The sequence below is a fragment of the Streptomyces mesophilus genome (assembly GCF_040300965.1).
Taxonomy (GTDB): Bacteria; Actinomycetota; Actinomycetes; order Streptomycetales; family Streptomycetaceae; genus Streptomyces; species Streptomyces mesophilus_A.
Map to the genome: position 1 here is coordinate 54,588 of NZ_JBEPEW010000009.1, position 55,278 is coordinate 109,865.

At 69.5% G+C, this 55,278-nt stretch carries 57 protein-coding genes (1 of these 57 cut by a window edge); 38 read left to right on the top strand and 19 right to left on the bottom strand.

The genetic code is table 11. The features are described 5' to 3' along the window. The 3 genes in view from ABT367_RS05675 to ABT367_RS05685 are tightly spaced (at most 34 nt apart) and all read left to right on the top strand, a layout consistent with a single transcriptional unit that may run on beyond the window. Positions 1-1,479: the 3' portion of an RNA degradosome polyphosphate kinase gene (locus ABT367_RS05675; RefSeq protein ID WP_352249921.1), read on the top strand. It extends 747 nt beyond the left edge of the window; 1,479 of the gene's 2,226 nt are visible here — the last part of the coding sequence; its start codon lies beyond the left edge, outside the window; the stop codon is at positions 1,477-1,479. A 34-nt stretch (positions 1,480-1,513) separates the two neighbouring features. Further along, positions 1,514-2,593, top strand: a complete 1,080-nt coding sequence (locus tag ABT367_RS05680; protein ID WP_434975407.1) for a CHAD domain-containing protein — start codon at positions 1,514-1,516, stop codon at positions 2,591-2,593. 17 nt (positions 2,594-2,610) lie between these two features. Continuing rightward, positions 2,611-3,060, top strand: a complete 450-nt coding sequence (locus tag ABT367_RS05685) for an NUDIX hydrolase (protein WP_352249923.1) — start codon at positions 2,611-2,613, stop codon at positions 3,058-3,060. A 27-nt stretch (positions 3,061-3,087) separates the two neighbouring features. On the opposite strand, the gene ABT367_RS05690 is transcribed toward ABT367_RS05685, so the two are convergent. Beyond that, positions 3,088-4,746: a recombinase family protein gene (locus tag ABT367_RS05690; protein WP_352249925.1), complete on the bottom strand. Its 1,659-nt coding sequence runs from the start codon at positions 4,744-4,746 to the stop codon at positions 3,088-3,090. Positions 4,747-5,151: 405 nt separating this feature from the next. Between ABT367_RS05690 and pstS the strand changes: the two genes are divergently transcribed. The 4 genes from pstS (at position 5,152) to pstB (ending at position 9,468) form a co-directional block, all read left to right on the top strand. Next, positions 5,152-6,279, top strand: a complete 1,128-nt coding sequence (gene pstS / locus ABT367_RS05695; RefSeq protein WP_352249927.1) for a phosphate ABC transporter substrate-binding protein PstS — start codon at positions 5,152-5,154, stop codon at positions 6,277-6,279. Between the two features lie 257 nt (positions 6,280-6,536). Next, complete coding sequence (gene pstC / locus ABT367_RS05700; protein WP_352249929.1) at positions 6,537-7,553, top strand: phosphate ABC transporter permease subunit PstC; 1,017 nt, start codon at positions 6,537-6,539, stop codon at positions 7,551-7,553. Next, a complete protein-coding gene (gene pstA / locus ABT367_RS05705; protein WP_352249931.1) occupies positions 7,550-8,614 on the top strand; it encodes a phosphate ABC transporter permease PstA in 1,065 nt (354 codons plus the stop codon). Before pstC ends, pstA begins: the two co-directional genes overlap by 4 nt. 77 nt (positions 8,615-8,691) lie before the next feature. Then, a complete protein-coding gene (gene pstB / locus ABT367_RS05710; protein ID WP_199551621.1) occupies positions 8,692-9,468 on the top strand; it encodes a phosphate ABC transporter ATP-binding protein PstB in 777 nt (258 codons plus the stop codon). 115 nt (positions 9,469-9,583) lie between these two features. Here the strand turns inward: pstB and ABT367_RS05715 are convergent, their stop codons facing one another. From ABT367_RS05715 to ABT367_RS05725, 3 genes are all read right to left on the bottom strand, one after another. Then, positions 9,584-9,970 carry a DMT family transporter gene (locus ABT367_RS05715; protein ID WP_352249933.1) on the bottom strand — a complete coding sequence of 129 codons (387 nt, stop codon included), beginning with the start codon at positions 9,968-9,970 and terminating at the stop codon, positions 9,584-9,586. Positions 9,971-10,043: 73 nt separating this feature from the next. Next, positions 10,044-10,364: a DMT family transporter gene (locus tag ABT367_RS05720; RefSeq protein WP_352249935.1), complete on the bottom strand. Its 321-nt coding sequence runs from the start codon at positions 10,362-10,364 to the stop codon at positions 10,044-10,046. A gap of 75 nt (positions 10,365-10,439) precedes the next feature. Next, entirely contained in the window at positions 10,440-11,060 is a 621-nt protein-coding gene (locus ABT367_RS05725; RefSeq protein ID WP_352249937.1) for a DsbA family oxidoreductase, read from the bottom strand. A 113-nt stretch (positions 11,061-11,173) separates the two neighbouring features. Here ABT367_RS05725 and ABT367_RS05730 point away from each other — a divergent pair, with 113 nt between their 5' ends. The 3 genes from ABT367_RS05730 to ABT367_RS05740 are packed head-to-tail and all read left to right on the top strand — an operon-like array spanning position 11,174 to position 12,286. Further along, on the top strand, positions 11,174-11,548 hold the full coding sequence (locus tag ABT367_RS05730; protein ID WP_352249939.1) for a MerR family transcriptional regulator: 375 nt from the start codon (positions 11,174-11,176) through the stop codon (positions 11,546-11,548). Between the two features lie 46 nt (positions 11,549-11,594). Continuing rightward, positions 11,595-11,840 carry a type II toxin-antitoxin system Phd/YefM family antitoxin gene (locus ABT367_RS05735; RefSeq protein WP_352249941.1) on the top strand — a complete coding sequence of 82 codons (246 nt, stop codon included), beginning with the start codon at positions 11,595-11,597 and terminating at the stop codon, positions 11,838-11,840. Then, the gene (locus ABT367_RS05740; protein WP_352249943.1) at positions 11,837-12,286 is read left to right on the top strand and encodes a PIN domain-containing protein; all 450 of its coding nucleotides are present in this window, start codon (positions 11,837-11,839) and stop codon (positions 12,284-12,286) included. Before ABT367_RS05735 ends, ABT367_RS05740 begins: the two co-directional genes overlap by 4 nt. A gap of 82 nt (positions 12,287-12,368) precedes the next feature. Here the strand turns inward: ABT367_RS05740 and ABT367_RS05745 are convergent, their stop codons facing one another. Next, entirely contained in the window at positions 12,369-13,367 is a 999-nt protein-coding gene (locus tag ABT367_RS05745) for an inorganic phosphate transporter (RefSeq protein ID WP_199551624.1), read from the bottom strand. A gap of 6 nt (positions 13,368-13,373) precedes the next feature. Continuing rightward, complete coding sequence (locus ABT367_RS05750; RefSeq protein WP_052582416.1) at positions 13,374-13,994, bottom strand: DUF47 domain-containing protein; 621 nt, start codon at positions 13,992-13,994, stop codon at positions 13,374-13,376. A 311-nt stretch (positions 13,995-14,305) separates the two neighbouring features. Here ABT367_RS05750 and ABT367_RS05755 point away from each other — a divergent pair, with 311 nt between their 5' ends. After that, on the top strand, positions 14,306-14,656 hold the full coding sequence (locus ABT367_RS05755; RefSeq protein ID WP_165333941.1) for a metal-sensitive transcriptional regulator: 351 nt from the start codon (positions 14,306-14,308) through the stop codon (positions 14,654-14,656). A 40-nt stretch (positions 14,657-14,696) separates the two neighbouring features. Here the strand turns inward: ABT367_RS05755 and ABT367_RS05760 are convergent, their stop codons facing one another. Both ABT367_RS05760 and ABT367_RS05765 read right to left on the bottom strand, forming a co-directional pair. Beyond that, positions 14,697-14,882 carry a hypothetical protein gene (locus tag ABT367_RS05760; protein ID WP_352249945.1) on the bottom strand — a complete coding sequence of 62 codons (186 nt, stop codon included), beginning with the start codon at positions 14,880-14,882 and terminating at the stop codon, positions 14,697-14,699. 328 nt (positions 14,883-15,210) lie between these two features. Beyond that, complete coding sequence (locus ABT367_RS05765) at positions 15,211-16,125, bottom strand: hypothetical protein (RefSeq protein ID WP_352249947.1); 915 nt, start codon at positions 16,123-16,125, stop codon at positions 15,211-15,213. A 121-nt stretch (positions 16,126-16,246) separates the two neighbouring features. On the opposite strand from ABT367_RS05765, the gene ABT367_RS05770 reads away from it, so the two are divergent. The 3 genes from ABT367_RS05770 to ABT367_RS05780 all read left to right on the top strand — a co-directional run bounded on the left by ABT367_RS05770 (position 16,247) and on the right by ABT367_RS05780 (position 18,538). After that, positions 16,247-16,420, top strand: a complete 174-nt coding sequence (locus tag ABT367_RS05770) for a hypothetical protein (protein WP_352249949.1) — start codon at positions 16,247-16,249, stop codon at positions 16,418-16,420. A gap of 56 nt (positions 16,421-16,476) precedes the next feature. Beyond that, complete coding sequence (locus ABT367_RS05775; protein ID WP_352250018.1) at positions 16,477-18,039, top strand: FAD-binding oxidoreductase; 1,563 nt, start codon at positions 16,477-16,479, stop codon at positions 18,037-18,039. Between the two features lie 169 nt (positions 18,040-18,208). Beyond that, entirely contained in the window at positions 18,209-18,538 is a 330-nt protein-coding gene (locus ABT367_RS05780) for a hypothetical protein (protein ID WP_352249951.1), read from the top strand. Between the two features lie 9 nt (positions 18,539-18,547). Here the strand turns inward: ABT367_RS05780 and ABT367_RS05785 are convergent, their stop codons facing one another. The 4 genes from ABT367_RS05785 to ABT367_RS05800 form a co-directional block, all read right to left on the bottom strand. Further along, the gene (locus ABT367_RS05785) at positions 18,548-19,300 is read right to left on the bottom strand and encodes a phosphatase PAP2 family protein (RefSeq protein WP_352249953.1); all 753 of its coding nucleotides are present in this window, start codon (positions 19,298-19,300) and stop codon (positions 18,548-18,550) included. A 246-nt stretch (positions 19,301-19,546) separates the two neighbouring features. Beyond that, positions 19,547-20,578 (bottom strand): bifunctional lytic transglycosylase/C40 family peptidase, encoded by a 1,032-nt coding sequence (locus tag ABT367_RS05790; RefSeq protein WP_352249955.1) that lies wholly within the window; start codon positions 20,576-20,578, stop codon positions 19,547-19,549. Positions 20,579-20,723: 145 nt separating this feature from the next. Next, positions 20,724-22,052 (bottom strand): FtsX-like permease family protein, encoded by a 1,329-nt coding sequence (locus ABT367_RS05795; protein ID WP_352249957.1) that lies wholly within the window; start codon positions 22,050-22,052, stop codon positions 20,724-20,726. A gap of 3 nt (positions 22,053-22,055) precedes the next feature. Continuing rightward, positions 22,056-22,865: an ABC transporter ATP-binding protein gene (locus tag ABT367_RS05800; protein WP_352249959.1), complete on the bottom strand. Its 810-nt coding sequence runs from the start codon at positions 22,863-22,865 to the stop codon at positions 22,056-22,058. 302 nt (positions 22,866-23,167) lie between these two features. Here ABT367_RS05800 and ABT367_RS05805 point away from each other — a divergent pair, with 302 nt between their 5' ends. Beyond that, positions 23,168-23,845: a L,D-transpeptidase gene (locus tag ABT367_RS05805; RefSeq protein WP_352249961.1), complete on the top strand. Its 678-nt coding sequence runs from the start codon at positions 23,168-23,170 to the stop codon at positions 23,843-23,845. An 86-nt stretch (positions 23,846-23,931) separates the two neighbouring features. Here the strand turns inward: ABT367_RS05805 and ABT367_RS05810 are convergent, their stop codons facing one another. Together ABT367_RS05810 and ABT367_RS05815 are read right to left on the bottom strand one after the other, a co-directional pair. Then, complete coding sequence (locus ABT367_RS05810; RefSeq protein ID WP_352249963.1) at positions 23,932-25,002, bottom strand: Ig-like domain-containing protein; 1,071 nt, start codon at positions 25,000-25,002, stop codon at positions 23,932-23,934. Between the two features lie 603 nt (positions 25,003-25,605). Then, entirely contained in the window at positions 25,606-27,102 is a 1,497-nt protein-coding gene (locus ABT367_RS05815) for a methyltransferase (protein ID WP_352249965.1), read from the bottom strand. Positions 27,103-27,241: 139 nt separating this feature from the next. On the opposite strand from ABT367_RS05815, the gene ABT367_RS05820 reads away from it, so the two are divergent. From ABT367_RS05820 to ABT367_RS05840, 5 genes are all read left to right on the top strand, one after another. Further along, positions 27,242-27,481, top strand: coding sequence for a hypothetical protein (locus tag ABT367_RS05820; RefSeq protein ID WP_165334832.1), 240 nt, complete (start codon positions 27,242-27,244; stop codon positions 27,479-27,481). A gap of 203 nt (positions 27,482-27,684) precedes the next feature. Beyond that, on the top strand, positions 27,685-28,125 hold the full coding sequence (locus ABT367_RS05825; RefSeq protein WP_352249967.1) for a hypothetical protein: 441 nt from the start codon (positions 27,685-27,687) through the stop codon (positions 28,123-28,125). Between the two features lie 27 nt (positions 28,126-28,152). Beyond that, complete coding sequence (locus ABT367_RS05830) at positions 28,153-30,462, top strand: hypothetical protein (RefSeq protein ID WP_352249969.1); 2,310 nt, start codon at positions 28,153-28,155, stop codon at positions 30,460-30,462. Next, entirely contained in the window at positions 30,459-31,151 is a 693-nt protein-coding gene (locus ABT367_RS05835) for a hypothetical protein (RefSeq protein WP_352249971.1), read from the top strand. The genes ABT367_RS05830 and ABT367_RS05835 overlap by 4 nt, the downstream gene beginning before the upstream one ends. A 194-nt stretch (positions 31,152-31,345) precedes the next feature. Then, positions 31,346-31,903 carry a hypothetical protein gene (locus ABT367_RS05840; protein WP_352249972.1) on the top strand — a complete coding sequence of 186 codons (558 nt, stop codon included), beginning with the start codon at positions 31,346-31,348 and terminating at the stop codon, positions 31,901-31,903. Between the two features lie 27 nt (positions 31,904-31,930). Here ABT367_RS05840 and ABT367_RS05845 read toward each other — a convergent pair whose 3' ends face one another. Both ABT367_RS05845 and ABT367_RS05850 read right to left on the bottom strand, forming a co-directional pair. Continuing rightward, positions 31,931-33,160: a serine hydrolase domain-containing protein gene (locus ABT367_RS05845; protein ID WP_352249974.1), complete on the bottom strand. Its 1,230-nt coding sequence runs from the start codon at positions 33,158-33,160 to the stop codon at positions 31,931-31,933. 109 nt (positions 33,161-33,269) lie between these two features. Beyond that, a complete protein-coding gene (locus ABT367_RS05850) occupies positions 33,270-33,830 on the bottom strand; it encodes a DUF6294 family protein (protein WP_352249976.1) in 561 nt (186 codons plus the stop codon). 232 nt (positions 33,831-34,062) lie between these two features. Here ABT367_RS05850 and ABT367_RS05855 point away from each other — a divergent pair, with 232 nt between their 5' ends. Next, positions 34,063-36,783 carry a LuxR C-terminal-related transcriptional regulator gene (locus ABT367_RS05855; RefSeq protein WP_352249978.1) on the top strand — a complete coding sequence of 907 codons (2,721 nt, stop codon included), beginning with the start codon at positions 34,063-34,065 and terminating at the stop codon, positions 36,781-36,783. A gap of 134 nt (positions 36,784-36,917) precedes the next feature. Further along, positions 36,918-37,319, top strand: a complete 402-nt coding sequence (locus tag ABT367_RS05860; protein WP_352249980.1) for a hypothetical protein — start codon at positions 36,918-36,920, stop codon at positions 37,317-37,319. 111 nt (positions 37,320-37,430) lie between these two features. Here the strand turns inward: ABT367_RS05860 and ABT367_RS05865 are convergent, their stop codons facing one another. Then, a complete protein-coding gene (locus ABT367_RS05865; protein WP_352249982.1) occupies positions 37,431-37,844 on the bottom strand; it encodes an ATP-binding protein in 414 nt (137 codons plus the stop codon). 156 nt (positions 37,845-38,000) lie between these two features. Here ABT367_RS05865 and ABT367_RS05870 point away from each other — a divergent pair, with 156 nt between their 5' ends. The 10 genes from ABT367_RS05870 to ABT367_RS05915 all read left to right on the top strand — a co-directional run bounded on the left by ABT367_RS05870 (position 38,001) and on the right by ABT367_RS05915 (position 47,869). Next, a complete protein-coding gene (locus ABT367_RS05870) occupies positions 38,001-38,852 on the top strand; it encodes a helix-turn-helix domain-containing protein (RefSeq protein ID WP_352249984.1) in 852 nt (283 codons plus the stop codon). 7 nt (positions 38,853-38,859) lie between these two features. Then, positions 38,860-39,171, top strand: a complete 312-nt coding sequence (locus ABT367_RS05875; protein WP_352249986.1) for a DUF397 domain-containing protein — start codon at positions 38,860-38,862, stop codon at positions 39,169-39,171. 107 nt (positions 39,172-39,278) lie between these two features. Next, a complete protein-coding gene (locus tag ABT367_RS05880) occupies positions 39,279-39,998 on the top strand; it encodes an LppU/SCO3897 family protein (RefSeq protein WP_352249988.1) in 720 nt (239 codons plus the stop codon). A 61-nt stretch (positions 39,999-40,059) separates the two neighbouring features. Beyond that, a complete protein-coding gene (locus ABT367_RS05885) occupies positions 40,060-40,332 on the top strand; it encodes a hypothetical protein (RefSeq protein WP_352249990.1) in 273 nt (90 codons plus the stop codon). Between the two features lie 297 nt (positions 40,333-40,629). Further along, positions 40,630-40,938, top strand: a complete 309-nt coding sequence (locus ABT367_RS05890; protein ID WP_187819562.1) for a hypothetical protein — start codon at positions 40,630-40,632, stop codon at positions 40,936-40,938. A gap of 202 nt (positions 40,939-41,140) precedes the next feature. Next, positions 41,141-41,989, top strand: coding sequence for a hypothetical protein (locus tag ABT367_RS05895; protein WP_352249992.1), 849 nt, complete (start codon positions 41,141-41,143; stop codon positions 41,987-41,989). Continuing rightward, the gene (locus ABT367_RS05900; protein WP_352249994.1) at positions 41,979-43,310 is read left to right on the top strand and encodes a hypothetical protein; all 1,332 of its coding nucleotides are present in this window, start codon (positions 41,979-41,981) and stop codon (positions 43,308-43,310) included. The genes ABT367_RS05895 and ABT367_RS05900 overlap by 11 nt, the downstream gene beginning before the upstream one ends. Beyond that, the gene (locus tag ABT367_RS05905) at positions 43,307-44,857 is read left to right on the top strand and encodes an SCO6880 family protein (RefSeq protein WP_352249996.1); all 1,551 of its coding nucleotides are present in this window, start codon (positions 43,307-43,309) and stop codon (positions 44,855-44,857) included. Before ABT367_RS05900 ends, ABT367_RS05905 begins: the two co-directional genes overlap by 4 nt. A gap of 32 nt (positions 44,858-44,889) precedes the next feature. Beyond that, on the top strand, positions 44,890-46,323 hold the full coding sequence (locus ABT367_RS05910) for an ATP-binding protein (protein ID WP_165335291.1): 1,434 nt from the start codon (positions 44,890-44,892) through the stop codon (positions 46,321-46,323). Position 46,324: 1 nt separating this feature from the next. Then, positions 46,325-47,869 carry a type VI secretion protein gene (locus tag ABT367_RS05915; protein WP_352249998.1) on the top strand — a complete coding sequence of 515 codons (1,545 nt, stop codon included), beginning with the start codon at positions 46,325-46,327 and terminating at the stop codon, positions 47,867-47,869. On the opposite strand, the gene ABT367_RS05920 is transcribed toward ABT367_RS05915, so the two are convergent. Continuing rightward, positions 47,866-48,486: a TetR/AcrR family transcriptional regulator gene (locus tag ABT367_RS05920; RefSeq protein WP_352249999.1), complete on the bottom strand. Its 621-nt coding sequence runs from the start codon at positions 48,484-48,486 to the stop codon at positions 47,866-47,868. The genes ABT367_RS05915 and ABT367_RS05920 overlap by 4 nt on opposite strands. Positions 48,487-48,609: 123 nt before the next feature. Here ABT367_RS05920 and ABT367_RS05925 point away from each other — a divergent pair, with 123 nt between their 5' ends. Both ABT367_RS05925 and ABT367_RS05930 read left to right on the top strand, forming a co-directional pair. Continuing rightward, entirely contained in the window at positions 48,610-50,142 is a 1,533-nt protein-coding gene (locus ABT367_RS05925; RefSeq protein WP_352250001.1) for an MFS transporter, read from the top strand. Between the two features lie 59 nt (positions 50,143-50,201). After that, positions 50,202-50,789: an NADPH-dependent FMN reductase gene (locus ABT367_RS05930; RefSeq protein WP_434975408.1), complete on the top strand. Its 588-nt coding sequence runs from the start codon at positions 50,202-50,204 to the stop codon at positions 50,787-50,789. A gap of 68 nt (positions 50,790-50,857) precedes the next feature. On the opposite strand, the gene ABT367_RS05935 is transcribed toward ABT367_RS05930, so the two are convergent. Continuing rightward, a complete protein-coding gene (locus ABT367_RS05935) occupies positions 50,858-51,403 on the bottom strand; it encodes a GNAT family N-acetyltransferase (RefSeq protein ID WP_352250002.1) in 546 nt (181 codons plus the stop codon). Positions 51,404-51,565: 162 nt separating this feature from the next. Here ABT367_RS05935 and ABT367_RS05940 point away from each other — a divergent pair, with 162 nt between their 5' ends. Genes ABT367_RS05940 through ABT367_RS05955 form a run of 4 tightly spaced genes read left to right on the top strand, consistent with a single transcriptional unit; the run spans position 51,566 to position 55,274 of the window. Then, on the top strand, positions 51,566-52,504 hold the full coding sequence (locus ABT367_RS05940; protein WP_352250004.1) for an ABC transporter ATP-binding protein: 939 nt from the start codon (positions 51,566-51,568) through the stop codon (positions 52,502-52,504). Continuing rightward, positions 52,501-53,304, top strand: coding sequence for an ABC transporter permease (locus ABT367_RS05945; RefSeq protein WP_352250006.1), 804 nt, complete (start codon positions 52,501-52,503; stop codon positions 53,302-53,304). Before ABT367_RS05940 ends, ABT367_RS05945 begins: the two co-directional genes overlap by 4 nt. Before the next feature lie 24 nt (positions 53,305-53,328). Continuing rightward, positions 53,329-54,609 carry a sensor histidine kinase gene (locus tag ABT367_RS05950; protein ID WP_352250008.1) on the top strand — a complete coding sequence of 427 codons (1,281 nt, stop codon included), beginning with the start codon at positions 53,329-53,331 and terminating at the stop codon, positions 54,607-54,609. After that, positions 54,606-55,274, top strand: coding sequence for a response regulator transcription factor (locus ABT367_RS05955; protein ID WP_352250010.1), 669 nt, complete (start codon positions 54,606-54,608; stop codon positions 55,272-55,274). The genes ABT367_RS05950 and ABT367_RS05955 overlap by 4 nt, the downstream gene beginning before the upstream one ends. Positions 55,275-55,278 lie beyond the last annotated feature (4 nt).

Consider the following 55,278-nt stretch of genomic DNA (forward strand, 5'->3'; position numbering starts at 1 on the left):
ATCTCGGCGCCCGCGCACCTCAAGGAGCTGTTCCCGGGCATGGAGGTGCGCGCGCACCACATGTTCCGTGTGACCCGCAACGAGGACCTCGAGGTCGAGGAGGACGACGCCGAGAACCTGCTCCAGGCCCTGGAGAAGGAGCTCATGCGGCGCCGCTTCGGACCGCCGGTGCGCCTCGAGGTCGAGGAGTCCATCGACCGCTACGTACTGGATCTGCTGATCCGCGAGCTGAAGATCTCCGAGGCGGAGGTCTATCCGCTGCCGGGACCCCTGGACCTGACCGGTCTCTTCAACGTCTCCTCCCTCGACCGTCCCGAGCTCAAGTACCAGAAGTTCGTGGCCGGTACGCACCGCGACCTCGCCGAGGTGGAGTCCGCGTCCGCGCCCGACATCTTCGCGGCGCTGCGCGAGCGCGATGTGCTGCTCCACCACCCGTACGACTCGTTCTCGACCTCCGTACAGGCCTTCCTGGAACAGGCCGCGAACGACGACGACGTACTCGCCATCAAGCAGACCCTGTACCGGACTTCGGGCGACTCACCGATAGTGGACGCCCTGATCGAGGCCGCCGAAGCCGGCAAGCAGGTGCTCGTCCTCGTCGAGATCAAGGCGCGCTTCGACGAGCAGGCCAACATCAAGTGGGCCCGCAAGCTGGAGGAGGCGGGCTGCCATGTCGTCTACGGGCTCGTGGGGTTGAAGACCCACTGCAAGCTGTCGCTCGTCGTACGGCAGGAGGGCGACACCCTGCGCCGCTACTCGCACGTCGGCACGGGCAACTACCACCCCAAGACGGCGCGTCTGTACGAGGACTTGGGCCTGCTGACCGCCGACTCGCAGGTCGGCGCGGATCTGTCCGACCTGTTCAACCGGCTGTCGGGCTACTCGCGCCGCGAGACCTACCGCCGCCTGCTGGTCGCCCCCAAGTCCCTGCGGGACGGCCTGATTTCGCGGATCAACGACGAGGTCAAGCACCACCGGGCCGGACGGCCCGCGCATGTCCGTATCAAGGTGAACTCGATCGTCGACGAAGCCCTCATCGACTCGCTCTACCGCGCCTCGCAGGCCGGCGTGCCGGTGGACATCTGGGTGCGCGGGATCTGCGCGATCCGGCCCGGCGTCGAAGGCCTCTCCGAGAACATCCGCGTCCGCTCGATCCTCGGCCGCTTCCTGGAGCACTCACGGGTGTTCGCCTTCGGCAACGGCGGCGAGCCCGAGGTCTGGATCGGCAGCGCCGACATGATGCACCGCAACCTCGACCGCCGTATCGAGGCACTCGTCCGGGTCGTCGACCCGGCCCACCGGGCAGCACTCAACCGGCTCCTGGAGACCGGGATGTCCGACACCACCTCGTCCTGGCACCTGGGCCCCGACGGCGACTGGACCCGGCACGCCCTGGACTCCGAAGGACAGCCCCTGCGCAACGTGCAGGAGATGCTCATCGACGCGCGGAGGCGCCGGCGTGGCTCAGCGAAACCCTGACCGAAGCGGGTCCCTGGGCGGGGGCTCCCGGTCGATGCCCGTGGACAGCAGGCCGACCACGGTGGACGGCAGGCCACCGGCCGTGCACGGCAGGCCGCCCGCCGCGGACGGCGGGACCGAGGACCTCGCCCGCTATCTGCGCGGGCAGGCCACCGAATTCCTGCGGGCCCTGCGCCAGCACCGCGAGAGCGGTGTCGAGGACGCCTCGGCCCCGGCGATGGCGCTGCGCCGCACAGCCCGCCGGATCAGCGGCACCCTGCACACCTTCCGGCCGCTCCTCGACGCGGCCTGGTCCGACGAGCTGCGTACCGAACTCGCCTGGCTGTCGGGCACCTTGGCCCGTGAGCACGCCTGCACCGAGCGGCTCGACCGCCTGCTGACCGCACTCCAGCGGCTCGCGGGCTCCACCGCGCCCGTCCCGGCCCAGGCCTCCGCATCGCCCACCGGCCAGCTCACGGTGGGCGCGGCCAAGGCGGGCGCGCTGCTCGACCGGCAGCTCACGCTCGCCCGCACCCGCGCCCACTCCACGGCGCTCCAGGCGCTCGGCTCGTCCCGCTTCCACGCGGTGGCGGACGGGGTCGCGGTCCTGGCCAGCGACGTCCCGCTGCGCAAGGACGCGGCGGCGCACCGGCTCGCCCCGTTCGCGGCCGATGTCGAGGCCCGCCTCGCCGACGCCGTACAGACCCTTCCTCTCGTACGGGCAGGGCATCCCTACAACGCCGAGGCGCTGGTGCACGGCCTGTCCGCCGAGAACGCACCCGAGACCCAGGACGCCCCCTGGCACCAGGCCCGGCTGCTCCTGCGGCTGCACCGCTACGCCCAAGAGGCCCTGGGCGTACGGGACTTCGACCCTCGCCTGCTCACCGCCAGCCGCGCGCTCGACCGGCACCGCGACGCGGCCGAAGCGGCGGCGGCCGCATCCTCGGCGGCCCGCACCCCCCGTATCGCCCCTGCCACGGCCTACGCACTCGGCGTCCTGCACGCCGACCAGCGCCATGAGGTCGAGGCGGCACGTTTCGCCTTCAAGGGGGCTTGGCAGAGGGCGGTGACCAGCTCGGACGCACAGATGGTGGGGGACTTCGGAGCTGGTCACACGGGAGTCGGTTCCTCGTGACGGGAGGTCCGAGCGTCATGCGTGAAGCACCTGAAGTACGGGCGGCAGGCTGTGTCCTGTGGCGCTTCGCTCCTGACGGCGACAACCTTCAACTCGCCTTGGTGTACCGGCCGAAATGGGCTGACTGGTCCTTTCCCAAGGGAAAGCTCAAGCGCGGCGAAACCTGGCAGGAGGCTGCAGTACGCGAAGTGCGGGAAGAAACGGGGATGCTGTGCGAGCTGGGCCCCGCCCTGCCCAGCGCCTACTACCTCGACGCACGTAAACGCACCAAAGAAGTGCGCTACTGGGCAGCGCGGGCGACCACAGGCACTTTCACACCCAACTCGGAGGTGAGCCACATGGCTTGGCTTTCGCCTACCGCGGCATCCGACCGACTGACCCATGAGCGGGATCGATCACTGGTCCCTGCTTTCCTCGCCGCTCTCGGGCAGGCCGGCCGGGTCGGAGGCACCGGCCGGCGCTCATGACCGGCTCCCCGTCCGGCGCCAAACGGCTCACCTCGCTCGTGTGTCCTGCCTCCACGTCACTTTCAGCAAGCCCGGGTTGAACGGCGCCTTGTCGCTGACCCCTGCGGGAATCGGCATGACGACGACCGAACTGAGCACCTGCCCGACCACGTCACGCTTCTCGTCGAACTCCAGGCCCTCCCACTTGCCCCGGGTCCAGCCCAAGAGCAGGTTCCTCCTTCGCTGGGCGGCAAGGTGCTCCGCCTCTTCCTCCACAAGCATCGCGATCCTGCGCCTCAGGAGCGCGACAAGGTCGCCCACATCGGCTCGGTCCACCTCTCCGCGCAGAAGCGATGTGTCGATGCCACGGAGCTGCGCGCGCAACGTGCACAGCCTCTGCTCGCCACGCCATGAGCTCAGCTGAACCTCGGTCCCCGAGAAGTGCACGTCGAGCCAGTCGAGTACGAGCCCTTCAAGGTACGTGTCCACCGCTGCGACCTGACGACCGATGCCCTTGCAGTTGGCATCGCCGCAGCGGTAGTAGTCCCCGTACTTCTCGTTCCGACCAGAAGCCTTGTTTCCGCTCAGCTTCGCGTGACAGACCTCATCGAAGTCGTTGATCCGTCCACATCGCAGTACGCCGGAGAACAGGTACGACCTGGTTCGCGGGCCCGCCGGCGGACGTGACCGGACGTCACCGGCCATCCCACGCAGCAGCCGGTTCGCGCGCACACCGGCCATGACGGCCTTCCAGGTTTCATAGCCGACGCCGTCACCGGCCTCCGTGGCGTGATCCCACTCCCCGATGACCGGCGCCCCGGTTGCCGCATCCACGACCAGTTCCCCGGCAAGCACACGCCCGCCCCACCACGCGGGGTTGGTGACCATGGCCTTGACCGCTTGCTCGGTGAAGCGATTGCCCCTGGCAGTCCTGGCTCCGGCCTTGTTGATGTCCGCGGTGATGCTGCGCCACGACCTCCCGGCGGACCGCGCCTTGATCATTGCGATGAGGTGCGGCCATTCGTCGTCGCGCTTGCGCTGGTTGCCCACCCGAGGGGGATCCTGCGAGGCCCCCAGCCATCCGAAGCGGCGAGGGCTTCCGTAGGCCCCGCCCTCCTCCGCCCTGTCTGCCGCACTGCGCTTGGTGCGTGCACGCATTTTTCCGACCTCGGCGTCGCCCGCCGGAAGAGTCGTCGTGGCTCCCGCCAACTCCGCTCGAATCTCGGCCAGGTCCACTCGCGTTCCGTCCTCGATGAACACGCCCCCTCCCATGGCCAGCGCGTCCAGAAGCAACAGACCGTCACCTGAAAGCCGGAACACGCGTTCGCGCTCAACAGCGATGCAGCCCTTCAGCGGGATGTCCGTCTCGGCTACTCGTCCATGAATGATGTCCCTGACCATCTGACGAAAGGCCGGCCGTACGACGTCCGGGCGGGCCGCGCTGACGTGGTTGTCCTCGTAGTGCACGACCACGGCACAGCTGTGCAGAGCGGCGTTGCGCGTGTTGTTCCTGTGCTGACGCGCGATGCCCACCGCGTCGCCCCTGAGCCTGTCCGCAGAGATCCGGGCTATCGAAGCGATGGGCATGCGGCCGTCCAGCCAGACGTCCAAAGCCCCGCCGGCATCCAAATGACCTTGCAGTTCAGGCGCCACGTACGAACGGGAGTAGGTCCTCCCGCGTCTGGCCGGATCTCGCGTGTCGATCATGCGGGCAAGCTATTTCCCCGCAGTCGAGAGGGGCGAGGATATGCCTCGCAATCCAACGAATGAACGAATCACCAGAAGTACGTTCGAGCAGGGGATCGCGGCCACCCACCTGTGACCCACTACACCCGGTGTGCCGATTCCGCCGTAATCCGGCCGTGACCTAACCACACCGACCGCCTAGGTTCACCTGCCGTTCACTCTCGACCATCGGCCGCTTCACCTGTCCTGCCTAATTTCGGCTGTACGCGGTGCGTGTCGCTGGCAGAAAACCGCCGGCACCCCGCCGAGATGGCTTGGACATCTCGAAGACCTGGGCCCTCCAGCGGGCCGCACAGACCTCATACGTCACGTACGACATCGCACGCCGCTGCCACAGACGGCGGCTCCTGGAAGGAACTCCCGAAAGTGAAGCTTCAGCGCATGAACCGGCGGGCCCTCACCCTCGGTGCTCTCGCCGTCTCCGGCGCCCTGGCCCTCACGGCGTGCGGCTCCGACGACACCAGCGGCGGCGCCGGCGGCAACGAGAGCGCGCCCGCCGCCAACTCGAACATCAAGTGCGACGACGCCAAGGGCCAGCTCCTGGCCAACGGCTCCTCCGCGCAGGCCAACGCGATCCAGACCTGGATCAAGGAGTACACGGCCTCCTGCAAGGGCGTGCAGATCAACTACAAGCCCGAGGGTTCGGGCGCGGGTGTCACCGCGTTCCTGCAGGGCCAGACCGCGTTCGCCGGTTCCGACTCCGCGCTCAAGCCGGAGGAGCTCACCGAGTCCGCGAAGGTCTGCAAGGACAGCCAGGCCATCGACCTGCCCATGGTCGGCGGCCCGATCGCGGTCGGTTACAACGTCCCGGGTGTCGACAACCTGGTCCTGGACGCCAAGACCCTGGCCGACATCTTCAACAACAAGATCACCAACTGGGACGACGCGGCGATCAAGAAGCTCAACCCCGACGCGAAGCTCCCGGACACCAAGATCCAGGCGTTCCACCGCTCGGACGAGTCCGGCACCACGGACAACCTGACCAAGTACCTGAAGGCCGCCGCGCCCGACGCCTGGCCGTACGAGCCGGGCAAGGCCTGGGAGCCCAAGGGCGGCCAGTCCGCTCAGGGTTCCTCCGGTGTCGCCCAGCAGGTGAAGCAGACCTCCGGCTCGATCTCGTACATGGAGCTGAGCTACGCCAAGGACGGCATCAACACCGTCGCGATCGACACCGGCGCCTCCGCCCCGGTCGAGGCCACCGTCGACAACGCCACCAAGGCGATCGCCGACGCCAAGGTCGTCGGCAAGGGCAAGGACCTCGCCCTCGAGCTCAACTACGCCACCAAGGCCGACGGCGCCTACCCGATCACCCTGGTGACGTACGAGATCGTCTGCGAGAAGGGCAACAAGGCCGAGACCCTGGCCGCCACCAAGTCCTTCCTCGGCTACGCCGCCAGCGAGGACGGCCAGGCCAAGCTGAAGGAGCAGGGCTACGCCCCGATCCCGGCCGAGATCAACGCCAAGGTTCGCGAGACCATCGCCGCCCTGAGCTAGGCCCCTGCCCGGGGTTTCCCGTCTGCCGAACGACGCCTGGCACGCACGCTCGCACGCACCAGACGCCGTTCGGCCGCCCTCCGGGCGACAACGGGAAACCCCGGACAGGACCCTGGAACCGAGTGCGGCCGGGCGGTCGCAGACCGCGACCGCCCGCCGCACCGTCCGGTGCACCGCCGCCAGGAGCAACAGCACACGCTGACGCTCCAGGAGCAGTCCGCGACAAGCAGGGCTCGCTCCGCAGACCGGAGAACCCCATGGACATATCACCTTCCACCACCGCACCTCCCCCACCGCCGCAGGACCTGAAGGCCTCGTCGCCCGTCTCGCACAAGGCCGCTTCGCGCGGTGCCACCCGCCCCGGTGACCGTATCTTCCTCGGTCTCTCCCGCGGCTCCGGCATCCTGCTCCTGCTGATCATGGCCGCCATCGCGGCCTTCCTGACCTACCGCGCCTCGATCGTCCTCTCCGAGAACGAGGGCAACTTCCTCACGACGTTCGAGTGGGACGCCAACTCCATCCCGCCGGTCTTCGGTATCGCGGTCCTCGCCTTCGGCACCGTGATCTCGTCGATCATCGCGATGCTCATCGCGGTCCCGATCGCCGTCGGCATCGCGCTCTTCATCACGCACTACGCGCCGCGCAAGCTGAGCGGTCCGATCGCCTACGTGATCGACCTGCTCGCCGCGGTGCCCTCCATCGTGTACGGCCTGTGGGGCGCCCTCTTCCTGGTGCCGCACCTGACCGGGTTCTACAGCTGGCTGAACGACTACTTCGGCTGGACCGGGATCCTCGAGTGGCAGGGCGGCGCCCCCCGCTCGCTGCTCACCGTGGGCATCCTGCTCGCGATCATGATCCTGCCGATCATCACCAACGTGAGCCGTGAGGTCTTCAGGCAGGCCCCCCAGATGCACCAGGAAGCGGCGCTCGCGCTCGGCGCGACCCGCTGGGAGGTCATCCGGATGTCGGTGCTGCCGTTCGGCCGCTCGGGCATCATCTCCGCCTCGATGCTGGGCCTCGGCCGCGCGCTCGGCGAGACGATGGCCGTCGCCACGGTGCTCTCCCCGAGCTTCCTGATCAACACCAGCATCCTGGACCCGGGCGGCGGCACCTTCGCCCAGAACATCGCCAGCAAGTTCTCCGAGGCGACCGAGCAGGGCCGTGACGCGCTGATCGCGTCCGGTCTGGTGCTCTTCGTCATCACGCTGGTGGTCAACGGTGCGGCCCGCGCGATCATCGCCCGCCGCAAGGAGTACTCGGGGGCCAACGCATGAGCCACGCAGTAGACACCAAGCAGCCCGCCGGCACCCTGCAGGGCGCGCGCCTGCCCAGCTGGTCCCCGTATGTCATCGCGGCCGGTTCCATCGCCGTGGGCTGCGGCATCGGTATCGGGGGCGGCCTCGACAGCCGTATCCAGTGGGGCCTGATCGCCTCCGTCCTGTTCCTCCTGGTGACCTACCTCCTGGCCGCCAAGGTCGAGGGCGGCCGCCAGGCCAAGGACCGGATGGCCACCAGCGTGGTCTGGGTCGCGTTCCTGCTCGCCGTGATCCCGCTGGTCTCCCTCATCTGGGAGACGGTGGCCCGCGGCATCAAGGTCCTGGACAGCTACTTCCTGACCACCTCGATGGGCGTCCTCGCGGACACCGACGTCGGCGGCGGTATCTACCACGCCCTGATCGGCACCCTGGAGCAGGTCGGTCTCGCGACCCTCATGGCCGTCCCGGTCGGTCTGCTGACCGCGATCTACCTGGTCGAGTACGGGCGCGGCAAGCTCGCCAAGGCCGTCACGTTCTTCGTCGACGTCATGACGGGCATCCCGTCGATCGTCGCCGGTCTGTTCATCCTCAGCTTCTGGATCCTGATCCTGGACATGGGCTACTCCGGCTTCGCCGGCGCCATGGCCCTCGCGATCCTGATGATGCCGGTGGTCGTCCGCTCCACCGAGGAGATGCTCAAGCTCGTCCCGAACGAGCTGCGCGAGGCCTCCCTCGCCCTGGGTGTCCCGAAGTGGCGCACGATCCTGAAGGTGGTGCTCCCGACCTCGATCGGCGGCATCACGACCGGTGTGATGCTCTCGGTGGCCCGTATCGCCGGTGAGACGGCCCCCGTGCTGCTCCTGGTGTGGGGCAACCCGCTGATCAACACGAACCCGTTCGAAGGCCCGCAGGCCTCGCTGCCGCTGTACATCTACCAGCAGTACGCGAACAGCGCCGGCTCCCCCGCGGCGTACGACCGGGCGTGGGCGGCGGCCCTCACCCTCATCATCCTGATCATGGTTCTCAACCTGGTGGCCCGCGGTATCGCCCGCTGGAAGGCCCCCAAGACGGGCCGCTGACGCGGCCATGACCCGGCTCCGGCCGAGTCCGATCAGCGACCCTCTCGCAAGACTTTCCGAAAGAAGCAGTGATTGAAATGGCCAAGCGAATCGACGTCGGCGGACTGACCGCCTACTACGGATCCCACAAGGCGATCGAAGACATCTCGATGACGGTCGAGCCCCGCTCGGTGACGGCCTTCATCGGCCCCTCCGGCTGCGGCAAGTCGACCTTCCTGCGGACCCTGAACCGTATGCACGAGGTCACCCCCGGCGGCCGCGTGGAGGGCAAGGTCATGCTGGACGGCGAGGACCTGTACGCCTCCGCCGTGGACCCGGTGAACGTGCGCCGCACGATCGGCATGGTCTTCCAGCGCCCGAACCCGTTCCCGACCATGTCGATCTTCGACAACGTCGCGGCGGGACTGCGCCTCAACGGCAACTACAAGAAGGCCGAACTGGCCGAGGTCGTCGAGAAGTCCCTGCGCGGCGCCAACCTCTGGAACGAGGTCAAGGACCGCCTGAACAAGCCCGGCTCCGGGCTCTCGGGTGGTCAGCAGCAGCGTCTGTGCATCGCCCGCGCCATCGCGGTCGAGCCCCAGGTGCTCCTCATGGACGAGCCCTGCTCGGCCCTCGACCCGATCTCGACCCTCGCGATCGAGGACCTGATCGGCGAGCTCAAGGAGCGCTTCACGATCGTCATCGTGACGCACAACATGCAGCAGGCGGCCCGTGTCTCGGACCGCACCGCGTTCTTCAACCTCTCGGCGGTCGGCCAGCCCGGCCGGCTCATCGAGATAGACGACACGGAGCGCATCTTCTCCAACCCGTCCGTGCAGGCCACCGAGGACTACATCTCGGGCCGCTTCGGCTAGGCCGCCCCCGGATCTGCCGCGCGGTGCTGCATGGCGGTGCCACCGCACGGCCCGGGCCCGCTCTCCCCTTGTGGGAGAGCGGGCCCTTTTCCTTGGGCGCGAGTTGTTCCGAGCGCTACTTGGGGCGGTCCGAGAGCTTGAGCCAGACGACACCGCCGATGATCACGGTGAGCCAGAGGGCCTTGGCCGCGGTGAGCGTCTCGTCGAAGAAGACCGGGCCGAGCAGGGCCGCTCCGACGGCGCCTATGCCGGCCCAGACGGCGTATCCGATGCCCACGTCGATGGTGCGCAGGGACTGGCTCAGGGCGAAGAGCGTCAGCAGGAAGAAGACGACCGCGACCGCCGACCAGGACAGCACGGTGAAGCCCTCACTGGCTCCCACGGCCAGGGCGTAGACGACCTCGAAGGCTCCGGCGAGGAGCAGGACCAGCCAGGCGCGGGCTCGGTTGCTGCGGACGGTGACGTGCTGGGGAGCGGCGACGGTGGCGGTGGTGGTGGACATGGGAGTTCCTTCCTCAGGTACGAGCGCTGCGGGTTTACGGGGCGGGGCGGGGTTTCCGAAGAGGTCGGGCAGCTCAGGCGGCGCCGCTGAGCTGGAGGCCGACGACTCCGACGATGACGGCGGCGATGCCCACGGACTTGCGCCAGTTCAGCCGCTGGCCGAAGAAGAGGGCGCTGAGCACGACGATTCCGGCGCCGGCGACGGCGGTCCAGATCGCATAGCCGACGCCGACGTCGAAGGTGAGCAGCGCCAGGCTGAGCAGATAGGTGGCGATACCACCGCTGACCAGCGTGGCGGCGGTCCACAGAGGGCGGGTGAAGCCCTGGGCCTTGCCCGCGGAGAGGGCGACGGCGATCTCGAAGACGACGGCGATGGCGAGGTAGAGCCAGTGCATGACGGTGTCCTTACGTGGTGGGTGGTGGGTGGTGGACGGGTTACGAGCGGATGGTGCGCCGGGCCGTGTCCGCGCTCACGCGGCGGCGGCTTCGTACAGGCCCTGCCGGATCTCGCCTTCGGTGGGTACGCCTTCGAAGCGCCGGGCGCCGATGACGATCGTCGGCACGACGGCGATCCTCATCCGCGCGGACTCGGCCAGCGCCTGCCGGTGCCGTTCGGCGTACGCCGGCTCGTCGAGCGCCGCGGCATAGGCGGCCGGATCGAGCCCGGCCTCCTCGGCGAGGCCGGCCAGGACCCCGCGGTCCCCGATGTCGAGGTCCTCGCGGAAGAACGCCGCCGTCACGCGCCGGTGATGGGCCTCGGCCCGGCCCTGCTCGGCGGCGTACTGCGCGCCCCGGAAAGCCAGTTCGGTGTACGGCTGCGGCGAGACGGCCGGCAACCGCAGCGGCACCTGGTGGTGACGTGCCATCGGGTGGACGACCCGATCCCAGATCTCGGGCAGATACGGGTCCTCCGGCCGCCGGGTGAGCGCCGGGCGGGGACGCAACTCGTGCGCGTGGTGGACGACTTCGACATCGGACCGGCCGGCGATCGCGCGCTCGATGATCTCGTCGGCGATCAGGCAGAACGGGCAGACGTAGTCCGACCACACATGAATCTGAGCCGTCCTCTGAGCCGTGCTCTGTGCCGTCACGGCGACCTCCGGTTTCCCGAAGCACCCCCGGTGGGTGCGACACGTAGATCGTGTAACTTCACGCCGGTGTCAACTTCAAGGAACAGAAGGCGAAGTGCAGGTCAGGAGGGCTCATGCGGATAGGTGAACTGGCGGAGGCCAGCGGCGTCAGCACCCGTTCCCTGCGCTACTACGAGCAGCACGGACTCATCCGCTCCGAGCGGACCCCCGGCGGCTGGCGCGACTTCGACGACTCGATGGTCGAGCGGGTCGTCATGATCCAGCACCTGTTCGCCGCGGGCCTGGGCAGCTCCACCATCGACGAGGTGCTCCCCTGCATGGAGGCCCCGCTCGACGAACGCAACGGCGTCATGGAGCAGCTCTTCGCGGAACAGGCCGAACGCCTGGAGGCCAAACGCCGCGACATCGACCGCGAACTCGACACCCTCCAGGCCCTGCGCATCGACACGGCCCTGCCCGGCGACGCCCCCGGGCTGCGGGGCGGATAACGAGAAGGCCCGCCGCTGCCCGCACCGACGTACTACCGTGTACTACATGGAAGCCACGGCTCGCGAGCTCAACCAGCAGTCCTCGGCGATCCTCGACCGGGTCGAGCGCGGCGAAGAGATCACGGTGACCCGAAACGGGCGTCCCGTCGCCCGTATCGTCCCCATAGACCACACCGACGTGCCGCCCTTTCCCACAACTCCGATCGGCTACATCGACCTCCCCGAGATCGACCTCGGCGAACCGATGACCAATGAGGAGATGCACGGACTCCTGCGGGGAATGGGCGAGTGACGATCCGCGTCGTCATCGCCGATACCAACGCCCTGATCCGCCTCCTCAACCCGCGCGAGCCCGGCCACGCCGAGCACAAGGACGCGTTTGCGCAGATGGCGCACCTCGTCGTCTCGCCGCTCGTCCTGGCCGAGCTGGACTTCATCGCCACGACTCGCTCCGGCTCGAAGGCGGCACTCAAGCTCGGCCGGTTCATCGCGAACCAAGCCGCCATCAACCGCTTCACCATCCCCGACGTCGCTCCCCACCTGTCCACCGCCCTCGCTGTGGCCGAGGGCTACACGCACGCGCGGGGCGGGCAGGGGATCGGACTGACGGATGCCATGAACGTGGCCCTGGCCAAGGCGTACGGCACCGACTCCGTCTTCACCACGGACAAGGAGTACCGGATCGTCCAGCCCCTCACCGGCCACACCGCGTTCCGCCTGCTGCCGGCAGACCTGTAGACCTTTCCCGTCGCGGAACAGCAAACGGGCCGGTCCTTCGCAGCGGAAGGACCGGCCCGTAGCCGTACAGGAAAAGCGGGCGTTACAGGAACGCCAGGTTGACCAGCCAGAACGAGAAGGCCGCGACCAGCGCCGCCGCCGGCATCGTGATGAACCAGCCGAGGATGATGTTCTTGGCGACGCCCCAGCGCACCGCGTTGACCCGCTTCGTCGCGCCCACACCCATGATCGCGGACGTGATGACATGCGTCGTCGAGATCGGCGCGTGGAAGATGAACGCGGTCGTGAACATGATGCCCGCGCCCGTGGTCTCGGCCGCGAAGCCCTGCGGCGGGTCCAGCTCGATGATCTTCCGGCCGAGCGTGCGCATGATGCGCCAGCCACCCGCGTACGTGCCGAGCGACAGCATCACCGCACAGGAGACCTTCACCCAGATGGGGATCGGGTCGCCGGGCGCCTCGACATCGGCGATGACCAGGGCCATCACCACGATGCCCATGGTCTTCTGCGCGTCCTGCAGACCGTGCCCGAGCGCCATACCGGCCGCGGACACCGTCTGCGCGATACGGAACCCGCGCTTGGCCTTGTGCGGGTTGGACTTCCGGAACATCCACATGATCGCGACCATCACCAGATAGCCCGCGATCAGACCGACGACCGGCGAGATGAACATCGGGATGACGATCTTCTCGATCACCCCGGACCAGATCACGCCGATCCCGCCCGCGAGCGCCGCACCCACGAGTCCGCCGAACAGGGCGTGCGAGGACGACGAGGGCAGGCCGAAGTACCAGGTGATGAGGTTCCAGACGATCGCGCCGACCAGTCCGGCGAACAGGATCCACATGCCCCTGTTGCCGTGCGGCGTCTCGATGATGCCCTCGGAAACGGTCTTCGCGATCCCGCTGCCCAGGAAGGCACCCGCCAGGTTCATCACCGCGGCCATCGCGAGCGCCGCACGAGGCGTCAGGGCACGCGTGGAGACCGATGTGGCGATGGCGTTCGCGGAGTCGTGAAAGCCGTTCGTATACGTGAAGAAGAGGGCGACACCGATGGTGACGACCAGAGCGAAGGTGTCCACGAAGCCTCAGGACTCCTTGACCGCGATGGTCTCCACGGTGTTGGCGACGTGCTCGAACGCATCGGCCGCCTCCTCGAGCACATCGACGATCTGCTTGAGCTTCAGCACCTCCATGGCGTCGTACTTGCCGTTGAAGAGCTGGGCGAGCAGCTTGCGGTGGATCTGGTCGGCCTGGTTCTCGAGACGGTTGACCTCGATCCAGTACTCCGTGAGGTTGTCCATGGTCCGCAGGTGCGGCATGGCCTCGGCGGTCAGCTCCGCGGCGCGGGCGAGCACCTCGATCTGCTGCTCGACGCCCTTGGGCAGCTCCTCGACCTGGTAGAGGACGACGAGGTCGACGGCCTCCTCCATGAAGTCCATGATGTCGTCGAGCGAGGACGCGAGGTTGTAGATGTCCTCGCGGTCGAAGGGCGTGATGAACGAGGAGTTCAGCTGGTGGAAGATCGCATGCGTGGCGTCGTCTCCCGCGTGCTCCGCGGCCCGCATACGCTCTGCGATCTCGGCCCGGGCGGAGGAATCCGCCCCGAGCAGTTCCATGAGGAGCTTCGAGCCCGTCACGATGTTGTCCGCGGAAGCCGCGAACATGTCGTAGAAGCTCGTCTCCCTGGGGGTCAGACGAAAACGCACGTGGGGTCCTCGGGGTGCTTCGGGTTCGGTGAGGCTGATGCTAGGCGCATCAACCGGCCACGGCTAACCGGCCGCTCCCCAGTGTCGCCCATCGGGCACAGTGATCAGCACTGGCCCTCCCATGACGGGGGCCTCGCCGGGGTATGGCCGGGGAGTGACCCCCGGACGAAGGCCGGGCGACGGGCGGGATGCGGCGGGAGCGAGAGCTCTGGCCGATACGGGCGTGTCGAGTACCATATACCCACCAGGGGTATCTCGGGAGCTGCCGGGGGAGTCCGGGAGAATCGGGGATACGCGATGAGGAGGACGGGATGACCACCACTGAGGCCGGCGCCACCACGCCCGAGCCCGCACCCGTGGTGACGGACCACGACCGCGGGGTGCACGGGTACCACAAGCAGAAGGAAGAACACCTCAAGCGGCTGCGCCGGATCGAGGGCCAGATCCGCGGTCTGCAGCGCCTGGTCGACGAGGACGTCTACTGCATCGACATACTCACCCAGGTCTCGGCCTCGACCAAGGCCCTCCAGTCCTTCGCCCTGCAGCTCCTGGAGGAGCATCTGCGGCACTGCGTCGCGGACGCGGCGCTCAAGGGCGGCGAGGAGATCGACGCGAAGGTGGAGGAGGCGACGAAGGCGATCGCCCGGCTGCTGCGTACGTGAGGTTACGGGTGGAGCCGGGTGTGACCTCGGCACATCCCGGCTACCCCTCCCTCTCGGCCTGCCCGAACACGTCCCCGACTCCCAGCACCTCGTCGATCCGGTCCGCGCTGAGCCGCTCCTCGTCCGCGGTGGACGCCGCGATGATGAGGTCGCCGCACAGCTCGATCTCGGCGAGGGCGACGTGGTCCTGAACCGCTCCCCTGCCCTGGGCCGGAGCCACGTACATCACCTCTTTCCGCCGTCGGCGGTCGCAGATTCCCAAGCGTCGGCTCTCCCGGGCCCCGGCTCCGCGCAGCCTCCGCAGAGCCTCCGACTGCCCGAGTCCCGACTTCCTAGAGTAGGGAGCGGTCTACGGAACGCGCATGGCACGTACGGACCATTTCGGGTTGTGAAATCGGGCCCCGCGATGGCGGGTTCGGGCCACGCGTGCATGCGTTCCGGCCGTGCGACGGCGGGTTCGGGCCACGCGGGGATGCGTTCCGGCCGCGCGACGGCGGGTTCGGGCCGGACGGGAGCGGGTTCCGGCCGCCAGGCATCCGGCACCGACCAGGAGCTCAGCCCTGCGCGATCCTGCCCGCGTAGATGTCTCCGGACTCGGGCAGCTTCGCCGCCGCCTTCGTCCCGAACGCGTCCAGCCAGGTGGTCGACATCACCGCGACCGCCTTCCCGGATCTTGAACCGGAACCGGCGGGCGCCCCTGAAGCGCCTCCTGAACTGCCGCCTTCAGTCTGGCCGTTGGCGAAGCTGAACTCATGGCGGATCTTGCGCAGCCGCCCCTCGTCGTCGAGGTAGGCGTCGAACGGCACGGTGTCCTTGGTGAACCCTTTCACCGCCGCCCGCAGCACCGCTCTGTTCTCCTTGGGTGCCAGCTCCGCCGCACGCGCCAGATCGACCACGCCGCGGTAGTGCCGCACCGCGACACCCTCGACCTCCGCGGGTCCCGCGTACTCCACCGAGCGTGCGCCGCGCAGGAGTTCGGCGGCGGTGAGCGGGTCGGTGGCACCGCCCGTGACCAGGTTTCCGTCGGAGAGGGTCGTGGTGTCGATACGGACCCACTTGTCGGCGGGGACGCCCGCGCCCCGGTTCTTCATGTAGAGCGCCCCGGGCGCGAGCATCTCCGTGATCGGGCCCTGCGGCTCGACGCCCGCCGGGTCCTGCGGCAGCTGCACCCTGAGCTCGCCGACGCGGCGTACGAAGTCGTATGTGCCGGAGCCGCGGATCGTGACCCGGGTGCCGCCCGAGGCCATCTCCATCGAGGTGCGGGCACGGGCCGTGCCGGCCCGGACCAGCTCGTCGGCCGCGTGCTGCAGGGCCTGGTGGGGATCTCCGCCCGCGTCGTCCGCGGCGGCACCGCCCGGGGAGCACCCCGCCGTGGCCAGGACCAGACAGGCCAGTCCCGCGCCCACCGGAGCGGCCAGGAAGCGCCGGCTCCTGCCGCTGCGACGCCTCTCGAGCTGCTGCACCACCATCGCCTGCCTACCCCCAACACTGGCCGTCCGTACGCGGGGCCCCCTTGTGCCCCGCTTAACGACCAGTGCCGGTCCCCGTCACGGGCCTTGAGCATGGGCCGTGGGCGGCTACGGTTGAAACGTGCAACAAAAGCCTCCACCCTCCGGCGAACCCGACCCGGCCGCGGCCCACCACACCAGCACGGTCGAGCAGGGCAAGTTCTGCACCGCGCACTGCACCTGCGGCTGGCGCGGTCCGGCACGCAGGGCACGGTCCAAGGCGAGATCGGACGCGCTGGAGCACGCGAGCGCCTAGGCGGCCAACCCGCGTACCACCGAGGCCCCTTGGGGTACATCAGGTCCATGAAGTCCATGGACCGGCGTACGGCGCTCATCGGCGGGGCCGCACTCGCGCTCTCCGCGACCGCGGGCTGCACCGGCTCGGGCGGAGGCGGGAGCTCGCCCTCCCCGTCGTCCTCCGGCGCACCGCCGGACGGGAAGCCGAGCAGCCCACCGGCCCGCCGCACCCCCGACTGGCCCGCGCTCGCGGAGGATCTCGACGGCGAGCTCATACGCCCCGGCGACGCGGACTGGGACAGCGCCCGGCAGCTCTTCAACACCCGCTTCGACGGCCTGAAGCCCGTGGCCGTCGCGTATGTGTCGGGCGCCGAGGACATACGGACCGCCCTCGCCTTCGCCCGCGGTACGCGCATCCCGGTCGCGGTGCGCGGCGGTGGCCACTCGTACGCGGGCTGGTCCTCGGGGGACGGACGGCTGGTCCTCGATGTGTCGCGGCTCTCGTCGGTACGGGCGAGCGGCGGTGCCGCCACCGTCGGGGCGGGGGCGCGGCTGATCGACGTCTACCGTGCGCTGGCCGCCAAGGGGACGACGGTTCCGGCCGGTTCGTGCCCGAGCGTCGGGATCGCGGGCCTGGCCCTCGGCGGCGGACATGGTGTGACCTCGCGGGCGTACGGGCTGACCTGCGACAGCCTGACCAGCGCGAGACTGGTGACGGCGGACGGCAAGGAGCTGGTGTGCTCCGGTGACGAGCACACCGATCTCTTCTGGGCGTTGCGCGGGGCGGGCGCCGGTCAGTTCGGCGTGGTGACGGAGCTCGGCTTCCGTACCCATCCGGCTCCGCAGGCGGTGGCCTGCTCCATGGTCTGGCCCTGGGAGCGGGCGGCGGATGTGGTCCGGGCCTGGCAGCGGTGGGGGCCCGGGCTCCCGGACGAGATCTGGTCGCAGTGCACCGTCGGCTCCGAGGCCGGAAGGGGGCCGACGGTACGGGTCGCGGCCTTCTCCCTCGGCACCTACGGCGAGTTGCAGAACGCCGTCGACCGCCTCGCGGACGCGGTCGGCGCCCCGGCCTCCGGAGTGTGGCTCCAGCGCAAGTCGTACGAGGAGGCGATGGAGATCTACGCGGGCTGTGCGTCGTTCTCCGCCGACGAGCAGTGCCGGCTGCCGGGCGGGCTTCCCGGGCGGGACGCGGCGGGCCGGCTCGGGCGGGCCACGTATCTGGCGCGCTCGGACTTCTTCGCGCGCGAGCTGCCGCAGGCCGGGATCGGTGCGCTGGTCGCCGCGGTGAACCGGACGCCGGACGCGCGCTACGGCACGGTCGCGCTCACGGCACTCGGCGGTGCGGTCAATCGCGTCGCCCCGACGGCCACCGCCTTCGTGCACCGCCGGCAGCGGATGCTCGCGCAGTACGAGGCGGGGTGGCGGGCGGGGGCGTCGGGCGCGGGCGCGGAGTCCTGGCTGACGCGCACGTACGCGGCGATGCGGCCGTACGCCTCGGGCGCCGCCTACCAGAACTACGTGGACCCCTCGCTGAGGAACTGGCGCGCGGCGTACTACGGTCCGGCGGCGAGCCGGCTGACCGGCCTGAAGCGGCAGTACGACCCGGACCGGGTCTTCACGTTTCCGCAGGCGCTGTAACTCAGTCCGCAGGCGCCACCCCCACCGGCGCCCGGCAGCGCACCGCGCCCCGAACGGCCGAACCCGCCCCTCATACGGCCCACCCCGACACACCCTCCGCTGGCCCGACCCCGCCCCCGGAGGTCCCCTGGACGGACCGGTCATCACCGCAACCCGAGGGCAGGTCGCCATGACAAGAAGGACCCGTACCCGAATAGCCCCCCTCGGCTCCGTCGCCGCCGCAGCCATGCTGCTCGCGGCGGGCGCGAGCCCCGCGGCCGCCGCCTCCGGCACCGGAGAGTTCGCCGCCGCCCACCCCGAGGCCGGCCCGCTGGCCCTCGCCTCGGCAGCGGTCGCCGCCGTAGCAGGCGGTTACGGCCTGAAGCTGATGCGCAGACGTCACACGGAGCCCGCGCACACAGAGCCCGCGCCCGTCGAGAGCGCGGCCGCCGAGAGCCAGGCCCGACAGCCCGCTCCCGAGCGCCAGTTGACCGCAGGAACTCTCAACTCCGCGAGCTGACCCGGGCGGTCACGCCGCCAGATCGTTCCGCCCCGACCCCGTATCCGGGGCGTCGTCCGCCACCCGCGGCTCCGGCAGGTCCACGGCCGAGTGCGGCAGCGGCACCTGACGGGCCCGTACGAGGAAACCGGCCCGTGAGCGGCTGACCGCCGTCACGACCGGGGTCAGCAGGGCCATCGCCAACGGCGCGAGCAACAGCGTCGTCGCCGTGCCGAGCGCGAAACCGCCCACCACGTCCGTCGGATAGTGCACGCCCATGAGCACCCGGCAGAAGCCCTCGACGAGTGCGAGCGCGATGCCGATCAGTCCGAACTTCCGGTTGGCGACGAAGAGTCCGGCGCCGAGCGCCATCGCGAGCGTGGCGTGGTCGCTGACGAACGAGAAGTCGCTCTTGCCGTCGACGAGCAGCTCGAGGCCGGTGTGGTCGACGAAGGGGCGGGGCCGCTCGACGAAGCCGCGGATCGGGATGTTGACAAGGACCGCGATGCCCGCGGCCAGCGGCGCCCAGACGAGACCGGCGACCGACACCTCGGGCTCGGGGCGGCGCCGGACCGAGGCCCAGCACCACAGCACGAGGACGACCAGGGCGATCAGCAGTCCGTACTCGCCGACGAAACCGATCGCGCGGTCGAGCCAGTCGGGGGTGGACTTGGTGAGCCCGTTGATGTCGTAGAGCAGATCGATATCGGGGTTGGACGCGCCGTCGACGGCGAACTCCGGTCCGGCGGACGCGCCGGAAACGGCGCTCTCCACTCCAGCCATGGTGCCGCGGCCCCTTGTCTCGTCGTGGGCGCGTGCTCACGCGCCCGGATCTCAACCCCCGTGCTTCAGCTTGGTCAGTGCGTCTGCCGTCCGGTGTCGGGACCAGTGTTGCGGTCCGTCGCCGGGAGAACGGTCACTTCCCCTTGTTAGGTTCCACTCTCCACCGAAAGATCACTCGGACGTTATCGAAGAGTGACTCATCGCCGCAGCTCAGAGGGCCCGTCCTGGCGCCGGGTTTCGGCCAACTCACGCGCCCGCGGCCGCCTCCGCAATGCCCTCGCGCGCTTCCTCGAGGGCCTGCGCCCCGTCCTGTGTGACCCGGGTCGCACCGAAGTAGTCGGGGGTGTCCACCGGTGCGAAACGGATCACCGCACCGGGCCGTGGCGCATCGATCATGTAGCCGCCGCCGACATAGATCCCGACGTGCCGGATGGCCCGTGAATTGGTCAGGTCGTCCGAGAAGAACACCAGGTCACCGGGGAGGAGTTCGCTCCGCTTGGGGTGCGGTCCCGCGTTGTACTGATCGTTGGCCACGCGCGGCAGCGTCACGCCGACCGTGTCGTACGCGGCCTTCGTCAGACCCGAGCAGTCGAAGCGTCCGTCGTCCTCCGCGGTGCCGTCGCCGCCCCACAGGTACTCCGTGCCCAGTTGTTCCTGCGCGAACGAGATCGCGCCGGCCGCCTGCCGGGAGGGGCTTACTCGGCCAACAGGGCGCGCGAAACTCTTCTCCAGGGTCGTGATGGTCTTCACATAGTTCTGGGTCTCGCGATACGGGGGTACGCCGCCGTACTTGATGACCGCGTACGCCCCCGCGTTGTACGCCGCGAGCATGTTGTGCGTCGGGTTGCCCGGCGCGTCCTTCACATAGCCGGCGAGCTTGCAGTCGTACGAAGCGGCGGACGGGATCGCGTCGTTGGGATCCCAGACGTCCCGGTCGCCGTCCTTGTCGCCGTCGACCCCGTGCGCGGCCCAGGTGCCGGGGATGAACTGCGCTATGCCCTGCGCCGCCGCGGGACTCTGCGCTTTCGGGTTCCACCCGCTCTCCTGGTACAACTGCGCGGCGAGCAGCGCCGGATTGATGGCCGGGCAGAGATTGCCCCACTTCTGTACGAGCGGCTGGTACGCGGCCGGCACGGCGCCCTTGGCGAGGCCGACGGCTCCCTTGCCCACTCCGTTGGCCAGATTGCCCGCGACCATGAAGGTGCCGACGACGAGCAGCAGCACGAAGCTGAGTCCGCCGCCCGCAAAAGCGGCTGTGACCAGCCAGGCCTTACGCATCGTCCACCGCCCTTCACGCACAGGAAGTCCGCCGCGCCCAGTGTATGGGCGGGCGGACTTCTGTTCGTGGACCTGTGGACAACTGCTCGGAAGCCTTGTGGACAACCGTGGGGAATCAGCCAACTCCCCTGGTGGGGCGGCCGATTCACGCCGCCAGGGCCACCGCCTCCACCGCGGGTGTCCGCAGCTGGCGCCACGCGGTCGCCATACTCGTGCCGATCGTCACCGTGGCCGCGATTCCTGCCACGGCCAGCCAGATCCCGAGCCCCTGGTCGGGCAGCACCTGGTCGGTCCGTACGGTCGTGAAGGCCACGATCCCCGCGAAGCCGGTGAGCGATCCGAGGGCGACGCCGGTCACCGTGAGCACCGCGCTCTCGGCGCCGACCATCGCGAGCACCTGACGGGGTGTGGCTCCGGCGAGGCGCTGCTGGCCGAACTCCCGTACGCGGTACGAGGTCGCCGCGTACAGGGTGTTGATCAGCATGATGCAGCAGAAGGCCACGATGATCCCGACGACGGCGTAGTTGAGCGTCTCCAGGGTCTTGGCGTCGGCGGCCTTGACCAGGCCCGAGGCCTTCACCGCGTCGTTCTCGACGCCCTGCATGTAGAGGGTCGCGACGGCCATGCCGGTGAAGAGGATCAACGGCATGAGGACGTTGGAGAGTTGGGCGGCCCGCTGCCGCATGTTGCGCACGGTCAGATAGCCGCCGGCGCCGGCGAGCGCGGTGATCGGGCCTTCGAGGACGGTCAGGACGCCCGGCAGGATCCGCGTGGAGAGCAGCGCACAGCCGACCGAGAGCAGGATCGCCCCGTATGCGGGCGGCGCCATCATGATCTCGGCGTCCGAGTCGAGCAGGAACGTCGCCGAGACGCTGAGGGCTCCGGCCACCAGCGCCGCGTAGGCGAAGAAGGTCCGTCCCCTGCCGGGCCGCCTGCCGGCCGCCCGGCCCGCTCGCCGTACGGCGAGGAAGGCGGCGCCCACCGAGGCGAGCAGCGTGATGTCGAACCCGGTGGCGAGCGCGATCGCCCCGAAGGAGTGCTCGACCGGGCCGGCCACCTGTCCGCTGTCCTGGAACACGTCGAGCAGCAGCTGCCCGCCGAAGATCGCGGGCACGACCGCGAGCGCGGCGCCGAGCAGCGCGACCACGAAGGCCTCGCCGACGATCATGCGCTTGATCTGCGCGGGAGTCGCCCCGGTGGTGCGGAGCAGCTCGATCTCCTCGCTCCGCTGCCGTACGGCGACGGTCAGCGTCGAGGCGACGGAGAAGAAGACGAGGAGGCTTCCGTAACCGCCCACGACGCTCGCGGCGACCGTCAGCGTCTCGGCACTGCGGTCGTCGACCCCGGCGCCCGCGGCCGTGTCGTGCATCGAGTTGAAGGTCATGATGATCAGCGCGCCCAGGAACGAGCTGAACAGCGTGGCGGCGAACCGCCCGGGACGCTGCCGAATCGACCGCATGGCCAGCGCGAACATCGCTCACACCCCCAACTGGGCCGCGTAGTCGGACCCGTTGATGTCGTCGCCGAGATGCGCGAGCCGCTCCGCGACCGCGTCGACCGTCGGCCGTTCCATGTGCCCGGCGATCCGCCCGTCCGCGAGAAAGACGACCGAGTCGGCATACGAGGCGGCCACCGGGTCGTGGGTCACCATGACGACCGTCCGGCCGTGCACCCGTACCGCCTCCTGAAGCAGGTGCAGCACATCGCGCGCGCTGCGGATGTCCAGCGCGCCGGTGGGCTCGTCGGCGAAGACCACGGCCGGTTCGGTGACCAGCGCCCGTGCGATGGCGACACGCTGCCGCTGTCCGCCCGACAGCTCGTCGGGCCGGTGCTTCAGGCGCCCGCCGAGCCCCACCTGCTCCAGTACGGAGCGAGCCTTGGCCTTGTCGATCCTGCGGCCCGCGAGCTTCAGCGGAAGGATGGTGTTCTGCGCGACGGTGAGGGTCGGCAGCAGGTTGTACTGCTGGAACACGAACCCGATCCGCCGGCGCCGGAACTTGGTGAGCTCGGCCTCACTGCCCTTGCCCATCTCCTCGCCGGCCACCATGACGATGCCGCTGTCGGGCCGCTCGAGACCGGCCGCGCACTGCAGGAGCGTGGTCTTCCCGGAGCCCGACGGGCCCATCACGGCGGTGAACGTCCCACGGGCGAGGGACAGACTCACGCCGTCCAGCGCCCGTACCGCGCTCTCGCCCTCGCCGTAGCTCTTGCTGACCTTGACGAGCCGCAGGGCTTCGTCGGTCTGCCGCCCGGAGGCGCCCGTCTTATCCCTCTTGTTCCCAAACATCTCAGCCTCTTCATGCCGGTATGGCGTGCTTTCCCTTGCCGTACTTCGAAGGTAGGGACGGAGGCTCGGCGGCACATTGGGTGTGGGGCCCGGAACGGGGTGGTGGTGGATACACCCCCGGCGGTACGGCTGACCCGCCGGCCGCCCTCGAGGTTGGGCCGTTCGCCGTCGTCGAGCCCCCTCTTGGCTCAGCTGACGGTGCGTCAAGCGCTGGAACCGATCAGCGTATGAACGCGAAGGATCCTTCGGTCTCTCGTCTTCGTCGGCACGAAAGGCAGCACATGGAATTCAGGCGCGCTTGGGTGGGCGCTGTGACCGGCATCGTCGGGGTGTCGGTGGCCTGGACCGGGGCGCTGCCCGCGGCTGCCGCCTCCGGCCCTACGGCTGCGGGCAAGGGCTGCGTGGAGGCCACGGCCCCGTACCAGAAGCAGGTCGAGAAGCTGCTCGGGCTGCGGGCGGACGGCAGCCAGTCACCCGAGGACTGCCGGGCGGTCCAGGCGTTCCAGCGGCGCGAGGGGATCAGGCCCGCCAACGGGTACGCGAGCCGCGCCACGCTCCACATGCTGACGGTGGCCACGGCCCGCAGGAACCCGAACGCGGGTGGGCGCTGCCCGGTCCGCAAGCGCCAGGTGGCGTGCGTGGACCTGACGCGGCAGCTGATGTGGGTGCAGCGGGGCCGCAAGGTGGTCTACCAGGCCGTGCCGATCCGCAGCGGCCGCGCGGGACTTGAGACGCGCCGGGGCTGGCACACCGTGTTCCGCAAGAAGCGGCACGACATCTCGACCCTGTACGACAACAGCCCGATGCCGCACTCCCAGTACTTCTCACGCGGGCAGGCCATCCACGGGTCGCTGACCAATCTGTTCAGCGGGCCCGGTTCGGCAGGCTGTGTGAACCTGCGTCCCGGGGACGCGGCGCGGCTGTGGAAGGTGCTGCGGGTCGGTGACTCGGTGGTGGTCTTCGGGCGTAAGCGCCGGTAGGAGCCCTGCCTTACGTGCCGTGGGGGCGCGACCGGTTTCGGTCGCGCCCCCACGGGCGTCATGCCACAACCACCTTGCTCAGTACGTCACTTCATGCCGTACTTCGGCGGGCAGTACGTGCGGTACATCTTCGAGGGCTTCGAGGTGACGCCGTCCTTGGTGACGGTCGCCGTCAGCTCGGTGCACGGCGGCAGCGGCTTCTTGGGCTTGCAGGACCACGTGCCGTCCGCCTTGACGGTCGTCGTGCAGACGACGTTGCCGTCCTGGTCGCGGACGGTCACCGTGGCGGGAGACGTGACCTTGGACTTGCCCGTGACCGGCTTCTTCTCGCCCGCGTCGGTGATCACCGGCGGGCTGATGCACGGCTGGCCGACCTCCACCGTGTACGTGCCGACGTCCGAGGTCACTCCGCCCTTGGTCTGCGTGGCGGTGAACTCGTTCGGACCGCACGGCATGAGCTTGCTGGGCGTGCAGGACCAGGAGCCGTCGGGCTCGACGGTGGCCGTGCAGACGGTGTTGCCGTCCTTGTCCTTCACCGTGACCACGGCGCCGGGCTCACCCTCGCCCTCGAGGTCGCCGGTGATCGGGCCGGTGATGGTCGGGGGCTCGAGCAGGCGCCACTGGATCTTGACCGTGCCGTTGCCGCCGTTGGTCATGTTGGTGCCGGCCGTGCCGCCGCCGCCCTGCGCGGTGGTGCCGGCGACCTGGAGGGCCGTGTTGAGGTAGCCGGAACCACCGCCACCACCGCCGTCACCGACGATGGGGCCGGCGGCGCAGCCGCCGCCACCGCCGCCGTACCACCCGGCACCACCGCCGCCGCCGGCGTCGATGGCCCCGCCGGTGGCACCCGCACCACCCTTGAACTGCGCACCCTCCGTCGCGACGGTGGTAGCGGTGCAGCCGACACCCACACCGGCAGGGCCGGGGGCGGTCTGCCGCCCTGAGCCACCGGACAGCTGAGCGCTCACCCTCGACTCACCTGTGGAGCCACCACCCATACGGCCGGCCGTATCCGCCTGGGAGCTGCCACCCGGCGCACCGCCACCGCCGCCGGCGACCACCAGCGGCGTACCACCTGCGGCACCCTGCCAGATGGCGCTCAGGCCGCCACCGCCACCGGCGGAGCGGGAGCCGCGGCCACCGTCGCCGCCGCCCATGAAGCCGCCCTTGCCGGTACCACTGCCCGCTTTGCCGCCGCCTCCGACGGTGACCGTGAGCTGCTGGCCAGGCGTGGCCGGTACGGTTGCCGTGGTGCTACCGCCGGCGCCGGCCTGCTGGCTGCCGAGGTGTTGAAGCTGCCGCCGCCACCGGCCCCCTTGACGTCGAACTTGAGATCACCGATCGCTTTCGCGGGCACGGTGAAGCTCTGCTGGGAGCCGGTGAACGCGAACGTCTGGCATCCCGTATAGGGCGCGGTGGGCGTACAGGCCGCCCTTCCTCGCATCGCGTCCGTACCCTGCCCGGAACCAGGGGCAGCCGCTGCCGGCTAGCTCCCCATCGCCAGGAATGCGGCCGCCGCCATGGCGACCAGCGCGGACGTGCTTCTGACAGCACGCATCAATGGATCTCCTCGTTCTCGGGGGAGTGAAGGGCGCCCCTTGCGTTGACGATCGGGACACTCGGGTCACGCCTACACCCCCGCTGCCGCAGAGACCGGGAGCTGGTTCCCGTATTGCATCCGGTGGGCGAGTAACTTCGCTCCCCGGGGCATCCACGGGCTCCGGCCCGCGCGGCCAGGGATCACCAGGGATCAGCCGGGATCAGCCGGGGATCGCGCCCGGGATCGCGCCCGGGATCAGCGCCCCCCGCTCCACCAGCCTGGCCACCTCCGGCAGCGCGGCCAGGACGAGGCGGCTGCGGTCGGTGCCCTCCGCCTCGGCGAGCCGGGTCAGCTGGTCGCCGAGCGTCTCGTCGGGGCGGCCGCTGCCGCCGATCAGGGCGACGCCGAGCGGTGTGGTGCGCTCGTTCCAGTTGAGGCCGTCCGAGGGGATCTTCAGGAGCTGCTGGTTGAGGTGCCAGCCGCCCGGTCCTGACGCGGAGTCGGGGCGCAGACCCGCCTCCTGCCAGAGCCGTACGCCCGGCCCTGGACGGAAGTGCGCGGTCAGCGGGTCGTGGTCGCGCAGCCAGTCCTGCCGCGTGAACCAGTCCGCGACCTGGGCGCCGGTCAACTCGGCGGCTTCCGGCGACAGTTCCTCGATCCGTACGACGGGATCGTGACGGTCCGTACGGCGCAGCACCACCGTTCCCGTCCCCACGCCCGTGATCTTCCGGTCCTCGAACCAGCGCAGCCACGACTCACGTTGCCCCAAGTGCTCCTCGCCACCGCTCTGTTCGAGCCAGTGGTCCACGTAGGCGCGCGCGTCCGTCACGCCGCGCTGCACGATCCAGGCGTCGAGGCCGGAGTCGGCGGGCAGCCAGTGCGCCACGCGCTCGTGCCAGTCCTCGCCCGCGACATGGGCCCAGTTCGCACGGAACTGCAGATGGCCGCCCTCGGTAAGCAAGTCCGGTGCGGCAGCGACGAGTTCGGCGCACATCGCGTCGCCCGGACGGCCGGAGTCGCGGTACACGCAGTGGACGGTGCCGGGGCCCACCGCGTACGGCGGGTTGGAGACGACGAGGTCGAAGCGGCGGCCCGCGACGGGCTGGGTCATATCGCCTTCGAGTACCTCCCAGTCGAGCTCGTTCAGCGCGGCCGTGGTGGCGGCGAAGCGCGCGGCGCGGGCCGAGAGGTCGGTGGCGACCACGGTGTCCGCCTGGTCGGACAGGTGGAGGGCCTGCACCCCGCACCCGGTGCCGAGGTCGAGCGCGGTCCCGACGCGGTGGCCGAGGGTCGCGCGCCGCAGCAGGGTCGCGGTCGGCCCGATCGGCAGCACACGGTCCGCGCGCCGGTCGCGTGCCTCGGGCCGCAGGAAGAGCGGGAAGTCGGAGACCGCCCACCACTTCTCGTACGGATGCAGATAGACCGCCGCCCGCACCAGGCCCTCGCCCGCCGGCTCCAGAAGCGGTACGACGGCTTCGTCGACCTGCACGATCGGGACGCCGCGGCCGCACATGAACAGCCGGATGAGCACGCCCAACGGGTCGCTTTCACCGAGCAGTTGGAGCGCCGGTTCGGGGTCGTAGCGATTGAGGGCGTGGGCCGCTTCGATGCCGATCCGCGTGACGATCCCGTCCCGCGTGTAGCCGTACTGCAGCAGGACATCGCGCAGTGCCGCGGTGGCCTGAGGCGTGAGCAAAGGCTCTGTGCTGGTCGTCATATGAGGGTATTCGGCGGGCGATCCGCCCGTCTTGACCCTTACTCCATGCGGTTACTGCCATTGAGCGAACGGGCTGAACTGACCTTGCCGTCCGGCGAGTTGAGATCAACAGCCCGATTCGCCCTGCTATGGAGTCCTCATGGAATCCAGCACCACCACTCAGACCCGGCGCCTGCGCGCGGGCCTCGCAGGCGGACTGATCTGCGTCGGTTCGGTCCTCACGATGCCGTACGCGACGGCCGCGAACCCTTCCGAGCGCGAGGTCATCGCCCCGGCCCAGGACACGGGCCCGGCATCCCCCGCGGGAGCGACCACGACGGGCCACCCCGCGGGTTCGGAACCGCACGCGGGCTTCGGCCCGCTGGGTACGACACTCTGAAGCTCCGCCCCGCCTTCCCGCCCCGACCGCCCTCGTCATCCACAGGCTGTGGATGACGAGGGCGGCGCCATGTGCGATCGGACCGGCGCCGAGGTCGGTGTCAGAGCTTCACAGGTTGCCCTTGCAATCAGCGCTTTGCGCTTCGTAGGCTCTGGGCGGTTTCGGCTGCCCACAGCCGATGTCGAGCGGCGGGGGATCCGAGAATGTCCTGGGACGAATGGGAGCAGCTGAAGGCCGACGCGGCCGGGCGCCAGGAGGGGCGGATGCAGCTGAACCAGCTGCCCGCGGAGGGCGGTGGCGGCGGGGGTCGCGGCGGCGGCCGCAAGGACCTCGTCGTTCGCGACAACGAACTCGGCAAGCTGGGCAACCTGGCCTACGACCTGCGCGAGCGCTTCCGGGTCGACAGCGACCTCGCCCGGCCGAGCACCTTCGACGCCTCGATCGAGCTCTTCAACGACGGCCTCGACACCGGCTCGGCGCTCACCGAACTCCACGACGCCTGGAACAGCAAGGCCCACACCGTGAAGGAAGCCTGCGCCCACATCTCCAACGGCCTGGACTTCGCGCGCTCGCAGCATGCGAAGGACGACGTCAAGGTCGAGACCGCGATCAAGTCGTCGGTCATCGAGAGCTACCTGAAGTAGGGGGAACAGGTGCTTACTGTCGCGGAGTTGACGGAACTACGCCTGGGGAAGCTGAAGGAAGCCGTCGACGACTGGAAGGTCATGTCCGGCAAACTGCAGCAGCTGGCGGACGGCAAGGCCGAGGGCGTCTCCGCCACCGCCCTCGCCCAGCAGGCGAACGGCGCGGACTGGACCGGTGTCAACGCGACGGTCACCCGCACCTTCATCACGAACACCTCGCGCGAGTTCGACCATGCGGCCGCCGAGGCCAAGACCATCCACGGTCTGCTGCAGGACATCCACCACGACTTCGCCAAGCACAAGACCGATCTCAGGACCGCCCTGGCGGACGCCCGCGCGAAGAACATCCGCGTCCACCAGGACGGCTCGACCGAGGATGCCTACGTTCATTCGGTCGGAGACGGCGGCAACACGGACCCGGTGCCGCAGTCCGAGCTGACCGCCGCCGCCGAGAAGATCGGGCGGATCCTCTGGGAGGCCACGGAGACGGATCGGATCGCGGCCAAGGCCCTGCGCGACATCGCGAAGAACAAGCACGGCTTCGACAAGGGCGGCCCCCAGGACCTCGAAGCGGCGGACAGGCAGCAGGGCAAGGAAGCCGCGGCCTACTGGGCGAAGAAGATCAAGGATGAGGATCCCGGGACCTGGAGCGATGACGAGCTCGAGCGCTTCAACGAGACGCTGAAGGACCATCGGGACAACCCCGGCTTCACGGCGACTCTCGCCACCCGCCTGAGTGGCGAGGGCACGCTCGAGTTCTGGCGGGAGCTGGCCTCTCCGGCCGGCCCGCCGATCGAGGGCGACCGCGCGAAGCTGCTGGCGCAGGTCCAGGACAACCTGAGCATGTCCCTTGCGAACGCGACCAGTTCGAACGCTCCGGGCATCGACGGATGGCAGCGCGAGGTCATCGCGGCCGGCGACAAGCAGTTCCCGATCCGGGAGGGTCTGCAGGGCCCCTACGGTTACCAGATCGCCGGCAGCCTGATGCAGAAGGGCAAGTTCGACTCGGGCTTCCTCAACGACTACGGCACATCACTGATCGAGTTCGAGCGCAAGAAGGGCAACGACTCGGTGCTCGGCGAGCCGGGCGACCTGTGGAACACCCCGTTCCAGCTCGACTATCCCCCCTCGGACAAGCCCAACGATCCGGTGGCCAACTTTCTCGACGGCCTGGCCCACAACCCGCAGGCGTCGGTGGAGTTCTTCAACGACTCGACGTCCGGCAAGGGCTTGGACGAGGTCAACAACCTGGCGTACCTGTCCGGGATGCCGGAAGACGGCTCGACCGACGCGATCGAGAACCCCCGCAAGTGGCCGGAGGGCGAAAACGGCAAGCCGCTCGGGTACGCGAGCCTCGGCCATGCCCTGGAGTCGGCGACGCTGGGGTATGCGTATGACGACAAGACGCCGGAGATTCCGTCGTTGTCGACCGAAGGCATGAGCAAGGAGGAGGCGGCGAAGGCGACCGAGGCTTTCAACAATGCGCGGGATGCCCGAACCGAGCTGATGGACCGCGTGGTCAGCCATTACGGCTCCGCCGACCTCGTCGACGCGCAGCCGGGGATGCGGGACAGTCTCGCGAAGATGGCTGCGGGGCATGTCGACAGCATCACCTACTCGGCGAGTGAGTTCGGCGGCAGCCGGGGTGTGGCCGGTGTCGCGGGGTTGATGGATGCCGACCAGAAGCGCCTGGCCGATTTCGGCGGCCCCGACGCCGTGCAATTCCTTCGGGCCATGGGCTCCGATGAGGACTCGTACAACACCGTCTCTGCCGCTCAGCAGATCTACGGTGCCAGCCTCATGGAGGCTCAAGGCAACAACCACAGTGCGGCCATGAACGCGGGTGGATACAGCCTCCTGGTCCACGGTGTGCTCGACGAGGCGCGAATGGAGGCCATCGGCACGGATTTCGCTGACAAGGAGGCCTCCGAGAACGAGAAGAACGAGCAGGATGCGGCCTGGAAGAAGTTCGCGGCAGGCGCCGTGATCGGCGGTGTGGTCGGAGTGGGCGCGGGTGCGGTCGTCCCGGTGGGAGCCGCTGCGGCCATCGCGGTCCCGATCGCCTTCGACACGGCGGAGGGAGCCATCGGGACCTGGGCCGAGAACAAACTCGACTGGCTCAAGCCCGAGGAATACAGCAACGACCAGCAGTCGATCGAGAACATCGATACGGCGAAGAGCGTTGCCGAGACGCGCGCGATGTCCCCCATCGTCAGTTACGCGGAAGCCAACGGAATCGTGGGCGACAAGTGGGACGATCACGATGAGGATCTGCGCAGTATGTACCTGTTCGGCGCCGAGAAGGGCGACACCGATAACTCGAGGGTCAAGTCATGATGCGCAAAGTATTCAGCCCTCTTTTCGGCGTCCTCGCCCCACTCCTCGCCATCAGCGCTTGCAGCGGTGGAGACGAGCCGAAGGAGCAGAGGTCGGAAGGAGAAGAGGCCTGCACGGCGGTTCTGGGCGAAAAGGGAATGCAGTGGCTGCAAACCCGCATCGCAGAACCGGAGTTCAGCGACCCCACCTCGGTCGGCAATGCCCGCGACTGGTTCCGCGGCCAAGTCAGGGACTATCGACCAGGTGACCTTCCGAACTACGTGACCTCACAAATGTGCGAGGCGGGAGACGCTTCGGAAGACGCTCTGGGCGGCACTCAGGTAGAGCTGCGCTACGGCGTATCCAGCTATCCGTTCGACTACGAGTTCACCAAGCAGCGCGATGTCGGCGACAGGACAACCGTGATCGATGCCGGTCCGGACGTGAAACTTGTCTACTGGCCCGACGGGACATCGCGGAAGAGGTTCGAGTACCACGTGTATGTGAAGTGCGGGGTACCCAACTCACACGAGACGAGCCTCAACGAGGTTCCTCTCGAAGGCACACTCAAAGACAACCTCACCGGCGACCCCAGCCCCCGCACCCACCTCAAGCACCTTCTGCACTCCGCAAAAGTCATGGCCGACGGCTTCGGCTGCACCAACAACCCGCAGATCCCCACCACCGTCCCCACCTCAGTCAAGGACTGAAGCGGCGACGGGGCGCGGGCCGCCGGCCAACCTGATACGGACGCCGCGAGAGGCCACGGATGATGAGAAAGCACGCTGTATCGACCCTGGCGCTCACGCTCCTTACAGTTTCCGGGTGTTCAGGAAATGAAGAGCAGCCGAAGCCTGCGGAATCCAAGCAGAGCACGTGCGGTCAGCTCCTGGGGGAATCCGGAATGGACTGGCTGAAGAACGAGGCCAAAGGGCAGGAACTGAGCTTCAGCTCACCCGAGAGACCGGCAGATGCTCGCACGCTGTTCCGACAGCAGGCAGCCGACTGGGAACCGGACACCGCGGGCGACACACCGCGTTTCATCGACTCCGAGCTCTGCCGAGTCAGGGCCAAGTCGGCTTCCGACACTGGCCCGTTGACCCTTCGGTTCGGCGCTTCCGTCGCCCCTTTCGATACCGACTTCGCCAAGCCGGTCGGCGACGGCATCAAGCGCACGGCCTTCGAAGCAGGTCCTGACGTAAAGCTCGTCTATTGGCAAGAGCGCACCGACGGGTCGATGCAGTACTACGCCTACATCAAGTGTGGCGTTCCCGGCGCTGCAGCGAACCGTGCAACAGAAGTCCCTCTCCGCGGGCACATGACGGACGGCCTGACCGAGAACGACAGCCACCGCGCCCATCTCCAGCACCTGCTCCACTCCACAAAGGTGGCGGCAGAAGAATTCGGCTGCACCAACAAGCCCGACATCCCCACCACCGCCCCCACCTCAGTCAAGGACTGAAGCGGGGCGGGGCAAGGGGGCCGGGGTTCAGTCCTCCAGGGCCTGGTACAGCGTCGTCCAGAAGTCGAGCATGAGCTGGATGCCGTACGGAGCCGAGGCGCCGACCTGCGTGCACAGGACGCCGACCAGGTCGTTCGTCGGGTCCGCGTACGAGGACGTGCCGCTGCCCCCGTCCCAGCCGAACTGGCCCACCGGGGCGTAGTCACTCCGATACGTACGGACCGCCATGCCGAAGCCCCAACCCCCCTGCTGCCCCTGGCCGAATGAGATATGGACCGCGTCCTTCGCCAGCTTCGTGCGGGCCGCCAGCTGCTCGGAGTCGAGCTGGTTGGTCGTCATCAGGGTGACGGCGGCACGGGAGAGGATGCGCTCGCCGTTGTGCACACCGCCGTTCAGGAGCATGCGGAAGTACGCGTTGTAGTCGTCCGCCGTGGAGACCAGCCCACCGCCGCCGCCCTCGAAGGCGGGCGGCGAGCACCAGCGGCCGCCCTCGGGCTCGTCCCACGCGTGGAAATCGCCCGACTGCGGGTCCGGCGCGTACAGGGTCGGCAGCCGGTGGATCCGGTCGGCGGGCACGTGGAAGCCCGTGTCCTTCATGCCCAGCGGCTCGAAGATCCGCTCCCGCAGGAACTCGCCGTACGACTGGCCCGAGACGCGCGAGACGAGCACGCCCACCACGTCATGACTGATCTGGTACTGCCAGCGCTCCCCCGGCTGATGCATCAGCGGCAGCGTGCCGAGCCGGCGCATGAACTCGTCCGGCTCCGGCATCGGCGTCGGCAGATTGGGCGTGAGCCCCTGCGCGAAGACCTCGTTCATGACCGGGGTGCCGATCGACGTCATATCCATACCGAGCCCGAACGTCGAGGTCAGCAGGTCTCGTACGGTGATCGGGCGGCGCGCCGGCTCGGTCTCGTCCAGCGGTCCGTCGAAGCGCTTGAGCACCTGCCGGTCGGCGAGCTCGGGCAGCCACTCGTCCACCGGGTCGTCCAGACGCAGACGGCACTCGTCGAGCAGGACCATCGCGCCCGCCATCGCGACCGGCTTCGACGTGGACGCCATACGGAACAGGGTGTCGCGGCTCATCGCCTCCCCGCCGTCGTGCCGCATCGTGCCGAGTACTTCGACGTGGGTCTCCTCGCCCCGGCCGACGAGTGCGACAAGGCCGGGGATCTTCTTGGATTCGACGTGCCGGGCGAGGACGTCGTGCAGTCGGTTCAGGCCTGACTTGGAGAAACCGGACGCGCTGTTGGGCATTGCCAATCTCCTTGTGTCCAGGGTGAGTTGTGATCATGGCACGCCGATGGGCCGGGCAGCGTCGGTTCCGCTGCCCGGCCCGTGATCGGTGTATCGGTGAACCCGCCCGTCAGCAGTGACGCGTCAGGCTGATGCTCCGGACGTCCTTCCAGAGGTCGGGGTTGAACTTGGCGTTGCGGCCAGCGGTGTAGATCTGGTTCGCCTCCGGCAGGCCGATGACGAACTTGCGGGAGTCACCGGGGTTCCGGTCCGCGTGGAGGTAGCCGATCAGACCGCCGCGGTCGTCGAGCAGCTTCGCGTACATCAGCCAGGCGTCGTCGCCGCTGCTGCTCCAGAAGTGGCCCTTGAAGTAGGCGTGGCCGCCGGACGAGAGCTTCCAGGTCGCTCCGTTCATCCGGCGGCAGTCGCCGACGGCGGTCGTCCTGAAGGTGAACAACTTGGTCTCCGTCCCCGCCTTCGAGACGATCCCCTTCGCGTCACTCGCCTGAGTCACCTGGACCGTTTCGGTCGCGGACTGCGTGACGGCCTTCGAGTCGGCCTTCTTCGGGCTGCTGTCCTGGTTCGGCAGCACCATCGCTGCACCCACGGTGCCGGCCGCCACCGCGAGGGCGGCGACCCCGCCCCAAGTGCGGCGGTTCATCAGCTTCTTCGACTGCTTGGTGTCGTTCATGATGTGGTCCCCCGTGGTTTCTGCGCTGATGCGCTGATGCCGGATGCCCGGATGCCTGCTGGGCTGATGCGCTGATGCGCTGTGTCCCGTCCCCGTTGCTCGGGACTTCCTCAGCATCGAGGCGATACGGGGGCACGGCACGAGTAGTCCGCTACTCGATTACGGGGAGGGGGCGCCCCGCTACTCGATTCGAGCCGTTCCCGTGGACGACCACTGTCCCTATGCTCGGTGCGTGACGCCCGATTGGCCGCTTACCGGCCGCTCCGAGCACTTACGTACCATCGAGGACACGCTCAAAGCGGGGCGCGACCCCGTCGGAACCGTACTGATCGGACCGCCGGGTGTCGGCAAGACCCGCCTGGCCAGAGAGGCCGTGGCCGGGGCCGCCCGGCGCGGCGCCCTGACGCACTGGGCGGCCGGCACCCCGGGCGCCCGCGCCGTCCCCCTCGGCGCCTTCGCCACCTGGGCCGCGCCCGTGGACACCGGAGCGGCCGAGGCCCTGCACCGCACGCGGCAGGCGCTGTGCCGGGGCGCGGGCCGGGGCGGGCTCGTGGTCGGTGTGGACGACGCGCAGCTGCTCGACGAGCTGTCCGCGCTCCTGGTCCAGCAGTTGGCGCTCGAGGGAGCCGTCGGTCTGGTCCTGACGGTCCGCTCCGGTGAGCCCGTACCGGAAGCGGTGTCCGGGCTGTGGCAGAGCGGACGGCTGCGGCGGCTCGACGTCCCGCCGCTCGACCTCACGGAGTGCGGACAGCTGCTCGCCTCGGTACTCGGCGGTCCCGTCGATTCGGTCTCGGCGAAACGGCTGTGGCGCCTGACGGAGGGCAACGCCCTGTTCCTGCGCCACCTCGTCGAGGGCGAGCGGGCGGCCGGCGGTCTGTACGAGGCGGCGGAGACCTGGCGCTGGAAGGGCGTCCCCATGGTGACCCCCACCCTGGTCGACCTGATCGCGGCACGCATGGGTGAACTCCCTGATGCCGTACGGGAGATCGTCGACCTCCTCGCCCTCGGCGAACCGCTCGACATCCGGCTGCTCAGCCGCCTGGTGCCACCAGGAGCGGTGGATCCGGTCGAGGCCGCGGAGGAGCGCGGTCTCGTCACCGTCACGCAGGACGAGGACGGCCGGCTCAACGCCCGTCTCGCGCACCCCTTGTACGGCGAGGTCCGCCGGGCGGGGCTCGGCACGCTGCGCGGACGGCGGCTGCGCGGCACGCTGGCCCGCGCCCTCGAACCCGGCAGCACAGTGGCCCGCGCCATCCAACCTCCCGGCACGGCCCGCGCGGACAGCAGCTCCGGCACCTACTCCTGGGACGAGCCCACCGCGCCCCGGCTGCGCCGCGCCCTGCTCCGCCTCGACTCGGATCTGCCGCCCGACCCGACGCTCTCCCTGCGCTCGGCCCAGCAGGCGGCGCTCCTCGCCGACATGCCCCTGGCCGAACGCCTCGCACGGGCCGCCCTCGCGGCGGGCGGCGGATTCCCCGCACAACTCGTCATCGCCACGGCCGTCGCGGCACAGACCCGGACCGGGGAACTCGCCGCGGAACTGGCCCGGTTGGCCGGCCTGGCACGCACCGACCTGGAGCACGTCCAGGCCGCCGTACCGCAGATCATGGGCCTCGCGCTCATCGCCGAGGACGCGGCGGCGGCCCACGGCGCGCTCGCGGCGACCAGCGCACGGCTGCGGGATCCCGTAGCCCACCGCCACCTCGCCGCGATCCGCTCCTACCTCGGCGTCCTCGGCGCGACCGGGGACGCGGACGCCCTGCGCGACACCGATACGGCGGCGGGGGCCGAGGAGCCCGAACCGGTCCTGCTCGCCCACCTCACCCGCACCATCGCCCATGGCATACGCGGCCGCGGCGGCCAGGCGCGGGAAGCGGCGGCCAAGGCGCGGGAGGCGATGGCCCGCTCCTGGCAGCTCGGCTATCTGCGCACCCCGCTGTCGCTCGCCGAGGTCGCCGGGGAGTGGCTGGCGGGACGGACCGCCGAGGCGGTGGCCCTGGCCGAGTCGTACGGGGAAGGGGACCTCAACATCCCGTTCGGCGCGGAGCTTTCCCACTGCGTCCTCGGCGAGGCCATGCTCGAACAGGGCAGGCCGGGTGACGCCGAACGACTGCTGCGGGACGCCGTCGGCGGGCTGCGCGAGCACGGCAACGCGGGCGGATTCCTTCAGTTCTCCCTGGTGGCCCTGGCCCGCGCCCGCGCGCTGCTCGGCCAGGCGGGGCCGGCCGGGCACACCCTCGCCCAGGCCGAAGCGGCGCACAGCCCGGTCTTCGCCGTACGCGATCCGGAGCTGTGGGTGACGCGGGCCTGGACGGCTGCCGCGGAGGGCGCCCTCAGCGAGGCGGTGCGTCACGCCCGCGGGGGCGCCGAACTGGCCGCCGCACGGGGCCACTTCGCGTACGAAGTGTGGGCACTGCACTGCGCAGTGCGTCTCGGGGACACGAGCCGGGCCACGGCCGAGCGGCTCGCCGTGCTGGCGCGGGACGTGGAGGGGCCGGCGGCCCAAGGCGCCGCACGCCATGCGGCGGCGCTGCTCGCGGACGACGGCGAGGCACTGCGCGCGGCCGCCCTCGCCCTCGCCGCCTCCGGCGCCCCGGCCGCGGCGGCGGACGCGCATGCCCAGGCCGCGAGTGCGTTCCACCGGTCCGGCCGTACGGGGTCCGCGGGTACGGAGTCCGCCGCGGCCGACCGTCTCGCCACGGACTGTCAGGGTCTGCGCACCCCGGCCCTGCTGGCATGGGCCCGCCCCCTTCCCCTGACCCGCCGCGAACGCGAGATCGCCCTCCTCGCGGCGGCGGGCCACAGCAACCAGCAGATCGCGGACCGCCTCACGCTCTCCGTCCGTACGGTGGAGGGCCACCTGTACCGCCTGTGCTCGAAGCTCGGAGTGACCAGCCGCGCCGAACTGGCCCACGTACTCGACCCGTCAGGCACGAGCGGGTCCCGGCCCTGAGCGGTGTCCCGTTGGTGGGCCGAGCTGTTGAGCGGATGTCTCTGCCCGGTTCTGCGGCCCAACTGGACCTGCCCCCGCGGCGCGGCGGGCCTCGCGTAGGGTCGCCAAATCCTTACGGATCAGAGGAGTTGGCGATGGAGCACACATTGCGATGGGGCGCCCGCGCGGCACTGACGGCGGTGGCGGGAGCCGTGCTGCTGGTGGGCTGCACGGAGGAACCGGGAAAGCAAGCCATGCCCCGCCCGACGTCCACGGCCGCTCCCCAGGACGCCGCGGCCCTGGCCGAGCGCTACACGGCGGCCGGCGGGGACCCTGACGTGTACGGGATCCAGGTCGAGGACGGACCGGAAGGCGTGCCCCGGGTGGTCATCCGGACCCGCAACACGGATCCCGATGACGCGATCTTCCGCCGGCAGAACATCTCGGTCACCACCCACCTGACGACGAAGGAGGGGGCGTCCTTCAAGAAGGGCTACTTCATCGAGGTCTTCGGCCCCGACGGCGAACTCATCCACCGCATGGATGCTCGCCCCTAGACGTGCTGCCCGGACAGCACGCGTCCACCTCGATCAGCCGTCGGCCCGGAACAACGACGACCCCGTCAACGATCGCTTGGCCGCGCTCACCGGTCGCACCCTGCCGCGCGCTCACGGACGGGCGCAGTCCGCCCAGAGGTACTTGCCGGGTTGTTGCAGCGTGTACGCCCCGTAGCGGTCCGCGCAGGCCTGGACGAGCAGGAGCCCCCGCCCGCGTTCGCCTTGCGGCGCCTGCACGGGAACGCCGACGAACGGGGGTGGGATCTGCGGGTTCGCATCCCACACGCCGACGCGCAGCCCACCGCCGGGCCGCTCCCCGACACGCAGCCCGTACGGCCCGCCCTCCCCATACAGATGCGCATTGGTGACCAGCTCACTGGCCAACAGCTCCGCGGTGGGGGTGAGTTCGTCGAGTTCGTACGTGTGGAGGATCGCGCGGAGGGTTGCGCGGGCGATTCCGGGGGCGCGGGGGTCGTGGGGCAGTTGGAGGGTGTATGCCCAGGGAGCTGGCATTACGGTTGCCATCTGAAGTGTCCTTTCCGGTCGGGTGGTTGAGGGATGCGGTGGCTCTGCCGCGGCGTCCGCGGTTCTCTTCCGGTGGACTCAGAGTGACATAAACTATTTGCGGATCTCGCAATCGCTTTATGTCTTCATTCGTGTGGGTGACAAGGGAGTTGAGCCATGGCTCCGCGTACCGCCGCCTCCGTCCGGCGCCTCCGACTGGGCACGGAACTGCGCCGACTCAGGGAACGCGCCGGCCTGTCCGCGACGGAAGCTGCGCGCGAGCTAGGCGTAAGCCAGGCGCAGTTGAGCAACATCGAAGCGAGCCGATTCGGCGTCAGCCCTGAGCGTCTGCGGTCGCTGGCCCGCATCTATCGGTGCTGCAACGAGGACTACCTCGACGGGCTCGTCGAGTTGGCCACGGAGCGGAAGGGCGGGTGGTGGGAAACGTTCCGGGATCACCTGCCCGGCGCACTCCTCGACATCGCCGAGCTGGAGCACCACGCCACGCGACTGTGCTCCGCCACGACCGCGCACATTCCAGGGCTGCTCCAGACCACGGATCACGCACGCGAGATCTTCCGCCAAGTGGTCCCGGAGTTCACGCGCTCCGACCTCGAACACCGCGTCGGCTACCGACTCCAGCGTCAGGCTGTCCTCGACCGCGAACCGCCCACCCCGTTCCGGGCGATCGTTCACGAGGCGGCGCTCCGCGTACCGGTAGGCGGCACGTCCGTCGCAAAGCAGCAGCTCCAGCACTTGCTGGACCAGAGCGACCGCAAGCACATCGCCGTTCAGGTCATCCCATTCGCGATCGGCGCCTACCCGGGGTCGGGGCAGACGATCTACTACGTGTCGGGCCCTGTCCCTCAACTCGACACCGTGTCACTGGACCAGTCCCACGGCCCTGTACTGGTGGACGCCGAAGCCCAGTTGGAGTCCTACCGTCTCCTGCTCGACCGCATGACGTCCGTGGCCCTCAACGCCACGCAGTCCCGTGACCTCATCCACGCCATCCGCAAAGAACTGTGAGGAAACCATGCCCGACTGGCAGAAGTCGTCCTACTGCGGCCAGGGCGAGTCTTGCGTCCACGTCGCCGCCGAAGACACAGCCGTCCTGCTCATGGAGAGCGCCGATCCGAGCGGCGTGGTACTCCGCATGCCCAAGACCGAGTTCGCCGGCCTCCTGGCCGACATAAAGGCCGGCGCCCCCGCCCCGACCGCCCCCGACGGAACGGTTCGCCTGGGCCCGGTCACCACCACGACAGACAAGTGGCGCGCCTTCCAAGAGGGCGTCCGCGCAGGGGAGTTCGACCACGTCGTAGACACCCCGCATGCCACCGCGACGTAACGATCGGAACAGCTCGGTGACCGAGTGGGCGGAGCGAACGCTTCCGCGCGAGGCCGTGGTCCAGAATCCTGCCACCGTCCCCAGGATCGCGACCCCAGGAGCCCGCCATGCCTCAGCCGCAGGTCATCCCCGTCACGCTCACCCCCCAACAGGCCACAACCGGCGCCCTGTTCGAGGTCGACCAGGGCGGGCAGCGGATCGCCCTGCAGATCCCGCCGTGCCGCCACGGTGACGAGATCCGCATGACGGTCGGCGCCGCGGAGGTCATCCTCAAGATCCAGATAGATATCTTCGCGGGCCCGGGGGCGCAGCAGCCCGCGAACCCCTACGGAGCGCCGGCCCGGACCGGCCCTTCGGCCGGTTCGCGGGCCAGGACCGCGGTCATCAAGACCGTGCTGGCCGTCGCCGTCGCCGGCGGACTGCTCCTCGCCATGAACCTGGGCGATGACGACGACAGCAAGAACACCGGCTCGGACAGCCCCACCACCGCCGCCTCCACCCCGGCTGCGAGCGACCCGGCCACGGACAGCCCGTCCCCGTCCGAGAGCCCGGCCCCGGACCCGTACGACCAAGGCACCTGCCTCAACGGCACCCTGCCCGACTCGGAGACCGCACAGGAGGTCAACGACGTCGAGGAGGTCGACTGCTCGGCGAGCGACGCGCACTACAAGGTCATCCAGACCTTCCCGATGACCTCGGACCTCAACGAGTGCAACGCCAACCCGAAGACCCAGTACGCCTTCTCCTCGCAGTACACGATGAACGGTGCCGTGATCAGCGAGTACGTCTACTGCCTCGAGGGCATCGGCTCCTACGCCCGCAGCTGACCACCGCTCGGGCCGTACGGCAATCGGGCCGTCCCGCACCCATCCCCGGGGGAGAAACCGCATGGCGCCCAAGGTCATACCGATCACGATCACGGCCGAGCAGGCCGCCACCGGCGTGGACCTGCCCGTCCAGGGCAGCGGCATCGACGCCACCTTCCAGATCCCGCCCTGCCGCGAAGGCGACCTGATCCCCGCCTACCTGGCGGGCAACGAGGTCCGGCTGCGCATCGTCATCGTCAAGGAGCGCTCGCGCCCCAACCCCGCGATCGGCCGCTTCCTGGGCGCGTTCGCCGTGATCGCCGCCGCGGCGGGCGTCATCGTGGTCCAGCGCTGAGCCGGAGGTAACGAGGGACGCGCCCAAAGGGCACGAGTTCCGCCGCCACGTCAGCTCATTGCCCCACGTCACCACCCGTGATACACAGAGTGACCATACGGAACGCCGTATACCGCCCGGGTCTCCCCCCAAGGGGAGTACCGGGCGGTATTCGTCGGTCCGGCACGCCTCCGGGACAACTCTGGCAACTGATGGCCGTAAGTCGACATGCGCCGGGCAAATCTCGGAGACAATGATGCCTGGCCTCTGCGCACCGGCAGGGGGTGCGGGAACTACCCACAAGGGGCGGTGAGTTACATGCTTCTGGCAGCCGAAAAGGGCGACATCACCACGATCATCGGCGGGATCGCCCCCGACTGGGGGCCGTTCGGGAGTCTGGGCGGCGAAGCCCGCGTGATGATCGAGGTCGTGATGGCGATCGCCATCCTCATCTGTCTCGGGATCGCGATCTGGGGCGCCGCGAAACAGCGCATCGGCGCGACGGCCCTCCGGGACACCTTCAGCGCCGAGCAGGGCAAGGGGCTGATCGTCGCCGGCCTCACGGGCGTCTTCATCATCGGATCGCTCGGCACACTCTTCACGATCGTGTACGGGATGGCCGTCTAGACGCCTCCCCCGTACCCGAGTTCGCAGTCGCCGACCGGGGCACCACCGACTGTTCCCGGCCACATTCCCATTCGTCCGTCGTGCCCACCGGCTGAGGTTGCGTCTCCCTGATGTCCAGTCACCACTCCGCGCACACGCGGCGACCGGCACGGCTACCGTCGTACTGCGCGGTTCTGCAATCGGTTGAGGGGGCGTACGCGTCATGAGTCTTGGCGGCGGTTACGACGACGATCGTCCCGGTCCCGAGGACGGCGTCTTCTACGGCGGTACGGGAACGACGCGGACGCGACTGCCCGAGGGCGACGGCGACAGCTACGGAGCGCCCCGCCGCCCGGCCCGGGCCTCACGTTCCCTGGTCACGGTGGTCGGTGTGGTGGTGCTGCTGATCGCGGCGATTGCCTTTGCCAATCAGGGGGGTGACCCCTCCGACGACTCGGGCTCCGGCGGCTCGGGGCCGGAGGCCAATCCGACGGCGGCGTCTGGTGAGAGGCCGGTGTCCGGCGAACGCGGAGGGGTCCCGGCGGGGTTCGCCCACAACGCGAAGGGTGCGCAGAGCGCGGCGGCGAACTACGCGGTCGTACTGGGCGGCGACGGCATGTTCAACAAGGCCAGTCGCCACGAGATCGTCGACTCGATCTATACGCAGAAGTCCGCGAGTGACCTCAAGGGCCCGATGGACAAGGCCTATTCGCCCGAGTTCCTGGCCAAGCTGGGGCTCGACGAGAACGGCAAGGCTCCTCAAGGCAGCACGTTTGTCTCGCGGACGATGCCGGTCGGAACGAAGGCGGTGAAGAGCTCGGCCGACAGCGCAACGGTGGAGGTCTGGTACACCGGCCTGATCGGGATGTCCGGTACGAACTCGACGGATCCCGTCCGCACCACGTGGAAGACCTGGACCTTCGAGCTCACGTGGACCGACGGTGACTGGCGCATCGTGAACGACAGCCAGAAGGACGGGCCCACGCCCGTTCCCGGGGACGAGCCCGCTTCGACGTCCAAGGACATCAGCGAAGCCGTCGAGCAGTACGGAGGGTTCACGTATGCCCGGTAAGAGCTCCCGTATCCGATCCCTGGCAGCTGTCGCCGTCACGGTTCAGGCCGCCGCGATCCTGCTCGCCTCCCGGGCGGCCGCAGCGCCGGACCCCACGGACAGCCCGTGCGACCTTCTCATCGGTCCGGCCAAGAAGTACTGCGAGGAGGGCGAGTCCGGCTCATCCGACGCCCCCAAGACCCCCGCCGACGACGCCCTCAACACCCTCGACCCCCTCACCTCGCTCGCAAGGGGCTGTGCCGACGCCGCCTCCTGGACCGTCGACAAGCTCAGCGACGCCGTGTCGAAAACAGCCGAAGTCGACTTCACCAACGACAAGTTCCTCCAGAGCTACGCCGTCGTCTTCGCCGCCTCCACCATCCTCACCCTCCTTCTGTGGCTGCTCGCCGTGGCCAAGCGGGCCGTACGAGGTGTCCCCCTCACCACGGCCATCAGCGAGGCCATCGGCTTCCTCTGGCTGACGGTCCTCGCCTCGGCCTTCACGCCGCTGATCCTCTACACGGTCGTCTCCGCCACCGACGGCATCACCGATGCCATCGCGCAGGCCACGGGGAATCAGACGGACACGTTCTTCGGGACCTTCTCCGAGGCCCTGAAGAAGGGCGAGAACATCGGCGGCGGCCCGATCATGCTGATCGTCGTCTCGCTCGTGTCGATCCTCGCGGCCGGAATCCTCTGGCTCGAGCTGGTCATCCGGGCCGCGCTCCTCTACGTGGGCGCCCTGCTCGGGACCGTCGTGTACGCGGGGCTCGTCGACAAGAACCTCTGGGGCCACGTGCGGCGTTGGGCCGGGATCATGATCGCGGTGATCCTCGTCAAGCCGGTCATCGTCATCGTGCTCGGTCTCGCGGGCGCGCTCAGTGACGAGGACGGCCCGAACGCGTTCTCCGCCGTCGTCTCCGGCCTGAGCATCATCCTGCTCGCCATCTTCGCCAGCGCGATGATCTACCGCTTCGTGCCCGGCTTCGGCGACGAGATCGCCGCCGGCCGCAACAACCGCATCATGCGCGGCGCCGAGAACAAGGCCGCGGCCGTGATCTCCTCGCCCGCCGCCCTCGTCTCGCAGGGCATCAAGACCCACAGCTCGCGCGGCCGTGGCGGCGACAACAACCAGGGCGGCCAGGCCAGGCCCGCCAACCCCGCCTCCGGCGGAGTCGCCGCGCACAGCAGCCGCGGATCCAACGGCGGCGGAACCGTCCCCTCCGCCGCACCCCCTCCCCGTACGACTCCGAGCACGGGCACCCACAGCTCGCGCGGAGCCGGACCCGCAGGAAGCACAGCAAGCCGCACCAGCAACCGCTCGGGAGGTGAAGGGCGTTGACGACCCAGTCCCATACGGTCACGCCCCGCCGCACCTATCTCATCGGCCGTGCCCGGCCGAACGCGATCATCGGAAAGAACCGTGAGACCGGCGAGATCGCACTGATCATCGCGGGCGCGTTCCTCGGCATGATGTGCGGGCTCCTCGTGCCCGTGCTCAGCCTCAGGATCGTGCTGCTCATGGGCTTCCCGATGCTCGCGCTCGCCGCGGTGTACGTCCCGTACAAGGGCCGCACGATCTTCAAGTGGTTCGAGATCAACCGTAGTTACAAGCGCACCCTGCGCCAGGGCACCGCCTACCGCTCCGGTGCGCCCGAGGCCGGTGTGCGGATGGACGGACGCGAGATCGAGGTCGGTCCGCCGCCCGGGATCGGCCGGATCACCTGGCTCGCCGCGCCCTTCGGCCCGGACGAGATCGCCGTACTGCTGCATGCCGACCGCCGTACGGTGACGGCGGCGATCGAGATCGAGGGACCGGGCGTCGGCCTGCGGGACTCCGAGGACCAGGAGGCCCTGGTCGACCGGTTCGGCACGCTGCTCAAGCATGTCGCGAACGGCGACGGCTTCGTGACCCGCCTCCAGATGCTCGCCCGCACCCTGCCCGCCGACCCCGACGCGCACGCCAAGGACGTGGCCGTACGCGGGGACGAGAGGGCGCCGGTGTGGTTGCAGGACTCGTACGAGCAATTGCAGTCCATGGTGTCGACCAGCAGTGAGCAGCACCGGGCCTATCTGGTGGCGTGCATGCACTACAGCCGGGAGCTGGCGGCCGAGGCGGCGGCGATGGCGAAGGCCACGCGGCCGCTCGCGGGACGCAAGGTGGACAAGGACGCCGGGCTCGCCGTGGTCATGGCGCGTGAGCTGACGGACATCTGCTCGCGGTTGCAGGAGGCGGACATCCGCGTACGGCAGCCGCTCGGGCAGGGGCGGCTGGCTTCCCTCGTGCACTCGATGTACGACCCGGACCACCCGATCGACCACATCCAGGCCATGACCAAGCGCAATGCCTGGCCGGCCGAGCTGGACGCCCGCGAGGCCACGTATCTGACGGCGAAGACGCGGGAGTCCTCGACGCGTGCGCCCTGGTGCCATGCGACGGCCTGGGTGAAGGAGTGGCCGATGACGCCGGTCGGCGTCAACTTCCTCGCCCCGCTGCTCGTCCACACCCCGGACGTGATCCGGACCGTGGCCGTGACGATGGACCTCGAACCCACCGAGATCGCCATCGAGCGGATGCTGACCGAGAAGACCAACGACGAGGCCGAGGCCTCCCGTCAGATGAAGATGAACCGCACGGTCGACCCCCGTGACATCGCCGCGCACTCCCGCCTCGACCAGCGCGGCGAGGACCTCGCGAGCGGTGCAGCGGGCGTCAACCTGGTCGGCTACATCACGGTGTCCTCCCGTAACCCCGAAGCACTGGCCAGGGACAAGCGGACGATCCGCGCCTCGGCCGGCAAGTCCTATCTCAAATTGGAGTGGTGCGACCGCGAGCACCACCGGGCCTTCGTCAACACGCTGCCGTTCGCGACCGGCATCCGCCGCTAGCCGCCGCCGAAGCCGTCGTAAGGGGCCCACTCATGCGCGATCCGCTGACAGCGATCACGGATGCATTCACCGCCTTCCTGTTCGGCAAGGTGGAGACGACCCGTCTGCCCGTCCGCACCTCCACCGGCCAGGCGCAGGCCGTCTACCTCCCGACGGCCGCCCCGGGGCTCGGAGACTCGGGCGTGATCATCGGCCGCGAGGTGTACTCCGGCAAGGGCTATATCTACGACCCCTTCCAGTTGTACGGGCAGCAGCTGCCGGCTCCGCACTGGCTGGTGCTCGGGGAGTCCGGCAACGGCAAGTCGGCACTCGAGAAGACGTATGTCCTACGGCAGTTGAGGTTCCGCGACCGTCAGGTGGTCGTGCTCGACGCGCAGGGTGAGGACGGGGTGGGCGAATGGAACCTCATCGCCCAGGAGCTGGGCATAACGCCGATCCGGCTCGACCCGACCGCCGCCCTGGACATGGGGATCCGGCTCAACCCGCTCGACCCTTCGATCACGACCACCGGTCAGCTCGCGCTGCTGAGGACCATCATCGAGGTCGCGATGGGCCACGGGCTCGACGAGCGCTCGGGCTTCGCCCTGAAGGTCGCGCACGCGTACGTCAACGAGACGATCGTGGAACGCCAGCCCGTCCTGACCGACATCGTGGAGCAACTGCGCCATCCGGAGCCGGAGTCGGCCGAGGCGATGAACGTCGCGCTCGAGGACGTACGGGCCTGGGGCCTGGACGTCGCCCTGGTCCTGGACCGCCTGGTCGACGGTGACCTGCGGGGCATGTTCGACGGGCCGACGACGGTGGGCATCGATCTGGACGCCCCGCTGATCGTCTTCGACCTGTCCCACATCGACCGCAACTCGATCGCCATGCCGATCCTGATGGCGATCGTGGGCGTGTGGCTGGAGCACACGTGGATCAGGCCCGACCGCAAGAAGCGCATCTTCCTGGTGGAGGAGGCGTGGCACATCATCAACTCGCCTTTCGTGGCACAGCTGTTCCAGCGGCTGCTCAAGTTCGGCCGGCGGCTCGGCCTCTCCTTCGTGGCCGTGGTGCACCACCTGTCGGATGTGGTGGACGGTGCGGCGGCCAAGGAAGCGGCTGCCATCCTGAAAATGGCGTCCACACGCACGATTTACGCCCAGAAGGCGGATGAAGCGCGGGCCACCGGAAGGGTTCTTGGTTTGCCGCGCTGGGCCGTGGAGATCATTCCCACGCTGACCCCCGGTATCGCGGTCTGGGACGTCAACGGCAATGTCCAAGTCGTCAAGCACCTCATCACCGAGATGGAACGGCCGCTGGTGTACACCGACCGGGCCATGACGGAATCCGGTGCGGACCAGGTCGCCTCGGCCTCCGAGGAACTCCTCGCCGCCGAACGGGAGGCGGAGGAGCGGGCGTTGGCCATGGAGTACCAGATGGGGTCGCAGCAGATGGGTTCGTCCTCAGAGTCCACGGTGGCGTGAGATGCGATACGAGCATGAGCGGGGGTACCACCGGGACCGCAGACCGGAGTCGGGCGGAGGCATCCCTGACGGACTGCTCGTGGGGCTGCTCGCGTTCGTGCTCGGCCTCTCGGTCCTCGTGTGGACGGCGACCGGGTTCGCGGGGCTGCTCGCGCACGGGTCCTGGCCTTCGGGTGTGTCCTTCGGGCGGACGCCGTTGGCGATAAGGCACTTGGTGGCCGCGCCGCACGACGTGGCCGGTGCCTGGCCCACCACCCCCGCGTCGGAGCTTTCCGGGTACGGGCTGATGTGGGGCCTGGTGATCGGCCAGGCGATGGTGCTCGTGGTCCTCACGGTGTTCGTGATGGGGACGTGGACGCGGTGGCGTGCTGTACGTGCTCGCGAGCGGGCTGCCGCCGGTTCTTCCGGGCTCGCCTCCTCCCCAGCCGACGGGGACGTGGAGAGGGGGATCCCCTCTCCTTCCCGCGACGGAATCGCGGAGCAGCCCGTGACGCCGGAGGCGTCAGTGCCCTTGGCGCCGGAGGCGCCGGTCGAGCGGGTGCTGGAGGCATCGGTCGAGCGGGTGCCGGAGGCACCGGAAGCACCGGCCCCGGAGGGGCCGTCCGCCTTCCCACGGCAGCGCAAGCCGCTCGTACTGGGCGACCCGCAGACCCGTAAACCCCTTGCCGTACAGGCGATTCAGGACGCCGAGGGCGCAGCCGTCATCGTCACGAGCGACCCCACCGTCTGGGAGGACACCAAGGACGCCCGGGCCAAGCTCGGCCCCGTCCTCCTCTACGATCCGGGCCACCTCTGCGACACCCCGGCCCGTATGCACTGGAACCCCGCAGTCGGCTGCGAGGACAAGCAGACCGCACGGGAGCGAGCCGAGGCCCTGCTCGCCCCGGTCCGCCCGACCGCCAAGCTGGACGCGGCCACGGCCGCCACCGCGGAGACGCTGCTGCGCAGCTACCTGCACGCCGCCGCCCTCGACAGCCGCGCCTTCAAGCACGTCCACCGCTGGGCCCAGGGCAGCAACGTCCAAGACGCGGTCCGCACGCTCCGTACGCACACCAAAGCCGCACCCGGCTCGGCAGGCGAACTCGAGGCCGAGCTCACCGCTCACCCCGAACGCCGTGACATGGCACAGGAGTTGACCGCCCGCGCCCTATCCTCGCTCTTCTCGATCCACATCCGCGAGGCGTGCACACCCAACCGAACAGATGCCCTCACCCTGGATTCCTTCGCCGACGAAGGGGGCACGCTTTACGTGGTGGGTGAAGCCATCGAGGATCCACGGACGCAGCCCGGTGCCATGCCTTTGCTCACCGCACTCGTGTCGAGCGTGGTCGAGCGCGGCCGGCGCATGGCCGAACGGTCATCCGCCGGTCGCCTCGACCCACCACTGACCTTGGTACTGGACGATGTCGCCGCGGTGGCTCCGCTTCCCCAGCTCCCGGAGCTGCTCACGCCCGGCACCGAACACCAGGGTCTGGTGACACTGGCCCTGCTCCGCTCGCGGGAGCAGGGCCGCTCGCGCTGGCCGGACGCCGAACTGCCGGTCTAGGCCGCCTGCTTCCCGTACAGCTGGAGAAAGAGCTCGACCCCTTCGCGGACGAGCCGCTCGAAGGCCTCGGGTTCCAACGGCAGCGCGCCCTGCGCCGACTCGATCTGCACGGCGCCCGCAGTGAACAGCGCCCAGTGCCGCGTCGCCCGGTCCGCGTTCTCCTCGTCGATGGCGAGCAGCCCGGCACGGCCGGCCTCGAGCAGGTGCTCCCGCAGCGCCGCCCGCGTCGCCTTCGGCCCGATCCGCTGCCACTCCCGCAGTACGTCGAGCGGCAGCCGGTTCGCCTCGGCGACGATCTGCCGTACGAGGGCGAAGTGCTCGGGGTGCGTCTCGGTGCCGCCGACCCACTCGACGGCCAGGTCGTACAGATCCGTAGCGGGGTCGCGGAACTTGTGGAAGTGCCGTTCAAGGAGCGCCTGTTGGGCCGTGGTCACCGCGACGGAGCTGTCCATCAGGACCGCGCGGAACAGCCCTTCCTTGTCGCCGAAGTGGTTGTAGAGCGTACGGCTGGAGACCCCGGCCTCCGCAGCGATCGCGTCGATGCTCGCCCGCGTGTAGCCGTCGCGCCCGAAGACGGCACGGGCGCCCTTCAGGATCGCCTGCCGCTTCTCCAACATCCCCTTACGCAAAGGCTTTTGCCTGGTTCCACCCTGATTCACCACGCCAAACCTCAACCTAGCTTGACCCGAAAATTACAATGACCGTTGTAATAACTACAACGCTCGTTGTAGCTTATCGCCATGGCAACCGCAGCGCACACCCCGGCGCACAGGGGCAGGACCACTCTGGCCGTCGTCCTCCTCGGCCTCTTCACCCTCCCGATGGCCATGTCCGGCACCACCGTCGCCCTGCCGAGCATCGGCGCCGACCTCGACGCGAGCGGCGGGGCCCTCAACTGGGTGGTGACCGGCTACTTCCTCGCCGCCTCCTCCTTCATGCTCGTGGCCGGTTCGCTCGGCGACCTCTACGGCCGCCGCCGGCTCTTCTCGCTCGGCGCGCTCCTCTACACCGTCAGCACCGTCGCCTCGGCCGCCGCCCAGAACATCCTGCTGCTCGACATCGCCCGCATCATGGTGGGCATCGGCGCGGCCGGCGTGATGGCCACCGGCACCGCGCTGCTCGCCACGATCTTCGAAGGGCCCGCCCGCACCAAGGCGTTCGCGCTGGCCGGCACCACGGGATCCGTCGGCCTCTCGCTCGGGCCGACCGTCTCCGGTTCGATCGTGGACGCCCTCGGCTGGCGCACCACCTTCCTCGCCTACGCGGCCGTGGGCGCCGTGATCCTCGTCGGCTCGGTCGTCCTGCCGGACGCGCGGGCCGCCGTACGCCCGAAGGTCGACAAGGCGGGAGCCGCCACTTTCATCTCCGGTCTCGCCCTCACCCTCTTCGCGATCACCCAGGGTCCGCAGCAGGGCTGGGGGTCACTCGCCACCCTGCTGCCGCTGGCCCTCGGACTCGGGCTGCTCGTCACGTTCGTACGCCTCGAGCGACGGCTCGCGGCCGCGGGCGGCCGGCCCATCCTCGACATCTCCCTGACCGGCAACCGCAAGTTCATCGCCTGGCCCCTCGGCTCCTTCGCGCTCGGCGCGGGCACCGGGGCGGCCATGGTCTTCCTGCCCACGTACCTGCAAGGGACCAGCGGGTTCAGCGCACGGGAAGCCGGACTCGTGCTGCTCTTCCTGAGCGTCCCGATGGCCGTGCTGCCCCAGGTCGGCGCGCGGCTGGTCAACCGCGGTGTGACCGTGCGCACGCTGCTCCTGACCTCCCTGCTCCTGATCGCCGCGGGCAATATCTGGCTCGGCGCCGTCCTGCACCCGGGGATGGGCACCGCCCCGCTCGCCGCCCCGGTCCTGGTCCTCGGCGCCGCCACCGGGCTCTCCTTCGGCATCATCGACGCCCAGGCGCTCACCGCGGTCGACTCCTCCCGTACGGGAATGGCCTCGGGCTTCCTCAACACGGTCCGGGGCGGCACCGGCGCGGTGATGCTCACGGTCTTCGGCGCCCTGCTGCTCGCGCTGCTCGAAGCGCGGGCCGGCTCACCCGAGGCGGCCGGGCGGATCTCGTCGGGGGTGGCCCAGGAGGCCCTACAGGCCGAGCAGTTCAGCGAGTCGATGCGGCTCGGGCTGTGGGCGGTGGCCGCTCTCGTGGCCGTACTCGCGCTGGCCGTGGCGGCGCTGACCCGGACGGGCACACGGCCCGGCGCCCGGAGCACCGACCGTACGAACACCGACCCGGCACCGCTGGCGAAACCCACAACACTGCAGACTCGCTGATCGCCCCTCGCTTCAACTGTCCGTATATCGAACACACTTGACCAAGAGGAGTTCCCGCCATGTCCACCATGTCCACCACGCCCTACCGCCTCGCCGTGATCGTCGGCTCCACCCGTGAGGGCCGCTTCGGACCGACGGTCGGCCAGTGGTTCACCGCGCTCGCCGAGCAGCACTCCGGCGCCGAGCTCGACGTGATCGATGTCGCCGGCCTGGAGCTGCCGGCCTGCCACCCCGACTGGGGTACGGAGCGCACCCCGGCCCTGGTGGAGCTGGCCGCGCGGGTCGAGGCCGCGGACGCCTACGTGGTGGTCACCCCCGAGTACAACCACAGCTACCCGGCCCAGCTGAAGCACTTCATCGACCTGCACCGCACCGAGTGGAACGCCAAGCCGGTCGGCTTCGTCTCGTACGGCGGTGTCTCCGGCGGTCTGCGCGCCGTCGAGCACCTGCGCCAGGTCTTCGCCGAGGTGCACTGCGTGACCATCCGCGACGGCGTCAGCTTCCACCAGGCCTGGGACCACTTCGGCGAGGACGGCAAGGCGCACGACCCGCAGGGTGCGGCGGGCGCGGCCAAGACCATGCTGGACCAGCTGGACTGGTGGGCCCGGACGCTCCGCGCGGGCCGCGCGGAGCGTCCGTACAACTAAGGCCTGCGCTGTGGCTTCCGCTGTGGCCTGCACTGTGGCTTCCGCTGTGGCCTGCACTGTGGCTTGCGCTATGGCTTGCTGAGCACCATTTCGTACTCCAGCTTCGAGGGGTCGGCCTGCAAAGGGACGACCCCTCCGCTGCGTTCGAAGCCGATCTTCTTGTACGCGGCCTGCGCCCGGTGGTTGTCCTGGTGGACGAACAGCCGCGCCCTCTCGACACCCTCGACCGACCAGGACCACTCGGCGGCGGCCTCGAACAGCCGCTGCACAAGACCGCTGCCCCGGTGGTCGTGGTGCACGTAGACACCCACGAAGTGCGTACCGGTCACCGGCATCTCGGTGCCGAAGAAGTCCTCGGTCCCCGCACGCTCCACGATCGCCACCGTCGCCCCGACCCAGCTGCCGTCCGCCGCGACGGCCACGAACTGCCGCCCGTCCGTGCCGTGGGAATTGCCCGCCGCACGCTCCTGCCAGAAACTGTCGGGGCGCCCGAGCGCCGCCTCGTACGTCTCCAAGTAGGCGATGGGTGCGGCCGGGTCCTGCAGCGCGAGCAACCGCAGTTCCTTGACCTGCTGCCATTCCTCGGCCCGTACGGGGCGTATCTCATAGCTCATACGGAGATCGTCGCCGCAGCTCCGTGCGGACCGCAAGCGGGTATCACGCATGCGTCCCCGAGCAGGTATCACGCACCCGTCGTACCCGGGTACTACGCGCACGGCGAAGTTCCCGTCCCCGGTCCGACGGAACGACGGCTCGCGCTCCTTAGCGTCGTAGACATGATTCGAGCCAACGGACTCACCAAGAAGTACGGCGACAAGACCGTCGTCGACGACCTGAGCTTCGAGGTCAAGCCCGGCACCGTCACCGGCTTCCTCGGCCCCAACGGAGCCGGCAAGTCCACCACGATGCGGATGCTGCTCGGCCTCGACGCCCCGACCCGCGGCACCGCCACCCTCGGCGGCCGCTCCTACGCGGGCCACGCCGCCCCGCTCACCGAGGTCGGCGCCCTCCTCGAGGCCCGCTCGGTCCACCCCGGCCGCAGCGCCCGCAACCACTTGATCGCCCTGGCCCTCACCCATGGCATCCCGGGCTCCCGCGTCGACCACGTACTCGACCTGGCCGGCATCACCGAGGTCGCGGGCAAGCGCGTCAAGGGTTTCTCGCTCGGCATGGGCCAGCGCCTGGGCATCGCGGCCGCGCTGCTCGGCGACCCGGCCACGGTGATCCTCGACGAGCCGGTCAACGGCCTCGACCCCGAGGGCGTCCTGTGGATCCGCAACCTCCTCAAGTCCCTTGCCGCGGAAGGCCGTACGGTCCTGGTCTCCTCGCACCTGATGAGCGAGATGGCCCTGACGGCCGACCACCTGGTCATCATCGGCCGCGGCAAGCTCCTCGCGGACACCACGGTGGATTCCTTCGTACGGGAAGCAGGCGCCGGAGCCGTCAAGGTGGTCACGCCCTCGGCCACGGAACTCGCCGCGCTCCTGGCGGGCCCTTCCGTGACGGTCACCAGCGACAGCCCCGGCACGCTGGACGTGCGCGGCACGGACGCCGAGCAGATCGGCCGCACCGCCGCCGCCCACGGCATCCCCCTCTTCGAACTCACCCCGCGCGCCGCCTCGTTGGAGCAGGCCTTCATGGACCTGACCCGCGACTCGGTCGAGTACAACGCCACTGTGATCTCCGAGACCTCCGTGAAGGGACACGCAGCATGAGCACCGCCACGATCGCCCGGCCGGCCCGCACCACGTCCTCCTACGCCGTGACGTCCGCCCGGGTGCTGCGCTCCGAATGGCACAAGTTCTGGACGGTCCGCTCCACCTGGATCACGCTGCTCTCCTCGGCAGTCATGATCATCGGCCTCGGGCTGCTTGTCTCCGCCAACTACGACACGGGCAACCGGGAGTTCGTCGACCCGATCGGGATCGGTCTGGCGGGCACGCAGATCGCCCAGATCTCCCTGCCGGTCCTCGGTGTCCTGATGATCGCGGGCGAGTACACGAGCGGCATGATCCGCGCCTCGCTCACCGCGGTGCCCAAGCGGGTGCCCGTCCTGTGGTCGAAGGCCGCCGTCCTCGCGGCCATCGTCTTCCCGCTGACCCTGGTGACCTGCCTGATCGCCTACCCGCTGGGGCAGGTCTTCCTGGCCGGCACCGACCAGGAGGCCGCCCTCACCGACCCGGGCGTCCTCACCTCCCTCCTGGGGGTGGCCGCCGGCATCACGGCCCTGTCGGTCTTCGCGCTCGGGCTCGGCGCCGTGCTCCGCTCGGTCGCGGGCGGCATCTCGGCCTTCGTCGGCGGCGTCATGATCCTGCCCGAGGTCGTCTCCATGATCCCCGTCGACGCCGTGGACACCGCGATCGAGTACTTCCCGGTGCAGGCCGCGGGCAACGTGGGCGCCCTCGACACCATCGCGGGCGCGCCCTCGCCGGCCGCGTCCCTGATCGCCCTGGTGCTGTGGGCGGTCGGCTCGGTGGCCGTCGCCGCGCTCTTCCTCAAGCGACGGGACGTATGACCTGCCGTGACGGAGGATGATCCCGTGACCGATCAGCAGAGAGGGGGCGTCCGCGCCGCGGACGCCCTCTCGTCCACCCGCCCGCTGCAGCAACTCCTGCAGCGCATCCGCGTCTTCGACCGGCGCAGGCCGTGGGTGTGGGACCTCGTCGTCACGGTGTTCTGGGTCGGTGCCGCACTCACCGATTACGCGAGCAGCGGCTGGCGCATGATCGCCCAGAACCTGAACGTGCCGGACTGGCAGCTCCTCGTCCTCAGCCTGGGTTTCACGATCCCGCTCTACTGGCGCCGCCGCCACCCCATGGCCGTCCTCCTCGCGACAGCACCCTTCGCGCTGGCCAACGGCTGGACGGGGGCCATCCTCCAGGCCCACTTCGCCCAGCTCATCGCGGTGTTCAACCTGGCCGTGCACCGCCCGCTCAAGCAGCTCGTCCCCGCCGCCGCGGTGGTCCTCCTCCCCTTGGTCCCCGGGGCCCTGCGCTATCCACTCGCGGCCTGGGACGGCTCGTTCGGCCCCGCGGTCTGGGGCTTCATCCTCACCGCGCTCCTCGGCATCGCGGTCCGCTCCCGTATGGAGCACCTCGCCTCGCTCGTCGAGCACGCGCGCCGGCTCGAGATCGAACGCGACCAGCAGGCCCAACTCGCCGCCGCCACCGAACGCACCCGTATCGCCCGCGAGATGCACGACATCATCGGCCACAACCTCTCGGTCATCACGGGCCTGGCAGACGGCGGCGCGTACGCGGCTCGCAAGAACCCCGAGCGTGCGGTGCAGGCCCTGGAGGCCATCGGCACCACCAGCCGCGGGGCCCTGACCGAACTGCGCCGGCTCCTGGACGTCCTGCGCGAGGAGTCCCCCGCCGCCGAACTGGCCCCCGCACCGGCCCTCTCCGACCTCGACTCCCTCATCGAGGGCGTACGTTCGGCAGGACTCCCCGTCCGTACGACGGTCGAGGGCTCACCGGCCGCACTGCCCCCTGGCATGGAGCTGTCGGTCTACCGCGTCATCCAGGAAGCCCTCACCAACACCCTGAAGCACGGCGGCCCTTCGGCGACCTCCGAGGTACTCGTCTCGTACGCGGCCGACGCGGTCACGGTGACCGTCACGGACACCGGCCGCGGAGGCGCACCTGATCCCGACGGGACCGGCCGTGGACTGGCCGGGATGCGGGAGCGAACAGCCCTCTATCAGGGCACACTTGAGGCCGGACCCCGGCAGGCCGGCGGCTGGCGGGTCCGTCTCCGCATGCCGATCCCGCCCTCGCTTCCGTCCCTGTCTCAGTCCCCGGAAGGCCCCACTCCGTGACGACCGTGCTCATCGTCGACGACCAGCCCATGCAGCGCTTCGGCTTCCGCATGCTCCTGGAGAGCCAGGACGACCTGACGGTCGCGGGCGAGGCGTCCAACGGCGCCGAGGCGGTCCGCCTGGTCTCCGAACTCCGCCCGGACGTCGCCCTGATGGACATCCGTATGCCGGGCCTCGACGGCATCGAGGCGACCCGCCGTATCGTCGCGGCCGGCGACCGCACCCGGGTCCTGATCCTCACGACGTTCGACCTGGACGAGTACGCGTACGCGGGTCTGCGGGCCGGAGCCTCGGGCTTCCTGGTCAAGGACGCCCAGCCCGAGGAACTCCTCGCCGGCATCCGCGCCGTGGCCTCGGGGGACGCGGTGGTCGCCCCGAGCCTCACACGCCGGCTCCTCGACGCGTACGCGGAGAAGCTGCCGAAGCCGGGCGAGCCGGAAGCGGCCGCCCAGGACTCCCGCATCACTCAACTCACCGACCGGGAAAGGGAGATCCTCACGGTCATCGGCCAGGGCTGGACCAACTCGGAGATCGCGGAACGCTTCCACCTCGCGGAGTCGACGGTGAAGACCCACGTGGGCCGCATCCTGGCGAAGACGGGGGCACGGGACCGGGTCCAAGCGGTGATCCTCGCTTATGACACCCGTTTGGTGAAGCCTTCCTGAAGCG

Excerpts from the sequence above, each read along its gene's own strand:
- ABT367_RS05680 (WP_434975407.1), top strand. The coding sequence starts at position 1,514 with ATGCCCGTGGACAGCAGGCCGACCACGGTGGACGGCAGGCCACCGGCC.
- ABT367_RS05875 (WP_352249986.1), top strand. The coding sequence starts at position 38,860 with ATGCCCGACTGGCAGAAGTCGTCCTACTGCGGCCAGGGCGAGTCTTGC.
- ABT367_RS05935 (WP_352250002.1), bottom strand. The coding sequence starts at position 51,403 with ATGAGCTATGAGATACGCCCCGTACGGGCCGAGGAATGGCAGCAGGTC.
- ABT367_RS05945 (WP_352250006.1), top strand. The coding sequence starts at position 52,501 with ATGAGCACCGCCACGATCGCCCGGCCGGCCCGCACCACGTCCTCCTAC.
- ABT367_RS05775 (WP_352250018.1), top strand. The coding sequence starts at position 16,477 with ATGGACCGGCGTACGGCGCTCATCGGCGGGGCCGCACTCGCGCTCTCC.
- ABT367_RS05940 (WP_352250004.1), top strand. The coding sequence starts at position 51,566 with ATGATTCGAGCCAACGGACTCACCAAGAAGTACGGCGACAAGACCGTC.
- ABT367_RS05685 (WP_352249923.1), top strand. The coding sequence starts at position 2,611 with ATGCGTGAAGCACCTGAAGTACGGGCGGCAGGCTGTGTCCTGTGGCGC.
- ABT367_RS05850 (WP_352249976.1), bottom strand. The coding sequence starts at position 33,830 with ATGAACGACACCAAGCAGTCGAAGAAGCTGATGAACCGCCGCACTTGG.
- ABT367_RS05780 (WP_352249951.1), top strand. The coding sequence starts at position 18,209 with ATGACAAGAAGGACCCGTACCCGAATAGCCCCCCTCGGCTCCGTCGCC.
- ABT367_RS05930 (WP_434975408.1), top strand. The coding sequence starts at position 50,202 with ATGTCCACCATGTCCACCACGCCCTACCGCCTCGCCGTGATCGTCGGC.
- pstC (WP_352249929.1), top strand. The coding sequence starts at position 6,537 with ATGGACATATCACCTTCCACCACCGCACCTCCCCCACCGCCGCAGGAC.
- ABT367_RS05690 (WP_352249925.1), bottom strand. The coding sequence starts at position 4,746 with ATGATCGACACGCGAGATCCGGCCAGACGCGGGAGGACCTACTCCCGT.
- ABT367_RS05755 (WP_165333941.1), top strand. The coding sequence starts at position 14,306 with ATGACCACCACTGAGGCCGGCGCCACCACGCCCGAGCCCGCACCCGTG.
- pstA (WP_352249931.1), top strand. The coding sequence starts at position 7,550 with ATGAGCCACGCAGTAGACACCAAGCAGCCCGCCGGCACCCTGCAGGGC.
- ABT367_RS05785 (WP_352249953.1), bottom strand. The coding sequence starts at position 19,300 with ATGGCTGGAGTGGAGAGCGCCGTTTCCGGCGCGTCCGCCGGACCGGAG.
- ABT367_RS05820 (WP_165334832.1), top strand. The coding sequence starts at position 27,242 with ATGGAATCCAGCACCACCACTCAGACCCGGCGCCTGCGCGCGGGCCTC.
- pstB (WP_199551621.1), top strand. The coding sequence starts at position 8,692 with ATGGCCAAGCGAATCGACGTCGGCGGACTGACCGCCTACTACGGATCC.
- ABT367_RS05825 (WP_352249967.1), top strand. The coding sequence starts at position 27,685 with ATGTCCTGGGACGAATGGGAGCAGCTGAAGGCCGACGCGGCCGGGCGC.
- ABT367_RS05795 (WP_352249957.1), bottom strand. The coding sequence starts at position 22,052 with ATGTTCGCGCTGGCCATGCGGTCGATTCGGCAGCGTCCCGGGCGGTTC.
- ABT367_RS05880 (WP_352249988.1), top strand. The coding sequence starts at position 39,279 with ATGCCTCAGCCGCAGGTCATCCCCGTCACGCTCACCCCCCAACAGGCC.
- ABT367_RS05865 (WP_352249982.1), bottom strand. The coding sequence starts at position 37,844 with ATGGCAACCGTAATGCCAGCTCCCTGGGCATACACCCTCCAACTGCCC.
- ABT367_RS05835 (WP_352249971.1), top strand. The coding sequence starts at position 30,459 with ATGATGCGCAAAGTATTCAGCCCTCTTTTCGGCGTCCTCGCCCCACTC.
- ABT367_RS05915 (WP_352249998.1), top strand. The coding sequence starts at position 46,325 with ATGCGATACGAGCATGAGCGGGGGTACCACCGGGACCGCAGACCGGAG.
- ABT367_RS05860 (WP_352249980.1), top strand. The coding sequence starts at position 36,918 with ATGGAGCACACATTGCGATGGGGCGCCCGCGCGGCACTGACGGCGGTG.
- ABT367_RS05715 (WP_352249933.1), bottom strand. The coding sequence starts at position 9,970 with ATGTCCACCACCACCGCCACCGTCGCCGCTCCCCAGCACGTCACCGTC.
- ABT367_RS05890 (WP_187819562.1), top strand. The coding sequence starts at position 40,630 with ATGCTTCTGGCAGCCGAAAAGGGCGACATCACCACGATCATCGGCGGG.
- ABT367_RS05720 (WP_352249935.1), bottom strand. The coding sequence starts at position 10,364 with ATGCACTGGCTCTACCTCGCCATCGCCGTCGTCTTCGAGATCGCCGTC.
- ABT367_RS05840 (WP_352249972.1), top strand. The coding sequence starts at position 31,346 with ATGGACTGGCTGAAGAACGAGGCCAAAGGGCAGGAACTGAGCTTCAGC.
- ABT367_RS05790 (WP_352249955.1), bottom strand. The coding sequence starts at position 20,578 with ATGCGTAAGGCCTGGCTGGTCACAGCCGCTTTTGCGGGCGGCGGACTC.
- ABT367_RS05925 (WP_352250001.1), top strand. The coding sequence starts at position 48,610 with ATGGCAACCGCAGCGCACACCCCGGCGCACAGGGGCAGGACCACTCTG.
- ABT367_RS05800 (WP_352249959.1), bottom strand. The coding sequence starts at position 22,865 with ATGTTTGGGAACAAGAGGGATAAGACGGGCGCCTCCGGGCGGCAGACC.
- ABT367_RS05760 (WP_352249945.1), bottom strand. The coding sequence starts at position 14,882 with ATGTACGTGGCTCCGGCCCAGGGCAGGGGAGCGGTTCAGGACCACGTC.
- ABT367_RS05885 (WP_352249990.1), top strand. The coding sequence starts at position 40,060 with ATGGCGCCCAAGGTCATACCGATCACGATCACGGCCGAGCAGGCCGCC.
- ABT367_RS05735 (WP_352249941.1), top strand. The coding sequence starts at position 11,595 with ATGGAAGCCACGGCTCGCGAGCTCAACCAGCAGTCCTCGGCGATCCTC.
- ABT367_RS05870 (WP_352249984.1), top strand. The coding sequence starts at position 38,001 with ATGGCTCCGCGTACCGCCGCCTCCGTCCGGCGCCTCCGACTGGGCACG.
- ABT367_RS05765 (WP_352249947.1), bottom strand. The coding sequence starts at position 16,125 with ATGGTGGTGCAGCAGCTCGAGAGGCGTCGCAGCGGCAGGAGCCGGCGC.
- ABT367_RS05920 (WP_352249999.1), bottom strand. The coding sequence starts at position 48,486 with ATGTTGGAGAAGCGGCAGGCGATCCTGAAGGGCGCCCGTGCCGTCTTC.
- ABT367_RS05845 (WP_352249974.1), bottom strand. The coding sequence starts at position 33,160 with ATGCCCAACAGCGCGTCCGGTTTCTCCAAGTCAGGCCTGAACCGACTG.
- ABT367_RS05900 (WP_352249994.1), top strand. The coding sequence starts at position 41,979 with ATGCCCGGTAAGAGCTCCCGTATCCGATCCCTGGCAGCTGTCGCCGTC.
- ABT367_RS05910 (WP_165335291.1), top strand. The coding sequence starts at position 44,890 with ATGCGCGATCCGCTGACAGCGATCACGGATGCATTCACCGCCTTCCTG.
- ABT367_RS05895 (WP_352249992.1), top strand. The coding sequence starts at position 41,141 with ATGAGTCTTGGCGGCGGTTACGACGACGATCGTCCCGGTCCCGAGGAC.
- ABT367_RS05730 (WP_352249939.1), top strand. The coding sequence starts at position 11,174 with ATGCGGATAGGTGAACTGGCGGAGGCCAGCGGCGTCAGCACCCGTTCC.
- ABT367_RS05810 (WP_352249963.1), bottom strand. The coding sequence starts at position 25,002 with ATGGGCGGCGGCGACGGTGGCCGCGGCTCCCGCTCCGCCGGTGGCGGT.
- ABT367_RS05815 (WP_352249965.1), bottom strand. The coding sequence starts at position 27,102 with ATGACGACCAGCACAGAGCCTTTGCTCACGCCTCAGGCCACCGCGGCA.